Here is a 57,108-nt window from a genome sequence, read left to right on the forward strand (position 1 = left end):
CCGAGCAGATTGCCGGCGGCATCCTCAACGCCGCAGGGATCATGTGGTCGAGGGTTCAATCCTGGCTACCCCACGAGGTATGGCCGGTGGTGCCCGCAATGTGGTGTACCCAACTGATGCCGCGGTAACGAATGGCCAGTTGTTCTTGAGGTTGAGCGTCGTTTTGCAGAATGACGTGGGGCACTTCCTGCGAGAGTTCAGCCAGAACGGCCCCATCGAGGGAAATTGAATAAAACTTCTCCTGCTGACCTTGAGGCGAGGTTCGGTAAAGGCTGATCGTGCATTCGAGTTCTTCGCTGTTCGAATGCGCCTGGGCCAGCAAGGGGGAGGATTTGTCGACCGCTTTGGTGATGATGACCGGTTGGTGGACGGCTTTGCCGAGGTTGTTGTCGCGGCGCATTTCATGGCTCAAGGCGAACACCATGATTTCATCGGTATGGGCTTTTTGGTATTTGTTGCCGACCGATTCCGGGGTCGAACACCCGGCTGAAATAAGGCCTTGAGTCTTGCCGGTAATGGTCATGTAGGCAGGGTTCGCCATAGTCAGCACTCCTCGAAAAAGGAGCAGGCAGTCTATGGCGAAGCCTGTTTGGTTTATGTAGGTCCTGGTGTAGGTTTATTCTGAAAATGCTCAGTCGATAAACAGATCCGTCATCAACTTCGCGTCACTCTTCGGCTCAAACCGATAGTGGTCGAATTCGCTCACGCCGCTTTCGCGCAAGATCTCTTCATCAATCAACAACCGCCCGGTAATCCGCCGCCCGCTGCTGCTCAGAATCACATGCGCCGCATCCGCCATGATCGCTGGCGTGCGCGCATGCTTGAACGACTCCCGATTGCCCAGCTGAAACTCGATGGCCGCCGTGGCAATCATGGTCTGCGGCCACAGCGAATTGACGCTGATGCCGTAGTTGGCAAACTCCTCGCTCATCCCGACCGTCAGCATGCTCATGCCGTACTTGGTCACGGTGTAGGGGCTGTACTGGGCGAACCACTTACTGGCCAGATTCAGCGGCGGTGACAGGTTAAGGATGTGCCCGGAGGATTTCTTCAGGTAGGGCAAGGCCGCCTGGCTGCACAGCAACACCGCGCGGGTGTTGATCTGGTGCATCAGGTCGAAACGCTTGAGTTCGATGTGCTGCACACCGGTCAACTTGATCGCCCCGGCGTTGTTCACCAGCGCATCGATCCCGCCAAAATGTTGATTGGCCTGGGCCAGCGCCTGTCGCACCGCCTCCTCATCCCGCACATCCAGTTGCAGCGCCAGGGCCTTGCCGCCGGCCGCTTCGACTTCAGCGGCGACGCTGTGGATGGTGCCGGGCAACTTGGCGTGCGGCTCGGCGCTCTTGGCCGCGATCACGATATTGGCCCCGTCCTGTGCAGCCCGCAGCGCAATCTCGCGCCCGATGCCACGGCTGGCGCCAGTGATGAACAAGGTTTTGCCTTTTAGCGACATGCGCAAGCTCCTGCTTATTGTTATGTGAGCGATGGCTCGACAGACAATGTAGACGATGGAGCTGAAACAGGAGGGGGAGGAGCTGTGGCGTGGGAGCAGGCTCCCGCGCCACGGGGAGGCGATCAGGCCGACATGACTTCGCGGATGTCGCGCGCCAGTTCGCGTACGCGTTCCTCTTCGGTGTCCCACGAGCACATGAAGCGCGCGCCGCCCTTGCCGATGAAGGTGTAGAAGCGCCAGCCGCGCGCGGTCAGGGCGGCGATGGCCGGTTCCGAGAGTTGCAGGAACACGCCGTTGGCCTGGACCGGGAACATCAGTTCCACGCCCGGGATGTCGCTGACCAGTTCGGCCAGCAGTTGCGCGCAGTGGTTGGCGTGGCGGGCGTATTTGAGCCAGGCGTCGTTTTCCAGGATGCCGACCCACGGCGCCGACAGGAAACGCATCTTCGAAGCCAGTTGCCCGGCCTGTTTGCAGCGGTAGTCGAAGTCTTCGGCCAGTTTGTGGTTGAAGAACAGGATCGCCTCACCCACCGCCATGCCGTTTTTCGTGCCGCCGAAGCACAGCACGTCGACGCCGGCCTTCCAGGTCAGATCCGCCGGCGAGCAGCCGAGGAAGGCGCAGGCGTTGGAGAACCGCGCGCCGTCCATGTGCAGGTTCAGGCCCAGTTCCTTGCAGGTGTCGCTGATGGCACGGACTTCTTCCGGGGTGTAGACACTGCCGACCTCGGTGGCCTGGGTCAGCGTCACCACGCGCGGTTTCGGGTAGTGGATGTCCTGGCGCTTGAGGGCGACTTCGCGGATCGAGGCCGGGGTGATCTTGCCGTTTTCAGTGCCGGCGATCAGCAGTTTCGAGCCGTTGGAGAAGAATTCCGGCGCGCCGCATTCGTCGGTTTCGACGTGGGCGGTTTCCGAGCAGATCACGCTGTGGTAACTCTGGCACAGCGACGACAGCGCCAGCGAGTTGGCGGCGGTGCCGTTGAAGGCGAAGAACACTTCGCAGTCGGTCTCGAACAGCTTACGGAAATCATCCGAGGCGCGGGCTGTCCATTCATCGTCGCCATAGGCGCGCTGGTGGCCGTGGTTGGCCTGTTCCATGGCAGCCCAGGCTTCAGGGCAGATACCGGAGTAGTTGTCGCTGGCGAATTGTTGGCTCTTGTCGGTCATGGCCGGCTTCCGTGATCGGTGCGCTTGTGGCGCTCCGTTGGTCAATGAGGGTGCGCACTTTACCGAAGATCATCCGGGGAGCACACGGGATGTCGCTGTCAGAACTTTACAAGGATGCGAGCCGATTATGCACCTGAGCCAGCGTGACGGCGCACTCGATCTGCTCAAGTGGCTGGCGCTGCTGAGCATGCTGCTCGATCACCTGCGATATGTCGGGATCAGCGCCGATTGGCTGTATGTGCCGGGGCGGCTGGCGTTCCCGTGGTTCTGCGTGGCGATGGCGGCGAACCTGGCCCGAGACGGCGCGCGCAAGACCGAATGGCGCTATCTGGGCTGGTTGCTGCTGTTCAGCCTGCTCAGCGAGATTCCCTACCGTTTGTACATTCCGGAGCCCGACACCCTGAACGTGATGCCCACCCTGGCGCTGGGCCTGTTGGTGGCGCGGGGCTGGCAGGAGCGAGTGCTGATTTCGCGATTGCTGGCCGTCGGCGCGTTGCTGTTGGCGGCGATGTTCCCGGAGCGACTGATGTTCGGTCTGTTCGGCGTCCTGCTGCCATTGGCGATGTTGCTGGTGTTTCGCAAACCCTGGTGTTTCAGCCTGCTGCCGGGGCTGGTGTGTCTGGCGGCGAATCAGTGGCAGGTGCTCTTCGAATCCGCGCAGTTCGGCAACTTGGTCGCCATCGGCGGCATTGCGACCTGCCTGATGGCGCCATTGCTCGGAATGTTCCTGCTGCGACACGCCATTTACCTCCACGCGCCACCCATGCGGCGCTGGGCGTATGCGCTCTATCCCGCGCATTTCGTGGTTCTTCTGGCCTTGCGCCAGCTACTTGTTTGAGTCCGTCGCCGCCGCCATGTCGTAAACGCACCTTTGCGTGGCGTCCGTAGGCATTTGACCTCCCTGCGCCGGCCATACCATCGCATCAAAGGGCACTGGCTGAACGCCGTGCCTTACCGAGACGAATGGCGCACAGATGCCGCTGGGAGAGACGCGATGTTCAGCAAGCAAGACCAGATCCAGGGTTACGACGATGCACTGCTGGCGGCGATGAATGCCGAGGAGCAACGTCAGGAAGATCACATCGAGCTGATCGCGTCGGAGAACTACACCAGCAAACGCGTCATGCAAGCGCAAGGCAGCGGCCTGACCAACAAATACGCCGAAGGCTATCCGGGCAAGCGCTACTACGGTGGCTGCGAGCACGTCGACAAGGTCGAAGCCCTGGCCATCGAACGCGCCAAGCAACTGTTCGGCGCCGATTACGCCAACGTCCAGCCGCACTCCGGTTCTTCGGCCAACAGCGCCGTGTACCTGGCCCTGCTGCAAGCAGGCGACACCATCCTCGGCATGAGCCTGGCCCACGGTGGTCACCTGACCCACGGCGCCAAGGTTTCGTCCTCGGGCAAGCTGTACAACGCCGTGCAGTACGGCATCGACACTAAGACCGGCCTGATCGATTACGACGAAGTCGAGCGTCTGGCTGTCGAGTGCAAGCCGAAGATGATCGTCGCCGGTTTCTCGGCCTACTCGAAAACCCTCGACTTCCCGCGCTTCCGTCAGATTGCCGACAAGGTCGGTGCGCTGCTGTTCGTCGACATGGCCCACGTCGCCGGACTGGTGGCCGCCGGTCTGTACCCGAACCCGCTGCCGTACGCCGACGTGGTCACCACCACGACGCACAAGACCCTGCGCGGTCCCCGTGGCGGCCTGATCCTGGCCAAGGCCAACGAAGAAATCGAGAAGAAGCTCAACGCCGCGGTATTCCCCGGCGCCCAGGGCGGCCCGCTGATGCACGTTATCGCCGGCAAGGCCGTGTGCTTCAAGGAAGCGCTGGAGCCCGGCTTCAAGGCCTATCAGCAACAAGTGATCGACAACGCCCAGGCGATGGCGAGCGTCTTTATCAAACGTGGCTACGATGTAGTGTCCGGCGGCACCGACAACCACCTGTTCCTGGTCAGCCTGATCCGTCAGGGCCTCACCGGTAAGGACGCCGACGCCGCCCTCGGTCGCGCTCACATCACCGTCAACAAGAACGCCGTACCGAACGACCCGCAGTCGCCGTTCGTGACCTCCGGCCTGCGCATCGGCACCCCGGCGGTGACCACTCGCGGCTTCAAGGTGACCCAGTGCGTGACGCTGGCCGGCTGGATCTGCGACATCCTCGACAACCTCGGCGATGCCGATGTCGAGGCCAACGTCGCCCAGCAGGTTTCGGCCCTGTGCGCTGACTTCCCGGTTTATCGCTGAGCGTTCTGGAGTACATGACTATGCAACGCTATTCGGGCTTCGGCCTCTTCAAACACTCCCTCAGCCACCACGAAAACTGGCAGCGCATGTGGCGCACGCCGACCCCGAAAAAGGTCTACGACGTGGTCATCGTCGGCGGCGGCGGGCACGGTCTGGCGACGGCTTACTATCTGGCCAAAGAGCACGGCATCACCAACGTGGCCGTGGTCGAGAAGGGCTGGCTGGGCGGCGGTAACACCGCGCGCAACACCACCATCGTTCGCTCCAACTACCTGTGGGACGAGTCGGCGCACCTGTACGAACACGCGATGAAACTGTGGGAAGGCCTGTCGCAGGACCTGAACTACAACGTGATGTTCTCCCAGCGCGGCGTCTACAACCTGTGCCACACCCTGCAGGACATCCGTGATTCCGAGCGTCGGGTCAGCGCCAACCGCCTCAACGGCGTCGACGGCGAACTGCTCAACGCCAAGCAGGTCGCGGACGAAATTCCGTACCTCGACTGCTCGAAAAACACCCGCTACCCGGTGATGGGCGCGACCGTTCAGCGTCGCGGCGGCGTGGCCCGTCACGATGCCGTGGCCTGGGGCTTTGCCCGTGCCGCAGACGCCCTCGGTGTGGACCTGATCCAGCAGACCGAAGTGATCGGTTTCCGCAAGGAAAACGGTGTGTGCATCGGCGTTGAAACCAACAAGGGCTTCATCGGCGCCAAGCGCGTCGGCGTGGTCACCGCCGGTAACTCCGGGCACATGGCCAAGCTCGCCGGTTTCCGTCTGCCGATCGAATCCCACCCGCTGCAAGCGCTGGTGTCCGAGCCGATCAAACCGATCATCGACAGCGTGATCATGTCCAACGCCGTGCACGGTTACATCAGCCAGTCCGACAAGGGCGACCTGGTGATCGGCGCCGGTATCGACGGCTACAACGGCTACGGCCAGCGCGGTTCGTACCCGGTGATCGAGCACACCATCCAGGCCATCGTCGAGATGTTCCCGGTGCTGTCGCGAGTGCGCATGAACCGTCAGTGGGGCGGCATCGTCGACACCACGCCGGACGCCTGCCCGATCATTTCGAAAACCCCGGTACCGAACATGTTCTTCAACTGCGGTTGGGGCACCGGCGGCTTCAAGGCCACACCTGGCTCGGGCAACGTGTTTGCCGCAAGCCTGGCCAAGGGTGAAATGCACCCGCTGGCCGCACCTTTCTCCATCGACCGTTTCCACAACGGTGCGTTGATCGACGAACACGGCGCTGCGGCTGTCGCCCACTAACAGGAGAAATCCCCATGTTGCATATCTTCTGTCCTCACTGCGGCGAACTGCGCTCCGAAGAGGAATTCCACGCATCCGGTCAGGCGCACATTCCGCGTCCGCTGGATCCGAACAGCTGCACCGACGAGGAGTGGGGCGACTACATGTTCTTCCGCGACAACCCTCGCGGTCTGCACCACGAGTTGTGGGATCACGTCGCCGGTTGCCGCCAGTACTTCAACGTCACCCGCGACACCGTGACCTACGAGATTCTCGAAACCTACAAGATCGGCACCAAGCCGCAATTCACCGACAAGGCTGACACTGCGAAAACAGCCACGACGGCGCTGGGAGAGAAGGTATGAGCCAGACCAATCGCCTGTCCAACGGTGGACGGATCGACCGCAACAAAGTGCTGAGCTTCACCTTCAATGGCCAGACCTACAAAGGGTTTGAAGGCGACTCGCTGGCCGCCGCCCTGCTGGCCAACGGCGTCGACATCATTGGCCGCAGCTTCAAGTATTCGCGTCCGCGCGGCATCTTCGCCGCCGGTGCCGAAGAGCCGAACGCTGTCCTGCAAATCGGCGCGACCGAAGCCACCCAGATTCCTAACGTGCGCGCCACGCAACAGGCGTTGTACCAGGGCCTGGTCGCCACCAGCACCAACGGCTGGCCGAGCGTCAACAACGACATGATGGGGATTCTCGGCAAGGTCGGCGGCAAGCTGATGCCGCCGGGTTTCTACTACAAAACCTTCATGTACCCGCAATCGTTCTGGATGACTTACGAGAAGTACATTCGCAAGGCCGCAGGTCTTGGTCGTTCGCCGACCGAAGTCGATCCGGACACTTACGACTACATGAACCAGCACTGCGACGTGCTGATCGTCGGCGCCGGCCCGGCCGGTCTGGCCGCTGCCCTGGCCGCTGCGCGCAGCGGTGCCCGGGTGATCATCGCCGACGAGCAGGAAGAGTTCGGCGGCAGCCTGCTCGATTCCCGCGAAAGCCTCGACGGCAAGCCTGCGATGGAGTGGGTCGCCAGCGTCATCGCTGAGCTGAAGAACACCCCGGACGTGCTGCTGTTGCCGCGCGCCACGGTCAACGGCTACCACGACCATAACTTCCTGACCATTCACGAACGCCTCACCGATCACCTCGGTGACCGCGCGCCGATCGGCCAGGTGCGTCAGCGCATCCACCGCGTCCGCGCCAAGCGCGTGGTGCTGGCGACCGGTGCTCACGAGCGTCCGCTGGTCTACGGCAACAACGACGTGCCGGGCAACATGCTGGCTGGTGCGGTGTCGACTTACGTGCGCCGTTACGGCGTGGCACCGGGCAAGAAACTGGTGCTGTCGACCAACAACGATCACGCCTACCGCGTGGCGCTGGACTGGCTCGACGCCAGCCTGCAAGTCGTCGCCATCGCCGACGCCCGCAGCAATCCGCGTGGCGCACTGGTTGAAGAAGCGCGCGCCAAAGGCATTCGCATCCTCACCGGCAGCGCCGTGATCGAGGCCCGTGGCAGCAAGCACGTGACCGCTGCCCGCGTGGCGGCGATCGATGTCAAAGGCCACAAGGTCACCAGCCCGGGCGAATGGCTCGACTGCGACCTGATCGCCAGCTCCGGCGGTTACAGTCCGGTGGTTCACCTGGCGTCGCACCTCGGCGGCAAGCCGATCTGGCGCGAAGACATCCTCGGCTTCGTACCGGGCGAAGCACCGCAGAAACGTGTGTGCGTCGGTGGCATCAATGGTGTCTACGGCCTCGGCGACTCCCTGGCCGACGGTTTTGAAGGCGGCGTGCGCGCTGCGTCCGAAGCCGGTTTCCAGACCGTTGAAGCCGTGTTGCCGAAAGCCCTGAGCCGTCTGGAAGAGCCGACGTTGGCGCTGTTCCAGGTTCCGCACGAGAAGGGCACTTCGCGGGCGCCGAAGCAATTCGTCGACCTGCAGAACGACGTGACCGCCGCCGCCATCGAACTGGCGACCCGCGAAGGTTTCGAGTCGGTCGAGCACGTCAAACGCTACACCGCGCTGGGCTTCGGCACCGATCAGGGCAAGCTCGGCAACGTCAACGGTCTGGCGATTGCCGCCCGTTCGCTGAACGTGACCATCCCGCAGATGGGCACCACGATGTTCCGTCCGAACTACACGCCGGTGACGTTTGGCGCGGTAGCCGGCCGTCACTGCGGGCACATCTTCGAACCGGTGCGTTACACCGCACTGCATCAATGGCACCTGAAAAACGGCGCCGAGTTCGAAGACGTCGGTCAGTGGAAGCGTCCGTGGTACTTCCCGAAAAACGGCGAAGACATGCATGCCGCCGTCAAACGCGAATGCAAGGCCGTGCGCGACAGCGTCGGTCTGCTGGACGCTTCGACCCTGGGCAAGATCGACATCCAGGGCCCGGACGCCCGCGAGTTCCTCAACCGCGTGTACACCAACGCCTGGACCAAGCTCGACGTGGGCAAGGCCCGTTACGGCCTGATGTGCAAGGAAGACGGCATGGTCTTCGACGACGGTGTGACGGCGTGTCTGGCCGACAACCATTTCGTCATGACCACCACCACCGGCGGTGCGGCTCGCGTACTGCAGTGGCTGGAGCTGTACCACCAGACCGAATGGCCGGACCTGAAGGTGTACTTCACCTCTGTCACCGACCACTGGGCGACCATGACCCTGTCCGGCCCGAACAGCCGCAAGCTGCTCAGCGCCGTGACCGACATCGACCTGGCCAATGAAGCGTTTCCGTTCATGACCTGGAAAGAAGGTTTGGTCGGCGGTGTGCCGGCGCGGGTGTTCCGTATCTCGTTCACCGGTGAGCTGTCGTACGAAGTCAACGTCCAGGCCGATTACGCGATGGGTGTTTTGGAGAAGATTGTCGAGGCGGGCAAGCAGTACAACCTGACGCCTTACGGCACCGAAACCATGCACGTTCTGCGGGCCGAGAAGGGCTTCATCATCGTCGGCCAGGACACCGACGGCTCGATGACCCCGGACGACCTGAACATGGGCTGGTGCGTTGGCCGCACCAAACCGTTCTCGTGGATCGGCCAGCGCGGCATGAACCGTGAAGACTGCGTGCGTGACCAGCGTAAACAGCTTGTCGGCCTGAAACCGATCGATCCGAACGTCTGGCTGCCGGAAGGTGCACAGCTGGTGTTCAACACCAAGCAGTCGATCCCGATGACCATGGTCGGCCACGTGACCTCCAGCTATGCGCACAACTCCCTCGGCTATTCGTTTGCCATGGGCGTGGTGAAGGGCGGTCTCAAGCGCATGGGCGAGCGGGTGTTCGCACCGCTGGCGGATGGCAGCGTGATCGAGGCGGAAATCGTTTCTTCGGTGTTCTTCGATCCGAAAGGCGATCGCCAGAACATCTAATTGATCGCTCCCGCGCCTGGCGCGGGAGCGACACCGAATTCAGGAAGGGTGCTTTATGACCGCAGCCAACGTTTACCAACAACGCCCGACCACCGGGGCCAAGGCCGAGTCGTCGCTGCATCATGCCGACCTCGCCAGCCTGGTCGGCAAGGGCCGCAAGAACGCCGGCGTGACCGTGCGCGAGAAGAAACTCCTCGGTCATCTGACCATCCGTGGTGATGGCCACGATGCCGCGTTCGCTGCCGGTGTGCACAAGGCGCTGGGCATTGAATTGCCGGGTGCCCTGAGCGTGATCGTCAAAGGTGAAACCAGCCTGCAATGGATGGGCCCGGACGAGTGGCTGCTGATCGTGCCGAGCGGTGAAGAGTTCGCTGCCGAGCAGAAACTGCGCGAAGCGCTGGGCGATCTGCACATCGCAATCGTCAACGTCAGCGGCGGCCAGCAGTTGCTCGAACTGAGCGGCCCGAACGTGCGTCAGGTGCTGATGAAATCCACCAGCTACGACGTGCACCCGAACAACTTCCCGGTCGGCAAGGCGGTCGGCACGGTGTTCGCCAAGTCGCAGTTGATGATCCGCCACACCGCCGAAGACACCTGGGAGCTGCTGATTCGCCGCAGCTTCTCGGATTACTGGTGGTTGTGGTTGCAGGATGCGTCCGCCGAATACGGCCTTAGCGTTCAGGCCTGATCAGGAGAAAACGATGAGCCGCGCCCCGGATACATGGATTCTGACCGCCGACTGCCCCAGCGTTCTCGGCACCGTGGACGCGGTGACGCGTTTTCTGTTCGAGCAAGGTTGCTACGTGACCGAGCATCACTCGTTCGATGACCGGCTCTCGGGCCGGTTCTTCATTCGGGTGGAGTTCCGTCAGCCCGACGGTTTTGACGAGCAATCCTTCCGCGCCGGCCTCGCCGAACGCGGTCAGGCGTTCGGCATGATCTTCGAGCTGACTGCGCCGAACTACCGGCCAAAAGTGGTGATCATGGTGTCCAAGGCCGATCACTGCCTCAACGACTTGCTCTATCGCCAGCGCATCGGCCAGTTGTCGATGGACGTGGCGGCGGTGGTGTCCAACCATCCGAACCTCAAGCCGCTGGCCGACTGGCACCAGATTCCCTACTACCATTTCCCCCTCGACCCCAACGACAAACCGGCCCAGGAGCGGCAGGTGTGGCAGGTGATCGAAGAGGCCGGCGCTGAACTGGTGATCCTCGCCCGCTACATGCAGGTGCTGTCGCCGGAGCTGTGCCGCAAGCTCGATGGCAAGGCGATCAACATTCACCACTCGCTGCTGCCGGGCTTCAAGGGCGCAAAGCCGTATCACCAGGCCTACAACAAGGGCGTGAAACTGGTCGGCGCCACCGCGCACTACATCAACAACGACCTGGACGAGGGGCCGATCATCGCCCAGGGCGTCGAGGCGGTGGATCACAGTCATTACCCCGAAGACCTGATTGCCAAGGGCCGCGACATCGAAGGTCTGACCCTGGCCCGGGCCGTGGGGTATCACATTGAGCGGAGGGTGTTTTTGAACGCCAATCGCACCGTCGTTCTTTGAGTCACAAGCAACGCAAAACCAACAAGCAATAACCCGAGCACTTAACGCGCTACCTGCCTGGGCGGCGCGGTTCCATAAAAACAACAGCGAGGTGAAAGCATGTCTGGCAATCGTGGTGTGGTGTATCTCGGCGCTGGCAAGGTCGAAGTACAGAAAATCGACTATCCGAAAATGCAGGATCCGCGCGGCAGGAAGATCGAGCACGGTGTCATCCTGCGTGTGGTTTCAACCAACATTTGCGGCTCCGACCAGCACATGGTGCGCGGCCGCACCACCGCTCAGGTCGGTCTGGTGCTGGGACACGAGATCACCGGTGAAGTGATCGAGAAGGGCAGCGACGTCGAAAGCCTGAAAATCGGCGACCTGGTCTCCGTTCCGTTCAACGTGGCTTGCGGGCGCTGCCGTTCCTGCAAGGAGCAACACACCGGCGTCTGCCTGACCGTCAACCCGGCCCGTGCCGGTGGTGCCTACGGTTACGTCGACATGGGCGACTGGACCGGCGGCCAGGCCGAATACGTGCTGGTGCCGTACGCCGACTTCAACCTGCTGAAACTGCCGGACCGCGACAAGGCCATGGAGAAAATCCGTGACCTGACCTGCCTCTCCGACATTCTGCCGACCGGTTACCACGGCGCCGTTACCGCTGGCGTTGGTCCGGGCAGCACCGTTTACATTGCCGGCGCTGGCCCGGTCGGTCTGGCCGCTGCCGCCTCCGCCCGTTTGCTCGGCGCCGCGGTGGTGATCGTCGGCGACGTCAACACCATCCGCCTGGCCCACGCCAAGGCTCAGGGTTTCGAAATCGTCGACCTGTCGAAAGACACCCCGCTGCACGAACAGATCGCCGCGCTGCTGGGCGAGCCTGAAGTGGATTGCGCGGTGGACTGCGTGGGCTTCGAAGCCCGTGGTCATGGTCACGACGGCGTCAAATCCGAAGCCCCGGCCACCGTGCTCAACTCGCTGATGGGCGTGGTGCGCGTAGCCGGCAAGATCGGTATTCCGGGCCTGTACGTGACCGAAGATCCGGGTGCTGTCGATGCCGCCGCGAAAATGGGCAGCCTGAGCATTCGCTTCGGCCTGGGCTGGGCCAAATCCCACAGCTTCCACACCGGCCAGACTCCGGTGATGAAGTACAACCGTCAGCTGATGCAGGCGATCATGTGGGACCGCATCAACATTGCCGAAGTGGTGGGCGTGCAAGTCATCAGCCTCGATCAGGCGCCGGAAGGTTACGGCGAGTTCGATGCCGGCGTGCCGAAGAAGTTTGTGATTGATCCGCATAAGTTGTTCAGCGCGGCGTAAGTTTCAGCCATAAAAAAGAGCAACCGCGTAGGTTGCTCTTTTTTTAAACATCTAACTTACAATTTCACCGAGCATTTGCTGGCATCACCATCGGTGACTGCACACTCTAAGTTTTTATCCCAACCCGATCCAGTAGGCGTAATTGGAGTGCTTGACTCTAAAACAGTCGTGACGCCCAGACTGCCTTTACCATCATTTTGGCAAATGAACTTGTTTCCGTTTTTAATGCGTGCAGCTGTAAATACCGGATCTTCCGCGCCACCGGAATCGGTCACCGAGACCTTTGGGCATTCCAGTGCATGAGCAGTGCTCAGCATTGCCAGGCAAGCAAGTGCACCTGCGAGAACTTTCAGTTTCATTGTTCGTACTCCGTTACGTAATTGGAGTTCATATATTCCATTTCCCCTTCCAAATTTCCAACTGTCATAAATGACAGGTTTTTAGTTCTATTTGTAATGGTTGCTGCAGAACTTAGAAGTAAGTGGACTCAGGACGAAATGTTTTCCTGTGGTTGATGCAAGAAAACACAGCTTCTGTCTGGGGGAACATGCTGCCGCCTACCCGGTCAAACCGGCAGTTTGATCGCCTGTATCCGGGCGGTCTTTACGCCACAAGAGGATGTCTGAATGAAGATTTCACGCGGTTTTGCCCTGGCATCGCTCCTGACCCTGGCGGCAGGGCCGGTGTTTGCCGGTTTCAGTTTGAATGACGTGGCCGGTGCGGTATCGGGCATGCAGGGCGGGGACAAGGCCGCCGCCGCGGCGCCGACGTCGGAAACCGCCGGTCTGTTGAGTGCCTTGAGCGCGCTGAACGTCACGCCGCAGCAAGCGGTCGGCGGCACCAGTGCGATGTTGGGACTGGCGAAGAACCAGCTGAGCAACACGGACTATTCCGAGCTGGCCAAGGAAGTGCCGGGCATCGACAAGCTCTCGGGCGGCGCTGGCAATCTGGCGGCGCTGAGCGGTTTGCTCGGCTCGTCGGGCAAGTCTGCCGGGCTGGAAAATGCGCTGGGCAACGTCAAGGACACCAATGACCTGAACAACGCCTTCGGTGCGCTGGGCATGGACAGCGGGATGGTCGGCCAGTTTGCCCCGATCCTCCTGCAATACCTCGGTCAGCAGGGTGTCGGCGGTTCGTTGCTGCAAAGCCTGGGCAGCATCTGGGGCACCGGCACCAACGGTTGACTCAGCGGCGCTCGCCCTTGAGTTCGGCGATGCGCTGATCCTTGAGGGTCCAGAGCTGGTTGACCCAGTTCTGGACCTTTTCGCGAAACACCGGATCGTTTTCGTAATCACCCTGCCACAGGGCCGGATCCAGCTCGCGGGTCTGGATGTCGATGATCACGCGCGGCACGTTGCCGCTGATCAGGTCCCAGAACCCCGGAATCTTCTGCTGTGGATAAACCACGGTCACATCGAGAATCGCGTCCAGCTGTTCGCCCATCGCCGCCAGCACGAACGCCACGCCGCCCGCCTTGGGCTTGAGCAGGTGACTGAACGGAGACTGCTGCTGAGTGCTTTTGGCGGCGGTGTAACGGGTGCCTTCCAGATAATTCACCACCGTCACCGGCTGGCGCTTGAACAGCTCGCAGGCGGCTTTGGTAATTTCCAGATCCTTGCCGGCCAGCTCGGGGTTCTTCGCCAGGAACGCCTTGGTGTAGCGCTTCATGAACGGGTAATCCAGCGCCCACCAGGCCAGGCCCAGGAACGGCACCCAGATCAGCTCTTTCTTGAGGAAGAACTTGAAGAACGGCGTGCGCCGGTTGAGGGTCTGGATCAGCGCCGGGATATCGACCCAGGACTGATGATTGCTGATCACCAGGTAGGAAGTGTCGCTGCGCAGGTTTTCGCCGCCGCGAATGTCCCATTGCGTGGGGATGCACAGGCGGAAGATCAGCTTGTCGATTTCCGCCCAGGTTTCGGCGATCCACATCACCGCCCACGAGGCGTAGTCGCGAAAGCGCCCCGGCAGGATCAGCTTGAGCAGGGCGAATACCATCAGCGGGCCGAACAGCACGAGGGTGTTGGACAACAGCAGCAGGGTGACGAAACAGCCGGTGAGCAGGCGGCGCATAAGCAACTCTTGGAAAACGGATGGGCGCGCCATGATAAGTGGCTTCGGCCGACAGGCCAAATCCGCCGGTGACGAATGTTTCACCTGTGGCGCGATAACCTGCCGGGAACGTTCATGCGAACAACGGTCTAAAATCTCGCGTCTGACGCCCCCATTTCCCAAGGAAGCCCCTTACGTGAAATCCCTCCTTGCACTGCTTTCCCTCGTCGCCCTGCCGGTCCTGGCAGCCGAGCCGACCCTTTACGGACGCTATGAATACATCGCACTGCCGGAAATCGGCGGCGAAGTGCTCAAGGCCAAGATGGACACTGGTGCGCTGACCGCCTCGCTGTCGGCCAAGGACATCGAGACGTTCAAACGCGACGGCGAAGACTGGGTGCGTTTCCGTCTGGCCACCAAGGACGCCAGCAACAAGGTGTACGAGCACAAGATTGCGCGGATCAGCAAAATCAAGAGTCGCTCGGATGAAGAAGACGAGGGCGAAAGCACCGAAGTGGCCAAGCGCCCGGTAGTCGATCTGGAGCTGTGCCTGGGCGACGTCAAGCGTACCGTGGAGGTCAACCTGACCGACCGCAGCAACTTCAACTACCCGTTGCTGATCGGTGCCAAGGCCCTGCGCGAGTTCGGCGCGGCGGTGAACCCGGCGCGGCGCTTCACGGCGGACAAGCCGGACTGCTAAACCAAGTGGTCTCATTGACGTAACGCCGGGCTTGGGGCACCGTTCGCGCACTTAACCCACAGGCTCGGACGCCATGCCTCATATCCTGATTGTCGAAGACGAAGCGGCGATTGCCGACACGCTGATTTTTGCCTTGCAGGGCGAGGGCTTCACCACGACCTGGCTGAGCCTGGGCGCGGCGGCGCTGGAGCATCAGCGTCAGACTCCGGCCGATCTGATCATCCTCGACATCGGCCTGCCGGACATCAGCGGCTTCGAGACCTGTAAACAGCTTCGTCGCTTCAGTGAAGTACCGGTGCTGTTCCTCAGCGCGCGCAATGCCGAAATCGACCGGGTGGTGGGCCTGGAAATCGGAGCCGACGATTACGTCGTCAAACCGTTTTCACCGCGAGAGGTGGCGGCCCGGGTCCGGGCGATTCTCAAGCGCATGGCGCCACGCCCGGTCATCGAAGCATCCTCGGCGCTGTTTCGCATCGATCCCGAACGCGTGCAGATCAGCTATCGCGGCCAGCCCCTGAGCCTGACCCGCCATGAATTCCGATTGTTGCAATGCCTGCTCGAGCAACCCGAGCGGGTATTCAGCCGCGAGCAATTGCTCGATGCGTTGGGCGTGGCGGCGGATGCCGGATACGAGCGCAGCATCGACAGCCATATCAAAAGCGTGCGCGCCAAATTGCGTCTCGTACGCGCCGAGGCCGAGCCGATCCAGACCCATCGCGGCCTCGGCTACAGCTACAGTCCGGGGAATAGCTGATGACGCTGGGGCTGCGAATTTTCCTGGTGTACGTGCTGTTCATCGGCCTGACCGGGTATTTCGTGCTCAACACGGTGATGGAAGAAATCCGCCCGGGCGTGCGCCAGTCCACCGAAGAAACCCTGGTCGACACCGCCAACCTGATGGCAGAAATCTTGCGGGACGATTTCAAGGCCGGCACCCTCAACCAGAATCGCTGGCCGCAGCTGCTTCGCGCCTATGGCGAACGCCAGCCGAAGGCGACGATCTGGGGCCTGGCAAAAAACCAGGTCAACCACCGGATCTACGTTACCGACGCCAAGGGCATCGTAGTGCTGGACTCCAGCGGTGTTTCGGTCGGTCAGGACTACTCGCGCTGGAACGACGTCTACCTGACCCTGCGCGGTGAATACGGCGCACGCTCCAGCCGCAGTGACCCGAATGATCCGAATTCTTCAGTGATGCACGTCGGCGCGCCGATCCGCGACAACGGCGCGATCATCGGCGTGGTCACGGTCGCCAAACCCAACAGTTCACTGCAACCCTATGTCGATCGCACCGAGCGCCGCTTGCTCGGTTACGGCGCCGGATTGATCGTCCTCGGCCTGCTGCTCGGCGCCGTGCTGTCGTGGTGGCTGAGCCGCGCGCTGCACCGCTTGACCGTGTACGCCCAGGCCGTGAGCGAGGGTCGTCGGGTGGCGGTGCCGCACTATCGCGGCGGCGAGCTGGAGCAGTTGGCGACCGCCGTCGAGCAGATGCGCACCCAGCTCGAAGGCAAGGCCTACGTCGAGCGCTATGTGCACACGTTGACTCACGAATTGAAGAGCCCGCTGGCCGCCATTCGCGGTGCCGCCGAGTTGCTGCAGGACGAGATGTCGGCGGATCAGCGATTGCGCTTTGTCGGCAACATCGACAGTGAAAGTGCTCGGATGCAGCAGTTGATCGAGCGCCTGCTCGATCTGGCTCAGGTGGAGCAGCGTCAGGGTCTTGAAGAGCGCGTCGCCGTGCCGCTCGTGGCGCTGGTCGATGAAGTCTTGCAGGCACAGACCGCACGGATTGCAGGGCGGCAATTGAGAATCGAACGGGCCATCCCCGCCGATCTGGCGTTGCTCGGCGAGCCGTTTCTGCTGCGCCAGGCCTTGGGCAATCTGCTGGAAAACGCGCTGGACTTCACGCCGCCCAAGGGCTTGTTGCGATTCGATGCCGAGCGGGTTGGCGAGGAGATTGTGTTTCGCCTGTTCAACGAGGCCGCGGCCATTCCCGATTACGCGCTGACGCGTCTGACCGAGCGCTTTTACTCATTGCCGCGTCCTGACAGCGGGCGCAAAAGCACAGGGCTTGGGCTGAATTTCGTTGAGGAAGTGGTCAAGTTGCACGGTGGTTCTCTGCGCATCGAGAACCTCGCAGGCGGCGTGCAGGTGCAGGTGCAACTGCCGTGACCCGCCCGGCAAACCGTCGCCCGCTCAGGACGGCGTTGCGGCCTCGTTGAGTCGAGCCTTGTTTCGGCGATGCGCCCATTGCAGCGCCGGTCGCTCGACCCAGTGCCAGGAGGCGATGGCCAGCACGATCACGATCAGCGCCGACAGCATCATGGACGGTACGAACGTCAGCGATGTCTTGTTGATCACCAACTGCTGGACGGGAAACGCATACAGGTAGATGCCGTAGGACAGGTCGAATCGACCGCGGATGGTGCGATCGACGTAGAGCAGGCCGACACCCAGGGTGGCCAGGCAGACGCACAGAGTGACGATCACCCCGGCCATCGGTGTCCCGATCGCCAGTGAAGCAATCCCGATACAGACCACCAGCATGATTGCCAATCGGCGTTTGTAGCCCAGCAATGGCTTGTAGAAGGCCAGCAGCGATCCGGCAAAAAACGCGATGCCGGCACATCCATACACCGCCAGTTTCTGAGTCAGTGCGGTAGCCGGGCCGTTGCCCAGTACAAAGGTCGCCACACAGAACAACACAAGCAAAGCAGCCGCTGCCGTCGCCCGTCGGTGCAGACTCAGCACCACCGCCACCAGCAGATAGAAAGCGAATTCGATTTTCAGCGTCCAGAGGCTGCCGTTGAACGACTCGCTGAAGATAAACCCGTCAGTGACGGGCTCGATGTTCGCGCGGCCGAACAGCGAGATGCGCAGGAAATCGATCAGGGCGGCGGGGCTCGTCACATAGCCGTCGGCAAACACCGCACCGGCCACAAATGTCATGAGGAAGGCGCAAACGATCAGCGCCGGAAAGATCCGCGCGATACGTTTGCTCAGATAGTCAGTGATGCCCTTGGCGTTGAGGAAGCTGTGGGTGATCAGCAGGCCGGAAATCGAAAAGAAGGCAATGACCGCAATGCCACCCAGCGAGTTGTAGCCAGTGATGCCCGGTTCCTGCAATCCGCTCAGGGCAAAGTGATGGCTGACCAGTACCAATATCGCGGCAACGTGCCTGATCAGATCAAATGAGTTGTTGCGCAATCCGATAGTCCTTTATTCCAGTCTTGTCCGTCGGTGCCCGGAAGGGCGGGTGGTAGCTTTTGTGGAAAAGCGTTTTACAGGTATTTCCACGTAAAGCCCACACAACCTCCATAACAAATCCATACAGCGTTTGCAGACTCGCTCCATTCCAACAAGGGAGCGTTCCGATGAACCGAAATCTGACATTCAAACTCGGGGCCATTGCCCTGTTGATTCTGGTATTGCTGGTGCCGCTGTTGATGATCGACGGCATCATCGACGATCGCCAGCAACTGCGTGACGGTGTGCTCGAAGACATCGCCAGAAGCTCAAGCTACAGCCAGCAACTCAGCGGGCCGGTGATGGTTGTGCCGTATCGCAAAGTGGTGCGCACCTGGAAGACCAAAGAGAAGAGCGACGAGCGCTATCAGGAAATCGGAGAAGAGCGCGGACGCCTGTATTTCCTGCCGGAGCGTTTTGAACTCGATGGCCAGGTACAGACCGAACTGCGCGCCCGGGGCATTTACGAGGCGCGGCTGTTCCATGCCGATAACCGTATCAGTGGCCATTTCTCGCTGCCGGCGCAGTTGGGGATCAAGGAAGATTTTGCCGATTACACCTTCGATGCGCCGTTCCTGGCGGTCGGCATCAGCGACATTCGCGGGATCGAAAATGCCCTGAAGCTGGAGCTGGGCGCGCAACGCCTGGACTTCGTGCCCGGTACTCAAGTCGGTTGGCTGGGCGAGGGTGTGCGAGTGACGCTGCCGGCGCTGGACACCAGCAAGACCACGGAACTGGCCTTCGGCTTCGACCTGCGTCTGCAAGGCACCGGCTCGTTGCAGGTGCTGCCGGTGGGCAAGACCAGTCGCGTGAACCTCGCCGCCAACTGGCCGCACCCAAGCTTCATCGGTAACTTCCTGCCGGCCAGGCGCGAGATCAACGATCAGGGTTTTACCGCTGACTGGCAGACCTCGTTTTTCTCCACCAATTTGCAAGAAGCGATGAGCCGTTGTGTGTCGGGCAATGATTGCGAGGCGTTCAACGGGCGCAGTTTCGGCGTGAGCTTCATCGATCCGGTGGATCAGTACCTGAAGAGTGACCGGGCGATCAAATATGCGCTGCTGTTCATCGTCCTGACGTTCGCCGGTTTCTTCCTGTTCGAAGTGCTGAAAAGCCTGGCGGTGCACCCGGTGCAATACGCGCTGGTGGGTGTGGCGCTGGCGTTCTTCTATCTGTTGCTGCTGTCGTTGTCGGAGCACATCGGGTTTGCCCTGGCGTATCTGTTGTCGGCCAGCGGTTGTGTGGTGTTGATCGGGTTCTACGTCTGCCACGTGCTGCGCAGCGTGCGGCATGGCTTGAGTTTTTCGGCGGGGCTGGCGGCGTTGTATGGCTTGCTCTACGGCCTGCTGAGCGCCGAGGATTACGCGCTGCTGATGGGTTCGCTGCTGCTGTTCGGTCTGCTCGGTGTGTTCATGGTGCTGACCCGCAATCTGGACTGGTACGGGATCGGGCAGAAACCGGCCAAACCGCTGGAATTCGATATCGGAGCGGTGCAATGAGCCGGTTTGTGGGATTGCGTGAGGAGCAGCGGGAGGCCGAGGTGTTGATGACGCTGATCTTTGCCTCGTTGCCTCCCGCCCGGTGCGTCAAGCCTTCGGCATGGTCGCAATCATCGACGGCCGCTGGCTCACTTCAAAGAACCAGTTGGCCAGTTGCGGATTGGCGTCACGCCAGCCCAGATCCGGGAAGCGCAGGTCGAGATAACCCAGTGCACAGGCCACGCTGATCGCGGCGACATCGAAGTGGCAGGTCAGTTCGGCAATCGCGTCGCGCTCCAGCAAGGCGAGGGCGCGGCGGATCTTCTCGCGCTGGGCTTCGAGCCATTCGTCCCAGTGTTTTTCCGGGGCGCGCAGCACTTGCTCGTAACGCACCATGACCGAGGCGTCCATGATCCCGTCGGCCATCGAGGCCAGGGTCAGGCGCCGCCAGCGGGCCGAGCCGTCGCGGGGGATCAGCGGGTTGCCGACGTGCTGGTGGTCGAGATAATCAAGGATCACCCGGCTGTCATGGATGACATTGCCGTCGGCCAGGCGCAGGGCCGGGATCTTGCCCAGCGGGTTGTCTTCGTTGAGCGCGGCGTCCGGGCTGACAGGGCTGAGCACGCAGTCCTGCAGCGCGACGCGATCCTGCTGGCCGGTCTCGTGCAACAGCACCATGACTTTGCGCACGAACGGGGACAGGGTGTTGTGGAACAGGGTCATGCTGGGAGCGGACATTGGCAGGGTCTCGGTCAAGGGCAAGACGGGCAGCATAGCGCGTTGCCCGTCAGGCTCAAGCCGTTCAGCGGCGTTGCAGCAATCCACGCAGGGCAATGGCGGCCGGAACGCCCAGACCAATCCAGCTCAAGCCATCCCAGATCCCGTCGCCCAGCAGCGCCGCGAACAGGCCCGCCGCACTCAGCAGCGCGATCACCAGCGGCGTGCTGAAGACTTTCCAGAAATTCGACTGACGCGGTTTCATGCAGCGGCCTCTGCCGTTTCCAACACCGGTTTCGCGGCCTTGCGCCGCACCACCCACAGGTACACGCCACTGGCGAGGACGATGATGGTCAGCACGTCCAGCGTGGCCCAGAGGATTTTCATCGGCATGCCGCCGTAGTCACCGAAGTGCAGCGGCTGCGACATGCCCATGGCGTCCATGTACCACGGTCGCTCTGCCACCGCTGTCACTTGCAGGGTGCTGGCGTCGATCAGCACCGGGGTCAGCAGGTGCGAGGTCAGGTGGGTGCCGCCCTTCATGAACACCGAGTAATGGTGCTCGCTGGAGAAACGGGTGCCGGGGAAGGCGATGAAGTCCGGTTTCATGCCCGGTGCGACTTCGTTGGCGATATCCAGCAGTCGCGTGGCCGGGGCGAGGTGGATCAGCGGCGGGACATCGCGGTAGGGCGCGATCATGGCGTTGAGCGAATCGTTGCGCCATGCAGCGATGATCAGATCGGCGCAGGCGCTGATCACCCCGGTCACGCCGACCACCAGCGCCCAGGTCAAGGTGACCACGCCGATCAGGTTATGCAGGTCGAGCCAGCGCAGGCGGGTGGACTTGTCCTGGCGCACGGTGCCGAACTTCAAGCGGCGCATGAACGGCAGGTACAACACCGTGCCGGACACGATCGCGACCACGAACAGCAAACCCATGAAAGCCAGCAGCAGCTTGCCCGGCAGCCCGGCGAACATGTCGACGTGCAGGCGCAGGATGAACAGCATCAGCCCACCGTTGGCCGACGGCATTTCCAGGGCTTCGCCGGTACGCGCGTCGAGCATGAAGGTGTGCGAGGAATTGGGCTCGGTGCCGGCGGTCCTGGCCATGATCGTCAGCACGGCATTCGGCTCGTCGTCTTCGAAGCCGAAATACTGCACGACCTCGCCGGGCCGATGCTTTTCCGCCGCTTCGACCAGTTGCGCCAGGTTCAGATGCGGCGTGTCCGCCGGCATCACCCGCAACTCGGGCGCATCGCCCAGCAGGTGGTCGATCTCGTGATGGAAAATCAGCGGCAGGCCGGTCAGGGCCAGCAGCAGCAAAAACACGGTGCAGATCAGGCTGGTCCAGGTGTGGACCAAGGACCAGCGGCGAATTGTTTTACTTTTCATTTCATGACCTTCAAAAACACCCAAGCCGTCCACGAGGGACGGCCTGGTTGCAGGGCCTGTTCAGCTCAGGCGCTTACCACTTGTAAGTGGCGCTGGCGACGACACTGCGCTGGTCGCCGTAGTAGCAGTAGAAGCTGTCGCAAGTGGAGATGTAGTCCTTGTCCAGCAAATTGGTGGCGTTGAGTGCCAGCGACGCGCCTTTGAGGCTGTTGTCCAGACGGCCGAGGTCGTAATGCACGGCGGCGTCGAACACGGTGTACGCGTCCGCCTTGCCCAGCCAGGTATTGGCTTTGTCGCCGTAGGTGTTGCCGGTGTAGCGCGCGCCGGCGCCGATGCCGAAGCCGTCGAGCACACCGCTGTGCCAGGTGTAATCGGCCCACAGCGAGGCTTGCTGGTTCGGCATCAGTTGCAGGCGGTTGCCCTTGTCGGCGCCGTTCTGCACTTCGGATTTGGCCAGGGTGTACGCGGCGATGACCTTCAGGTTGTCGGTGACGTCGGAGACGGCTTCCAGCTCCAGGCCTTTGACCTTCACTTCGCCGGTCTGGCTGGTGATCGATACGCCGTTGACGAACGAGCTGACCGAAACGTTTTTCTGGGTCAGGTCATACACGGCCGCCGTCAGCAGGGTCTTGCTGCCCGGTGGCTGGTACTTGATGCCCAGTTCCCACTGCTTGCCTTCGGTCGGTTTGAGCGATTCGGTCGACGAGGCGTCGGCGCCAGTGGTCGGCTGGAACGATTCGGCGTAGGACAGGTACGGCACGAAACCGGAGTCGAAGACATAGCTGATCGCCGCGTTACCGCTGAACGCCTTGTCACGCTGGGTGTTGGTGGCGTCGCCCTTGTTGATGAATTGAGTGCTGGTGTGCACCCAGTCTTCACGACCGCCCAGGGTCAGGCGCCATTGGTCCAGGGCCATCTGGTCCTGAACGTAGAGGCCGGTCTGGTAGGTCTTCTGGTTGTAGTCATAGAACGCGGTGGAGCGCGCCGGACGCACGATCGGCTGACCATGGATCGGATTGTTCACGTTGATCTCCGGCGCGCTGCCGAAGATCGAGGTGTAGTTGGTGTTGCTGCGCTGGTGATCCAGACCCAGCAGCAGGGTGTGGCGGATGTCGCCGGTGGCGAAGTCGGCCTGGAAGTTGTTGTCCACGGCGAACTGGCTGATGTCTTCGTCGACGATGGTGGTCGTGCGGCCGACGTTGCCGTCATTGTCCACTTGAGTGAACGGGTAGGAGCCGACGGTGATGCCCTGGAACGACAGATCCGACTTGGTGTAGCGCAGGTTCTGCTTGAACTGCCACACATCGTTCAGGCGATGTTCGAAGGCATAGCCCAACGCGTAGTAGGTGCGGTCGTAGTATTCCCAGTCCGGATCGCCGAGGTTCTTGTGATGGGAAACCTTGCCGAACGGCATGTCGATCTTGGTGCCCTGCACCGGCAGGAACTGGCTGGTGATGCCGGTATCGTCGCGGGTGAACTGGGTCAGCAGGGTGAATCTGGTGTCGTCGTCGATGTTCCAGGTCAGGCTCGGCGCGATGTTGTAGCGCTTGTTGTCGACGTGGTCGATCTGCGTGCCGCTGTCACGTACCACACCGCTGAGGCCGTAGAGAAACTGGCCAGCGTCATCGATCTTGCCGGTGCTGGCGAAGTTGATCTGGCGGTGGTTGTCGCTGCCGTATTGCAGCTGGATTTCGCTGCTCTGCACATCGCTCGGACGACGGCTGACCATGTCCAGCAGGCCGCCCGGCGGGGTCTGGCCGTAGACGGACGAGGCCGGGCCGCGCAGCAGGGCGAGGCGGTCGAGGTTCCAGGTTTCCTGTTTCGGGTTGGCGTACACGCCTTTTGGCAGGGGCAGGCCGTCGAGGAACTGGGTCGGTTCGAAGCCGCGTACGCGCAGCCAGTCGGCGCGGGTGTCGCTGCCATAGCTGCTGGCGGTGATGCCCGGCATGTAGCGCACGGCGTCATCGAGGCTGTGCACGCCTCGGTCTTCCATTTGCTGGCGCGTGGCGACCGAAATCGAACGCGGCGCTTCGACCAGCGCGGTGTCGGTCTTGGTGCCGGCGGCGGTGCGGGTGGCGGTGTAGCCTTCGACCGGGCCCCAGGCGCTTTCGTAGTTTTCCACGCCGATCACCGAGGTTTCCGGCAGGGCCATCGCGCCTTCCGGCACGGCGACCAGGGTGTAGGTGCCGGCGCCGCTCTGTTCCAGTTGCAGACCGGTGCCGCGCAGTGCCGCGCGCAGGGCGCCGGCCGCGTCATATTGGCCGTTGACCGGCGCCGAGGTCTTGCCCGCCGCCAGCGACGGGTTCAGCGACAGCGTGAGGCCGCCCTGGCTGGCGATCTGGTTCAGGGTGGTCGACAACGGAGCCGCCGGCAGGTTGTAGGCGCGTACGCTCGACGCCTGTTCAGCGGCGATCAGTTGGCTGCTGGCCAGCGGGGTGCAGAGGGCAATGGCGACCGCCAGCAAACTGGGGCGCAACAAGGTGTCTAGCGAACGGGACATACGGCGGCTCCTGAATGGAAATATTTCTCAATTGCCTGTGTGCCGGACGAGATTCGAAAAGTGATAGGGCTGGATGAAAATAATTTCGATTAACGAACGACATCGCTGCGCAAGTCAGCAGAAAGTCCGTTTTCATGGGATGTGATGGGTGTTTCTGTCGCGGCCTGCTCGCGATCGCTATGACTCAGGCAGCGCTGAATGTCAGGGCTTCGGATCCGCCTTGGCCACGGTCACCCACCATGGCGTGTGCTGTTCGATCTGCACCGGCAGGGTCGGCAGCAGGGCGTTCAGCGCCTTGTCGGTGTCGTGCAGCGGGAAGCTGCCGGTGATGCGCAGATCGGCGACTTCCGGCGCAATGCCCAGATGGCCGCGACGATAGCGCCCGAGTTCATGCACCAGGTCTTCCAGGCGCGCGTTGTCCACTACCAGCATGCCGCGGGTCCAGGCATCGGCGCCGGGGTTGAGCGCCACCACCGAATCCAGACCGTTTTGGCGAATCAGTACTTGCTGGCCTTCGCGCAGGATCTGTTCCTGCGGATCGGATTGCGGATGCGCCGCCACCGCCGACTGCAACACGCTCAGGCGCGTGCCGGCGTCTTCGCGTTTGACCAGGAACCGCGTGCCGAGGGCGCGCATGCTGCCCTCGGCGGTTTCGACGATGAACGGCCGCGCATCGCCGTGACCGGTTTCGACAAGGATTTCGCCTTCCTGCAACACGATCAGGCGTTGTTTTTCATCGAAGCGGACATCCACGGCGCTGTGGGTGTTGAGGTTGAGTACGGTGCCGTCGGCCAGGCGCACGGTGCGCTGTTCGCCGGTGGCGGTGCGTTGATCGGCGAGCCAGTAATCCAGCGGCAGATAACGTTCGCTGGCAAACAACGCCAGCCCGACCACCGCCACGACACTGGCCAGCCCGCTGCCCAGCTTGCGCACCCGGCGGCGGATGCCTTCGCGCGATTGCAGCAACGCGTTGCGTGCCGGGCCGTTGGCCACGCTGAAACGCTGGTCGAGCATGCCCAGCTGGCGCCAGGCGCGAGCGTGTTCTTCGTTGGCCGCGTGCCACTTGGCGAATTCTTCGCGTTCCAGCGGCGTGCTGGAATCGAGGGTCAATTGCCAGGCAATCGCCGCGTCCAGCACATGGGCCGGGACCGGTCTAGAACTGGCCGGGCTCATGTTGGCTCACCGTACAGCGCGATGTAGCACTGTCGAATACCCTGGGCCAGGTACTGACGCACGCGGGGGACAGACACGCCGAGTTTGTCGGCGATCTCGGCGTGGGTCAGGCCGTCGAGGCGGTTATAGAGGAAAGCGGCGCGAGCCTTGGTCGACAGCTTGCCGAGCATGCGGTCGATGGCCTTGAGGTCTTCGAGGATCAGTTGCTGTTCTTCGACCGAGGGCTGTTCGCCCTCGGGGATCAGCATCAGTTCGGTCAGATACGCCTGTTCCAGCGCCGCCCGGCGGAAGTAGTCGAACAACAACCCTTTGGCGATCGCCACCAGAAATGCCCGGGGTTCGCGCGGTGTCAGCAGTTCGTCGCGGCCAAGCAGGCGGACGAAAGTGTCCTGGCTCAGGTCTTCGGCCCGTTGCGGGCAAGCCACGTTACGGCGCAGCCAGGCCAGCAGCCAGCCACGGTGGTCGCGATACAACGCACCGACGAGCTCGCTGTGAGGGCTTTGGGCTGAAGACACGACGACACCGATTGGGAAGTGTTAACTAACGAGAATTGTTCGCGATTGTGGCAGAGGTGGGAATGGTTAGCAATTGGCCACCGGTCGGGTTGTCGGGCGACAACCCGGATTCAGAACGAATGCGTCTGCTGGCGGCGCTTCCACTGACTCAGGCGTTGCTGCAGATTCAGCGGACTGTGGATCTGCTGCTGGCGCGCCCGACTGAACAGGATCAGCGCCAGTTCCGCGGTGGCCAGGGCATCGGCACTCGCATGGTGGCGCTCGAACACTTCGAGCTTGAACCAGTCGATCCACTCGTCCAGCCCCGCCTCGCGAATATGTGCCTGCGGGCAAACCAGCGGGGCGATCTGCGCCACATCGAGAAACACCGTCTGCAACTTGTGCCCGAGATGTTCCTTCAGTGCGCGGCCGAGCATGTGCTGGTCGAACGAAGCGTGAAACGCCAGCACCGGGCTGTCGCCGATGAACTCCAGCAGCTCGACCAAAGCTTCGGTGGGCTCGCTGCCGGCGGCAATCGCGCTCGGGGCCAAGCCGTGAATCAACACGCTCGGGCCGAGTTTCAACTCGTGACACTGCAGGGTGCGTTCGAACTGCTGACTGAAGTCGATCGCACCGTCCTCGATCACTACCGCGCCGATCGACAGCACCCGATCCTTGCTCAGGTTCAGCCCGGTGGTTTCCAGATCCAGCACTACCCAGCGCTGCTCGCGCAGGCTGCACTCGCGCAGTTCGCCGATGGCCGGCAGTTTCGTCAGGCGCTGTTGCAGGTCGTCCGGCACAACGGGGCTGGCCGGACGCAGCCACGAGAACAGGCTCATAGCTGATACCGCAGGGTCAGGCTGCTTTGCAGGCGCTGGGCCTGGCGCAGGGATTCACGCAGGATGCGCCGGTCCAGATGATTGAGGCTGTCGGGATCGACCCGGTTCGAATACGGCAGGTTTTCCCGGGTCTGCAATTGATGCTGCTGCATGCGCGTCTGCTGAATGAAGTGGTACGCCTCTTCGTACGCGGCGCCATCCAGTCGGTCGATGACTTCTTTATCCACCAGTTGGCGGAAGCGTTCGAGGGTGTTGTTGGCGTCGATGCCATTGGCCAGTGCCAGCAAACGTGCACCGTCGACAAACGGCGTCAGGCCCTGGATCTTCAGGTCCAGCGTGGCTTTCTCGCCGTTCTTGCGGGTCAGCACGAACTCACGAAAACGCCCCACCGGCGGGCGGTTGCGCAAGGCGTTCTCGGCCATCATCCGCTGGAACAAACGATTGTCGCCGACCTGATCGAGAATCCCCCGGCGCAGTTGCTCGCAACCCTGTTCATCGCCCCAGACCACCCGCAGGTCGAAATAAATGCTTGAGCCCAGCAGGTTCTCCGGCGTTGCCTCGCGGATGAACGCGGCAAAGCGCCGGGCCCATTCTGCACGGGACAGGCACAGCTGCGGATTGCCGGCCATGACGTTGCCCTTGCACAGGGTGAAGCCGCATTGCGCCAGGCTGTTATTGATCTGCTGGGCGATGGGCAGCAGCTTGCCGCGAATCTCCGCCGCATGGGCCGCATCCCGCGCATCGAACAGAATGCCGTTGTCCTGATCGGTGTGCAGGGTCTGTTCGCGCCGGCCTTCGCTGCCGAAGCACAGCCAACTGAACGGCACACCGGGGTCGCCTTTCTCCGCGAGCGTCAGCTCGATCACCCGGCACACGGTGTGATCGTTGAGCAGGGTGATGATGTGGGTGATCTGGGTCGAAGACGCACCGTGAGCCAGCATGCGCTCGACCAGTTGGCCGATCTCGCCACGCAGGGTCACCAGTTGTTCAACCCGCTGGGCGCTGCGGATGGTCCGTGCCAGGTGCACCAGATCGACCCGTTGCAGCGAGAACAGATCACGCTCGGAGACCACGCCGCACAGGCGCTGATCCTTGACCAGACAGACGTGGGCAATGTGCCGCTCGGTCATCGCTATCGCCGCGTCGAAGGCGCTGTGATCCGGCGAAAGATAGAACGGCGAGGGCGTCATGTGACGTTCGATCGGTTCGCTGAAATCGTCAACACCTTCAGCCACCACATGCCGCAAGTCGCGCAGAGTGAAAATCCCCAGTGGCGCCTTGTGCTCATCCACCGCGACGATGCTGCCGACTTGTTGTTCGTGCATCAGCTTCACCGCTTCGCGCAACGGTGTGGTCGGGCTGCACGTCACCGGATGGCGCATGGCCAATTCGCCGAGACGGGTGTTCAGCGAATACTGGGTGCCGAGGGTTTCCACGGCTTTTTGCTGGACTTGCTGGTTGACCTGATCGAGCAGGCTGCTGACCCCGCGCAAGGCGAAATCGCGGAAGGTGCTGGAGAGAGCAAACAGCTTGATGAACGCCAGTTTGTTCAGTTGCAGACAGAAGGTGTCTTCACCGGCCAGATGCTCGGTGCGGGTCGCCCGTTCGCCGAGCAGCGCGGCAAGGGGAAAACACTCGCCGGTGGTGATTTCAAAGGTGGTTTCGGTGCCGCCCTTGGCCGTGTGCGGACGCTCGCCCACCACCCGGCCCTGCTTGACGATGTAGAAGTGTTCGACCGGCCCGTCAGCGGGTTTGATGATGCTCTCGCCCTGACCGTAGAAGCGCAGCTGGCATTGCTCCACCAGATAGGCCAGGTGAGCGTGTTCCATTTGATTGAAAGGGGGGAAGCGCTGGAGGAATTGCAAAGTGCCCTGAATGTTCTGCAACACCGCGGTTTTCCCTGCCTGGGTGAAGGCGTCCGCTTTACTCATAACCATTACCGCAGTCTTTTTCGAATTGTTGTTGTCGGATCGTTGCAGCCATGGTCGACCCCATCGCGCGGGGTGCCCATTGGACGTAAGTCTAGGTTGGGCATGCCGTTGGGGAGTTTTCTGATATGCCCTACAAAATCAGTCGGAAATTCTTCGGTTCGCCCCTTGGAAAAAAATCCGACGAAGTGCACATTGAAGCTCTGCCCAGCGATGTCTGACCACTGTGCCAGGGGATCGAATTGAAAACGTAGAGAACGCCATGTCCGACCACGATATTTTGAGCGACGCCGAGCGGGAAGCGCTCAGCGCTGTAATGCTCGAACCCGATCTGCCACCGCAGCGTGTATTGATCGTCGATGACGACAAGGATGCGCGGGAGCTGTTGTCGGAGATTCTCGGGCTGGATGGCATTCGTTGCATGACCGCGGCCAGCGGCGAAACCGCGCTGAAAATGCTCGCGGAAAAACCTTCGATCGGGTTGGTGATCACCGACCTGCGCATGGGCAACGTCGATGGCCTGGAGCTGATCCGCCAGGTGCGCGAGTCAGTGCGGGCGGCCATGCCGATCATCATCGTTTCGGGCGATGCCGACGTGAAGGATGCGATTGCGGCGATGCATTTGAGCGTGGTGGATTTCCTGCTCAAACCTATCGATACCGCCAAATTGCTTGGACTGGTCAGACATGAGTTGGGGATCGAGCCCTAGCCAATCCGGCGCAAACAAAAAAAGCCCTGATCGAAAGATCAGGGCTTTTTCGTGTCCGGCATCCGCGCAGGTTAAAGGCCGTTGGCAGCCTTGAACTCGCGACGACGACGGTGCAGGACCGGCTCGGTGTAGCCGTTCGGCTGTTTGGTGCCCTCGATCACCAGTTCGACTGCCGCCTGGAAGGCGATGTTGCTGTCGAAGTTCGGGGCCAGCGGACGGTACAGCGGGTCGTTGGCGTTCTGACGGTCTACCACCGGCGCCATGCGCTTGAGGCTTTCCATCACTTGCGCTTCGGTCACGACACCGTGACGCAGCCAGTTGGCGATGTGCTGGCTGGAGATACGCAACGTTGCACGGTCTTCCATCAGGCCGACGTCGTTGATGTCCGGCACTTTCGAGCAACCCACGCCCTGGTCGATCCAGCGCACCACGTAACCGAGAATGCCCTGGGCGTTGTTGTCCAGTTCGTTCTTGATCTGTTCCGGCGTCCAGTTCGGGTTGACCGCCAGCGGAATGGTCAGGATGTCATCGACCGACGCGCGGGCACGTTTGGCCAGCTCGGCCTGACGGGCAAACACGTCGACCTTGTGATAGTGCAGCGCGTGCAGCGCAGCGGCGGTCGGCGACGGAACCCAGGCAGTGTTGGCGCCGGCCAGCGGGTGAGCGATTTTCTGTTCGAGCATCGCCGCCATCAGGTCGGGCATTGCCCACATGCCTTTACCGATTTGCGCACGACCTTGCAGGCCGGTGCTCAGACCGATATCGACGTTCCAGTTCTCGTAGGCGCCGATCCATTTCTCGGCCTTCATGTCAGCCTTGCGCACCATCGGGCCGGCTTCCATGGAAGTGTGAATTTCGTCGCCGGTGCGGTCGAGGAAGCCGGTGTTGATGAACACCACGCGCTCGCTCGCTGCCTTGATGCAGGCCTTGAGGTTGACCGTGGTACGGCGTTCCTCGTCCATGATCCCGACTTTCAGGGTGTTGCGCTTGAGGCCCAGCACGTCTTCGATGCGACCGAACAGCTCGTTGGTGAACGCCGCTTCTTCCGGGCCGTGCATCTTCGGTTTAACGATATACACGGAACCGGTGCGGGTGTTCTTGCGCGAAGTGTTGCCGCTCAGGTTGTGCATCGCCGCGAGACAAGTCACCAGACCGTCGAGGATGCCTTCCGGCACTTCGTTGCCGTGCTTGTCGAGGATCGCGTCGATGGTCATCAGGTGACCGACGTTACGCACGAACAACAGCGAGCGGCCGTGCAGGGTCAGTTCGCTGCCGTCGACCTTGGTGTAGGTGCGATCCGGGTTCATGGTACGGGTGAAGGTCTGGCCGCCCTTGGACACGGATTCCGCCAGGTCGCCCTTCATCAGGCCGAGCCAGTTGCGGTAGATCACCACCTTGTCGTCGGCATCGACGGCCGCCACGGAGTCTTCGCAGTCCATGATGGTGGTCAGCGCTGCTTCCATCAGGATGTCTTTGACGCCGGCGGCATCGGTCTGGCCGACCGGGGTGCTGGCGTCGATCTGGATTTCGAAATGCAGGCCGTTGTTCTTCAGCAGGATCGCAATCGGCGCATTGGCATCGCCCTGGAAGCCGATCAGCTGTGCGTCGTTGCGCAGGCCGCTGGTGCTGCCGCCCTTGAGGGTGACGACCAGTTTGCCGTCAGCGATCTTGTAGCCGGTGGAATCGACGTGGGAGCCGGTCGCCAATGGCGCGGCTTCGTCGAGGAACGCACGGGCGAAGGCGATGACTTTGTCGCCACGCACCTTGTTGTAGCCTTTGCCTTTTTCCGCGCCGCCGGCTTCGCTGATGGCGTCGGTGCCATACAGGGCGTCGTACAGCGAACCCCAGCGGGCGTTCGAGGCGTTGAGGGCGAAGCGGGCGTTCATCACCGGGACCACGAGTTGCGGGCCGGCGGTACGGGCGATTTCGTCATCGACGTTTTGCGTCGTTGCCTGGAAATCAGCCGCTTCTGGCAGCAGATAACCGATCTCTTGCAGGAAGGCTTTATAGGCCACGGCGTCGTGCGGCTGACCGGCACGGCTTTGGTGCCAGCCATCGATACGAGCCTGGAAGTCATCGCGTTTGGCGAGTAGGGCTTTGTTCTTCGGCGCCAGGTCGTGAATGACCTTGTCGGCACCTTCCCAGAATTTGTCGGCGGTGAGGCCGGTACCGGGAATGGCTTCGTTGTTCACGAAGTCGAACAGGACTTTGGCGACCTGCAGGCCACCGACTTGAACGTGTTCAGTCATTGCTTGCCTCACTCTGCTCAGCTATTTCGCTTTTCAGCTCTTCAATTTAACAATGAAGCCTCTGGCCATTTAAACCACAAACCCCTCGACCAGTACATGCCATCGCTGGCGGCTGGGCTGGGACCAATCAACGGCTTGGGGGCCTTGCTGACGGGGCTTTCAGGGTTGCGAACGTGCCTTGGGCAGACATCGATCCAGCGTTATGTAGTGCGCGCTGCGGCATACTACATGATGAGTTGCGGTTGTGAAAATCGGACTAATTACGTCGTTCTGCGACCCCATGACGCATTGCGGTCACGGCGCGGAACGGGATGTTCTCAAAAAACCAATGGATTGTTCCAGCTAAATATAAAAAGTTGTACACGATTTGTGATTTCGAGCGTCTGAGGCGTCTGTCGAACGCTTGCCTATACTTGCTCTTCTATAACAAAAGTCATGACAAGAGGGCTGCGCCATGGATCACCTCGTACTCACCGTCTTCGCACCGGACAAGCCCGGGCAGGTCGAGCGCATCGCCCAATGCATCGCCGAACACGGCGGCAACTGGCTGGAAAGCCGCATGTCACGCATGGCCGGACAGTTCGCCGGGATCCTGCGGGTCGGCGTGCCGGCGGAGGCTTACGACGAATTAGTCGATGCCTTACAAGCACTGTCGGCACAGGGGATTCGCGTGCTGGTGGCCGAAAGCGGTATCGAACAGGCCTGCACCTGGAAACCGATCGCCATGGAACTGGTGGGCAATGATCGTCCGGGGATCGTGCGTGACATCACCCGGCTGCTGAGCGAGCAGGGCGTGAATCTCGAACGGCTGGTGACCGAAGTACGTCCGGCACCGATGAGCAGTGAACCGCTGTTCCATGCCGAAGCGATTCTCGCGGTGCCGCTGACTTTGTCGCTGGACGTGCTGCAATCGCGCCTGGAAACCCTGGCCGATGACTTGATGGTGGAACTGGTGCTGCGCACCGACCTGTGAAGACGGATCGGGTTATCCAGTTTAAACGTGCACCTGCCTGTGGATAACCTGTAGAGACTGAGCGCCAGGCCACGTCCGCCGTGGCTTGCCGAAGATTGATCAAAAAACCGCCAGCATTCAGTGACTTGCGCACAAACGGCGGGGATCACGCTGTGGATAACCTTGGGAAGGAACGATACAGGCCACGAGAACCGTGGCCTGTGAAGGTTTGTGCGTTTTTTGATCAGCTGCGCCGACGCAGACTCATCCAAGCATCGACGCTGTACACCGCCAGACCGGCCCAGATAAACATGAAGGCGATCAGCGTGCTGGACGACAAGTGCTCGCCGAACAGCAGCACGGCTTGCAGCAGTACCAACGTCGGCGCCAGGTATTGCAGGAAACCGAGGGTGGTGTAGGGCAGATGCCGCGCGGCCGCGTTGAAGCACACCAGCGGCACCAGCGTCACCGGGCCGGCCGCCACCAGCCACCAGGCTTCGGAGGTGGTCCAGAACTCGGCCTGAGCGCTGGTGGCGGTCGGATTGAACAGCAGCCACGCGAGGGCGATCGGCACCAGCATCCAGGTTTCCACCACCAGCCCCGGCAACGCCTTGACCGGTGCCTGCTTGCGGATCAGCCCGTAGAAACCGAAGGTCAGCGCCAGCACTAGCGATACCCACGGCAGGCTGCCGACCTGCCACACCTGCTGCGCCACACCGATAGCCGCCAGACCGACCGCCAGCCACTGCATGCGCCGCAGGCGTTCGCCGAGGATCAGCATGCCCAGCAGCACGTTCACCAGCGGGTTGATGTAGTAACCGAGGCTCGCTTCCAGCATCCGGCCGTTGTTCACCGACCAGACGTAGGTCAGCCAGTTGGCCGCGATCAAGGTGCCGCTGAGCGCAAGAATCGCCAGGCGTTTCGGGTTGTCGCGCAGTTCCTGCCACCAGCCGGGATGCTTCCACACCATCAACAGCAGCGCGCCGAACAGCGCCGACCACAGCACTCGATGAATGATGATTTCCACCGCCGGCACTTCGGCGATGGCTTTGAAGTAGAGCGGGAACAGTCCCCAGATGATGTAGGCGCTGAGGCCCAGAATGTACCCGCGACGCGGGTTGGCGGCTTGCATGCAGAATCCTTGCTTAGGCAGCTAACAAAGCAGCGATTGTACGGGCAGTTGTATAGACGTGTCGTGTCAGAAAAGCTTCAACGGCTCTTCGTTCAGCGCCGCCAGCTGCTCACGCAACGCCAGCACCTGATCGCCCCAATACCGCTCGCTGCCGAACCACGGAAAGCTGCGGGGGAACGCCGGATCGTCCCAGCGTCGTGCCAGCCAGGCGCTGTAATGCATCAGGCGCAGGGCGCGCAGCGGTTCGATCAGCGCCAGTTCGCGCGGGTCGAAGTCATGGAATTCGTTGTAGCCGTCCATCAACTCCGACAGTTGTCCCAGGCAATCCTGACGGTCGCCGGCGAGCATCATCCAGATGTCCTGCACCGCCGGGCCCATGCGGCAGTCGTCGAGGTCGACGATGTGGAACATCTCGTCGCGGCACATCATGTTGCCGGGGTGGCAGTCGCCGTGCATGCGGATGTTCTGGTGCGGCGTATTGGCGTAGACGTCTTCCACACGTTTGAGCAGGTCGCGGGCGACGGACTCGTAGGCCGGCAGCAGGCTTTTCGGTATGAAGTTGCCTTCCAGCAAAGTGGTCAGCGAGTCATGGCCGAAGTTCTTCACCGCCAGCGCTTCGCGGTGCTCGAACGGTTTGGTCCCGCCGACCGCGTGCATGCGCCCGAGCAACTGGCCGAGGCGATACAACTGGTCGAGATTGCCCGGTTCCGGCGCCCGGCCACCGCGACGGGGAAACAGGGTGAAACGAAATCCGGCGTGTTCGTGCAGGGTTTTGCTGTTGTGGATAAGTGGCGCCACCACCGGGATCTCGACGTCGGCCAGTTCGAAGGTGAACTGGTGTTCTTCGAGAATGGCTTCGTTGGTCCAGCGCTGCGGGCGATAGAACTTGGCGATCAGCGGTTCCGAGTCTTCGATGCCGACCTGATAGACGCGGTTTTCGTAACTGTTGAGCGCCAGAATGCGCGCGTCGCTCAGGAAACCGATGCTTTCGACGGCATCGAGCACGAGGTCTGGGGTGAGGGTTTCAAACGGGTGGGCCATGCTGACTCCTGCGCGCAGCAGGCTGCCGCGTCCGGCTCAGCATGGTAGCGCAGACGGGCGGTCTTGAGTGGGATCGTTCCCGCGCAGCGCACGGGAACGATCAGAGCGTCGCCCGATCAGGCGCCGACGATCCCGCCATCTTCACGGGTAATCGCCATCACCGATGAGCGTGGCTTGCCGTTCGGCAGGTGCTCGGGGAAGGTCGAACCGCCGTTCTCGCCCGGGTGCTGAATCCCGACGAACAGGGTTTTCTGATCCGGCGAGAAGCTGATCCCGGTGACTTCACACCCGATCGGCCCGACCATGAACCGGCGAATCTCACCGGTCGCAGGATCGGCGCAGAGCATCTGGTTGTTACCCATCCCGGCGAAATCACCGGCGTTGCTCGAATCTCCGTCGGTGAGAATCCACAACCGTCCGGCCTTGTCGAAGCCGAGGCCGTCGGGGCTGTTGAACATGTTCTGCGGGGTGATATTCGAAGAGCCGCCTTTCGGCGTACCGGCGTGGACGCTCGGGTTGCCGGCGACCACGAACAGATCCCAGGCAAAAGTCTTCGACGCGTGATCGTCGCGGTCGGTGCGCCAGCGCAGGATCTGCCCGTAGACGTTCTTCTCGCGCGGGTTCGGCCCGCCCACCGGTTGCCCGTCTTCGCCGCGCTTGGCGTTGTTGGTCAGGGTGCAATAAACCTGGCCGTCTTTCGGGCTGACCACGATCCACTCCGGACGGTCCATGCGCGTGGCGCCAACCACGCTGGCCGCGAGTCGGGCATGAATCAGCACTTCGGCCTGATCGGCGAAACCGCTGCTGGCGTCGATGCCGTTCTTGCCGTGGGTCAGTTCGATCCACTGGCCCTGGCCTTTCGGGTGATCCGGATTGCCGTCGCCGGCATCGAACCTGGCGACGTACAGCGTGCCGTGATCGAGGATGTCGCGGTTGGCCTTGGCGTTGCGGTGGTTGATCTTGTCGCGGCTGACGAATTTGTAGATGAACTCGCCGCGTTCGTCGTCGCCCATGTACACCACGGCGCGACCGTCGTCGGTCTCGGCCAGTGCGGCGTTTTCATGTTTGAAGCGGCCCAGCGCGGTGCGTTTGACCGGGGTCGATTGCGGGTCGAACGGGTCGATCTCCACCACCCAGCCGTGACGGTTGAGCTCGTTCGGGTTCTTCGCCATGTCGAAGCGCGGATCGAACGGATGCCAGTTGATCTCGCGGCTGGCGGCCGACACGCCGTAACGTTTCTGCGCCGGATCGAACTGTTGCTGGGCGTTGCTGCTGCCGAAGCAGTCGGTGAAGTTCTCTTCGCAGGTCAGATAAGTGCCCCACGGCGTTTTGCCGTTGGCGCAGTTCTGGAAGGTGCCGAGGACTTTCTTGCCGTGCTTGTCGGCGCTGGTTTTCATCAGCTCGTGACCGGCGGCCGGGCCGCTGATACGCAGCGGCGAGTTGCCGTGGATGCGCCGGTTGTAGCGCGAGCCCTGGACGAACTGCCACTGGCCGTTCTTGCGCTGCACTTCGATCACCGACACGCCTTCGCAGGCCAGAGCCTTGCGCACGTCCTCGGCCGACTGCGGCATGCCGCCGTGCGGGTAGAGGTAGCGGTAGTTGGTGTATTCGTTGTTGATCGCCATCAACGCGCGGTTTTTCTCGCCCGGGAATTCGAACAGGCTCATGCCGTCGTTGTTGTCGCCGAACTGCACTTCCTGTGCGGCCGCGGTTCCATTGCCGCTCGGGTCGAAGGCCGGGCCGTTCTTGTGCAGCGGCTGGCCCCAGCTGATCAGCACCGACGACTTGTAGCCCTTGGGCAGGCTGATGGTGTCGGTGGTGGCCGCCGGAATGCTGTCGAAGCCGAGCAGACGGCTGTTTCCGGCGCTGACACTGGCGGCCAGCACGCTGCGGCTCAGCAGGTTGCCGCCGAGGAACATCGCCGCGCCGCACAGCGCGCCGGCGCTGATGAACCCGCGACGGCTCAGGCCGACCATTTTTTCCAGGTCTGTGGATTGGTTTTCTTCTAATAGGCTCACATCAGGCTCCCTGCATGGTTTTGGCAGCCACCTTAATGCGGGTCGATGACGCTTTCGTTGCAGCGCTGTTTAGAGCGGTGTTCCGAGCAGCACATTGGACGGGGAAAATTGCACCTGCACCGCTTGCTCGACCGTCAGGCCCCGGGTGCGCAAGTCCAGCGGTTCGGCCAGCGCGCACAGGGTCTGGCCGTTGGGCAGGGCGATGCGCACTTCGCTCGGGCCGTCTTCGGCGTCGAGAATCGCCTCGATCCGGCCGCTCAAAAGATTCTGGCCAACGGCAGGTGTGGCCTGTGGAGCGAGCAGTTCGAGCCAGCCGGCCTTGATCAGTGCCACCACTTCGGTGCCCGGTTGCAGCTCCAGGTGAACGGTGCTGTCGTGGGTGATCTGCGCGTCGATCGACAGGCCTTCGGCCAGTTCGAGGCGGATCAGGTCGTTGCGGCCCTGACCTTCGATCAGCACGACTTTGCCGTGCAACTGATTGCGCGCGCTGGTCCTGAGCATCAGCCGACCGAGCAGGTCCAGATCGCTGGCGTCCTCGGCTGCTTCCAGTACTTGAGCCTGCAAGGCTTGCAGCTTTTGATACAGGCGCAGCACTCGCTCGCCCTCGCTCGACAGTCTGGCGCCACCGCCGCCCTTGCCGCCGACCGCGCGCTCGACCAGAGGCTTTTGCGCAAGGTTGTTCAGCTCATCGATGGCATCCCACGCCGCCTTGTAACTCAGGCCGGCGCTTTTCGCGGCGCGGGTGATCGAACCCTGTTCGGCGATGTGTTGCAGCAAGGCGATGCGCTGAGGACGGCGGACGATGTGCTGGGACAACAAAGAGGGCAGGGACATGGCGGACGCTTTGTGCTGAAGGGTTGAGGGAGGACGTTGGCGGCTCGGGACGTATCCGTCAAGCCGCGTCGCCGGGTTTTGGCGTGCGGGCCAGGCAGTACACATCCACCCGCGCGGCGCCGGCGTCCATCAGCAATCGGGCCAGTGCCTGAGCGGTGGCGCCGGTGGTCAGCACGTCGTCGACCAGGGCCAGGTGTCGGCCTTGCACCTGGGCATCGGCGCTCAAGGCGAAGGCGTGACGCAGATTGCGTTTACGCGCCTTGGCGTTGAGGGCCTGCTGGGCGTCGGTATCCTGCACGCGCAAAAGGCTGTGCTCCTCGCAAGGCAAATCGAGTGACTTGCCCAGCCACTGCGCCAGCATCGCCGCTTGATTGAAGCCGCGCTGGCGCAAGCGTTTGGGTGCAAGCGGCACCGGCAGCAGGGCGTCCGGGCGCGGCAGGTCTTCTTCGAAGCGATGTTGCAGGAATTGGCCAAGAACGTCGGCGAGCAAGTGGCCAAGCGGCCATTTGCCGTTGTGCTTGAAACGGGTGATCAGCGTGTCCACCGGAAAGCTGTAAGTCCAGGGCACGGCTACCGTTTCAAAGGCCGGCGGTTCCTGCAGGCAGCCGCCACAGGTCAGGCCGTAAGCGGGCAAGGGCAGGGCGCAGGTCAGACATTGATCGCCCAGCCACGGCAAATCGGTTTCACAGGCGGTACAGATCGGGATTTGCGCGTCTGCCGGTTCGTCACACAATAAGCAGTGTTGTTTGTTTTTTAACCAGATGTAAACCGGTCTTTCGTAGTCTGGTTGACAGCGCATGACTCTTCCTTAAATATGCCGAACATCCGTGTCGTGCCTGTGGGTATTCCGTTTCCCCAGGCGCCAGCCAAGCATAACCAAGGAAACGCCCATGAGCGCCAGCACCACTGCCACCCTGCGTCACGACTGGACTTTGGCCGAAGTCAAAGCACTGTTCGTTCAGCCATTCAACGACTTGCTGTTCCAGGCGCAGACGGTGCACCGCGCGCATTTCGACGCCAACCGCGTCCAGGTTTCCACTCTGCTGTCGATCAAGACCGGCGCCTGCCCGGAAGATTGCAAATATTGTCCGCAGTCCGGTCACTACAACACCGGGCTGGAAAAAGAAAAGCTCATGGAAGTGCAGAAAGTCCTCGAAGAGGCTGCACGCGCCAAGGCCATCGGTTCGACCCGTTTCTGCATGGGCGCGGCGTGGAAGCACCCGTCGGCCAAGGACATGCCTTATGTGCTGAAGATGGTCGAAGGCGTGAAGGCCATGGGCCTGGAAACCTGCATGACCCTCGGTCGTCTCGATCAGGATCAGACCGAGGCACTGGCCAAGGCCGGGCTCGACTACTACAACCACAACCTCGACACCTCGCCGGAGTTCTACGGCAGCATCATCACCACCCGCACCTATGCCGAGCGTCTGCAGACCTTGGCCTACGTGCGCGACGCGGGGATGAAAATCTGCTCCGGCGGCATCCTCGGCATGGGCGAGTCCCTCGATGACCGTGCGAACCTGCTGATTCAGCTGGCCAACCTGCCGGAGCATCCGGAGTCGGTGCCGATCAACATGCTGGTGAAAGTCGCCGGTACGCCGCTGGAAAATGCCGACGACGTCGATCCGTTCGACTTCATCCGCATGCTCGCCGTGGCGCGCATCCTCATGCCGCAATCCCACGTGCGCCTGTCTGCCGGCCGCGAAGCGATGAACGAGCAGATGCAGGCCCTGGCGTTCTTCGCCGGCGCCAACTCGATCTTCTACGGCGACAAATTGCTGACCACCGCCAACCCGCAGGCCGACAAGGACATGCAGCTGTTCGCACGTCTGGGCATTCAGCCGGAAGCACGCGAAGAGCATGCTGACGAAGTACATCAGGCTGCCATCGAACAGGCGCTGGTGGAGCAGAAGAGCAGCGAGCAGTTCTACAACGCGGCGGTCTGATCGCCCGTTCTTCTCAGGCGCTGCCTCGGGCTGTGCCTGCTGATTCATTTGCCACCCGTGAGGCTTGCATGTCTTTCGATCTCGCCGCACGCCTTGCTGCCCGTCGTGCCGACAATCTCTATCGCCAGCGACCGCTGCTTGAAAGCCCGCAAGGGCCGCAAGTGGTGGTCGACGGTCAGCCGCTGCTGGCGTTCTGCAACAACGATTACCTGGGGCTGGCCAATCATCCGCAAGTGATCGAAGCCTGGCGCGCCGGTGCCTCGAAGTGGGGCGTCGGCGGCGGTGCCTCGCATCTGGTGATCGGCCACAGCGGCCCGCATCACGAATTGGAAGAAGCTCTGGCAGACCTCACCGGACGGCCGCGCGCGCTGTTGTTCACCACCGGTTACATGGCCAATCTCGGCGCGGTCACGGCGCTGGTCGGGCAGGGCGATACGGTGCTCGAAGATCGGCTCAATCATGCCTCGTTGCTGGATGCCGGATTGTTGTCCGGCGCGCGCTTCAATCGTTATCTGCACAACGACGCTGACAGCCTCGCCAAGCGTCTGGAGAAAGCCACCGGCAATACGCTGGTGGTCACTGACGGCGTGTTCAGCATGGACGGCGATCTCGCCGATCTGCCGGCGCTGGCCCGGGAAACCAGGGCCAAAGGCGCTTGGCTGATGGTCGATGACGCCCACGGTTTCGGCCCGCTGGGGGCAAACGGTGGCGGGATCGTCGAGCATTTCGGTTTGAGCCAGGAAGATGTGCCGGTGCTGGTCGGCACGCTCGGTAAAGCGTTCGGCACGGCGGGGGCGTTCGTCGCCGGCAGTGAAGAGCTGATTGAAAGCCTGATCCAGTTCGCCCGTCCGTACATCTACACCACCAGCCAGCCGCCAGCGCTGGCCTGCGCAACCTTGAAGAGTCTGGAGCTGCTGCGCAGCGAACACTGGCGTCGCGAGCATTTGCAGTCGCTGATTCGTCAATTCCGCCACGGCGCCGAACAGATCGGTCTGGAACTTATGGACAGCTTCACGCCGATTCAGCCGATCCTGATCGGCGATGCCGGTCGCGCCGTGCGTCTGTCGCAGATGCTGCGCGAGCGTGGACTGATGGTCACCGCGATCCGCCCGCCGACCGTGCCTGCCGGCAGCGCGCGGTTGCGGGTGACGCTGACCGCCGCTCACAGCGAGGCACAGGTGCAGCTATTGTTGGAAGGACTGGCCGATTGCTTTGCGCAACTCAAGTCGGAGCCAAGCCATGCGTGATCGCCTGATTCTGCTACCGGGCTGGGGCCTCGGCGTTTCGCCGCTGGAGCCGCTGGCCGCTGCGTTACGCGGACTCGACGAGCACCTGCAGGTCGACATCGAGCCGTTGCCGGAGCTGGACTCCAGCGATCTGAACGACTGGCTCGACGAGCTCGATGAGCGCATCCCCGAAGATGCCTGGCTCGGCGGCTGGTCACTGGGCGGGATGCTCGCTTCCGAGCTGGCGGCGCGGCGTGGCGAACATTGCTGCGGCTTGCTGACCCTGGCGAGCAATCCTTCGTTTGTCGCCCATGAACAATGGCCGAGCGCGATGCCCGGCGAGACTTTCGATGCGTTTCTGGCCGGCTGCAGCGCCGACCCGCGCACGACCCTCAAGCGATTCTCTCTGCTGTGTGCCCAGGGCGCGCAAGACGCGCGCGGCTTGTCGCGGCTGTTGCTCGGCGGCGCGCCGAATACCTCGCCGGCCGCGTTGATGGCCGGTCTGGAATTGTTGGCGCAGATCGATACGCGCGCTGCCTTGCAGGCGTTTCGTGGCCCGCAATTGCATCTGTTCGGCGGGCTGGACGGGTTGGTGCCGGCGGAGGCCGCGGGCGAGCTGTTCGCGTTGCTGGCGGATGTCGAGGTCGGCCTGATCGAGCAGGCCAGCCATGCGTTTCTTCTGGAGGATCCCCACGGTGTGGCGGGTGCTATCCAGGCGTTTTTAAGTGAGTGCGGTGATGACTGATTTGTCTGTTGCGGCGTTGCCCGGCGGCTTGCCTGACAAGCGCCAGGTCGCGGCTTCTTTTTCTCGCGCAGCGGCCAGCTACGACAGCGTCGCCGAGTTGCAGCGCGATGTCGGTACGCAGTTGATGAATCGCTTGCCGGTGGATTTTCGCCCGGCACGCTGGTTGGATCTGGGCTGTGGCACCGGGTATTTCACTCGGGCGCTGGCCGAGCGATTTGGTGAGGGGCTGGCACTGGATATCGCTGAGGGCATGCTCCATCACGCGCGGCCGTTGGGTGGGGCCATGCACTTTATTGCTGGCGATGCCGAACGTTTGCCATTACAGGATTCGACCTGCGATCTGATCTTCTCCAGCCTTGCCGTGCAGTGGTGCGCGGACTTTGAAGCGGTGCTCGGTGAAGCGTTTCGGGTGCTGAAGCCGGGGGGGATTTTCGCGTTTGCTAGTCTTTGTGCAGGGACGCTTTACGAATTGCGCGATAGCTGGCGTCAGGTCGATGGTCTGGTGCACGTCAACCGCTTCCGCGAATTCGCCCGCTACGAGCAATTGTGCGCGGCCAGTGGTTTGCGCAGTGTTTGTCTGGAGAACCGGCCGCATGTGCTGCATTACCCGGATGTGCGCAGCCTGACCCATGAACTCAAGGCCTTGGGCGCGCATAACCTGAACCCTGGCCGGCCGGGTGGATTGACCGGGCGGGCGCGGATTCTGGGGCTGGTCGAGGCCTACGAGCAGTTCCGTCAGCCTGCGGGATTGCCGGCGACCTACCAGGTGGTCTACGCCGTGTTGGAGAAACCCTTATGAGCGCAGCCTATTTCATCACCGGAACCGACACTGACGTTGGCAAGACCACCGTCGCCGCCGGGTTGCTGCACGCTGCGCGGTCGGCGGGGCTGAGTACGGCGGCGGGCAAACCGGTAGCGTCCGGTTGCGTGGTGACGACCAGAGGTCTGCGCAATTCCGATGCGCTGGCGTTGCAGGCCGAATGCTCGTTGCCGCTGACGTATCAACAGGTCAATCCGGTGGCGTTCGAGCCAGCGATCGCGCCGCATCTGGCAGCGCGTGAGGCGGGTGTGGCGCTGACCGTGCAATCGTTGCTGGGGCCGATGCGCGAGATTCTGGCCATGAACGCCGACTTCACGCTGATCGAAGGCGCAGGCGGCTGGCGGGTGCCGTTGGCGGATCAGGACAATCTGTCGGATCTGGCGATTGCGCTGAAGTTGCCGGTGATTCTGGTGGTCGGCGTGCGTCTGGGTTGCATCAGCCACGCGCTGTTGACCGCTGAAGCGATCGCTCGTGACGGGCTGCAACTGGCCGGTTGGGTGGCGAACATCATTGATCCGAAGACGTCGCGGCTGGAGGAAAACCTCGCGACACTCGCCGAGCGGATTCCGGCGCCGTGCCTGGGGCGGGTGCCGAAGCTGAAGGCGGTTAGCGCTGAAGCGGTCGCCGATCACTTGCAACTGGATCTGCTCGACTGATTTTGGCTATGACAAGGCACTGTGCCATTAGTGTTTTTGACGGGTGTTTTTCTGACGCCTCTGGTTCAATGGCACCCATCGATCCTTCCCAAGGATGAGAGCTCCCATGGAAATCTCCGGAAACACAGCTTTTTATGCAGGTCTGAGCACCATCCAGACCGGGCAGAACCGCGTCGATCAGGCCGCCAGCCAGATCGCCAACAACACCATCGAGCGCTCGGTCACCAGCCAGTCTTCCGAAGCCCAGATCGATCGCCTGCGCGGAGTGGATCGCAGCCAGCAAATGGATCCGGGCAGCGCCATGGCCGAGATGGCCCAAGGCAAGTTTCAAGTGGAGCTGGGCACGAAAGTCGCGAAGGCTTCCGATGAAATGCTCGGTACGATCATCGATACGTTCGCCTGATTTTTTGATCCGCGCTTTGCCAGACGCCGCGACTGTTCGCGGCGTTTTTCGTTGTAAGTCCTTCTCCCTCAACTAATCTTTTTTCAGTGCACATGGCTCGGTCGGGCACATGTCGCGCTGCTGTGTCCGGCGTTCGGAAAATGTGATGACGAATGGCAAAAGAACGACGCTTGACAAGATTTCGGCGTAAACGTATGTTTCAAACAACTGTTTGACCGTCACAACAAATCAATGCGGTCGTTCATTCCCGGTTACATCAGCAGAGGTTTATCGCTATGCCTGACTACAAGGCCCCCTTGCGTGATATTCGCTTCGTTCGTGACGAACTGCTCGGCTACGAAGCGCACTATCAGAGCCTTCCAGCGTGCGCAGAAGCAACGCCGGACATGGTTGACGCCATTCTCGAAGAGGGCGCCAAGTTTTGTGAGCAAGTGCTGGCACCGCTGAACCGCGTGGGTGACACCGAAGGCTGCACCTGGAGCGAGTCCGGCGTGAAAACCCCGACCGGCTTCAAAGAGGCCTACAAGCAATTCGTCGAAGGCGGCTGGCCAAGTCTGGCCCATGACGTCGAGCACGGCGGTCAGGGGCTGCCTGAGTCGCTGGGTCTGGCTGTCAGCGAGATGGTCGGCGAAGCCAACTGGTCGTGGGGCATGTACCCGGGCCTGTCGCACGGCGCGATGAACACCATCTCCGAACACGGCACCCCAGAGCAGCAGGAAGCCTATCTGACCAAACTGGTCTCCGGCGAATGGACCGGCACCATGTGCCTGACCGAACCGCACTGCGGCACCGACCTGGGCATGCTGCGCACCAAGGCCGAACCTCAGGCCGACGGTTCCTACAAAGTTTCCGGCACCAAGATCTTCATCTCGGCCGGTGAACACGACATGGCCGACAACATCGTCCACATCGTACTGGCCCGCCTGCCGGATGCACCGGCCGGCACCAAAGGCATTTCCCTGTTCATCGTTCCGAAGTTCCTGCCGAACGCCGACGGCACCGTCGGTACCCGTAACGCCGTGACCTGCGGTTCGATCGAACACAAGATGGGCATCCACGGCAACGCGACCTGCGTGATGAACTTCGACGGCGCGACCGGTTTCCTGATCGGCCCGGCGAACAAAGGCCTGAACTGCATGTTCACCTTCATGAACACCGCACGTCTGGGTACCGCACTGCAAGGTCTGGCCCACGCCGAAATCGGTTTCCAGGGCGGCCTGAAATACGCTCGCGATCGCCTGCAAATGCGTTCCCTGACTGGCCCGAAAGCGCCGGACAAGGCCGCTGACCCGATCATCGTTCACCCAGACGTACGCCGCATGCTGTTGACCATGAAGGCATTTGCCGAAGGCAACCGTGCGATGGTGTACTTCACCGCCAAACAGGTCGACATCGTCAAATACGGCGTGGATGAAGAAGAGAAGAAGAAAGCCGACGCACTGCTGGCCTTCATGACTCCGATCGCCAAAGCGTTCATGACCGAAGTCGGTTTCGAATCCGCCAACCACGGCGTACAGATCTACGGCGGCCATGGCTTCATCGCCGAGTGGGGCATGGAGCAGAACGTTCGCGACAGCCGCATCTCGATGCTGTACGAAGGCACCACCGGCATCCAGGCACTCGACCTGCTGGGCCGTAAAGTGCTGATGACTCAAGGCGAGGCGCTGAAAGGCTTCACCAAGATCGTCCACAAGTTCTGCCAGAACAACGAAGGCAACGAAGCCGTCAAGGAATTCGTCGCACCGTTGGCTGCACTGAACAAAGAGTGGGGCGAGCTGACCATGAAGGTCGGTATGGCTGCAATGAAAGATCGCGAAGAAGTCGGCGCGGCCTCGGTGGACTACCTGATGTACTCCGGTTACGCCTGCCTGGCCTACTTCTGGGCTGACATGGCGCGTCTGGCTGCCGAAAAACTGGCTGCCGGCACCACCGACGAGGCGTTCTACACCGCCAAGCTGCAAACCGCGCGCTTCTACTTCCAGCGCATCCTGCCGCGTACCCGTACGCACGTGGCCACCATGTTGTCGGGCGCCAACAACCTGATGGACATGAAAGAAGAAGACTTCGCACTGGGCTACTAAGCCTTAACGCGGTCTTTCGAAAAACCGCTGCTCCTTCGGGGGCAGCGGTTTTTTTGTGCCCGGATTTCCCCAATCCCGGGGCTGATTCCCCAGCATTGATGAGGTCGCTGCTCAGCCGACCCCTTGCGCTTATTGATTCAAAATGTTTCCAGAGGACTGGCCAATTAATTGCACTGCCCGATTTACCGGTGCTAACCAGAACTGCCTGCTCAAAGAAGCAAGACGCCCGGCACTTAACAACAACAGTCAGGGTGAAGCCTATGAACATCAGTCGACTCGCTCGTTTGACCTTCTGGTTACCCATCGCGCTGTCAGTCCACAGCGCATGGGCCGCCGACCCCGCCGTGGTCGATCCTCCCGTGCCGGAGGTGCCTTCGCTGCAATCACTGCGCGGGATGGTGCCCCCCGATCCGTCCGGAACCGAAGGCGGGCGCAAGGTCGACCTGATGACCGACTACGTGCTCAATCGCCAGGCCGCGATCCTGCTGGGCAAAGCGCTGTTCTGGGACATGGAGATCGGCAGCGACGGCTCCACGGCATGCGCTTCCTGCCACTACCACGCCGGCGTCGACCACCGCATCACCAACCAGCTCAACCCCGGCCAGGCCCATACCAACGCCAATGTCGCGTCGATCTTCAACAAGCCGTTTGTAGCCTCGGACATTCCCGGTGATGTGGCGTCCTACGCGACGTTGTCCGGCGGCAAGGGCGGCCCGAACTACACGCTGAAGAAAACCGACTTCCCGACCCACGTGCTGAGCAATCCGCTGGAGCGCAACTCGCCCATCGTGTACTCGACGGACGATGTGGTCGGCTCGCAAGGCGTGTTCGACGCCAACTTCGTCAAACCCAATCAGGCGCGTTTCGACAAATGTACTCAGCAGCCGGACGGTATTTTCCAGGTCGGTGGCATCAACGTGCGTCGCAGCACCGGGCGCAATGCGCCGTCGGTGATCAATGCCGCGTTCAACGTGCGCAACTTCTGGGACGGTCGGGCCAACAACGTGTTCAACGGCTTCTCGCCGTTCGGTAATCGCGATCCGGATGCCGGGATCTACGTGACCAGCGAACGCAGCACGGTTGCGACCAAAGTGCGGCTGGCGCTCAACGATGCGTCTGCCGCCTCGCAAGCCGTCGGCCCGCCCGGCAGCCCGGTGGAAATGTCCTGCGGTGGCCGTACCTTTGCCGACATCGGCCGCAGGATGCTCGACACGCTGATGCTAAAGCAGCAAAGGATTTCATCCACCGACTCGGTGCTGGCTCCAGTATCGGGCGCACGGCGGCCGACCTATCGCGAACTGATCAAGAACGCCTTCCAGCCCCGGCTGTGGAACGCCACGCAAAACGTTCTGGTGGGCGGCGTGCCGTACACCCAGATGGAGGCCAACTTCCCGCTGTTTTTCGGCCTGGCGATCCAGATGTATGAGGCGACGCTGGTGTCCGATCAGGCGCCGATCGATGCTTACCTGCAGGGCGATCACACGGCAATGAACGCGCAACAGGTGGAGGGCATGAACCTGTTTCTCGGCAAGGGCAAATGCGTCAATTGCCACGGCGGTCCGGAGCTGACCAACGCCGCCAGCCGCCTGCTGATGCACCCGCGCGAACGCATTGAGCGGATGGTGATGGCCGACAACCTGACCACCCTTTACGACAACGGCTTCTACAACACCGGTGTGCGCCCGACCTCGGAAGACCTGGCCCTCGGCGGCGCGGATGCCTGGGGCAATCCATGGTCGTTCACCCGGCAGTACAACAGCGTGTTGCAGGGCGGTCGCTCGGTCGATCCGCTGGACGTCGATGTCTGCACGTTCGAGGCACCGTTGAGTGCGGCGATTCCGTGCGATGCCACGCTCAAACCGAATGTCGGTTTCCGCGACTCGGTCGACGGCGCATTCAAGACCCCGACCCTGCGTAACATCGCCCTGACCGGGCCGTACTTCCACAACGGCAGCCGCTCGACGCTCAAGCAGGTGATGGAGTTCTACAACCGTGGCGGTGACCGGCGCGGTGAAGATGCCAACAACACCAGCGGCTTTGAGCATCCGGCGGTGAACCAGCACAACACTTCCAACCTCGACCCGGACATGACGGCGCTGAACCTGACGCCCGATGAAATCGACGCGCTGGTGAAATTCATGGAGGTCGGCCTGACCGATCCTCGCGTGGCATGGGAGCGCGCACCGTTCGATCATCCGTCGCTGGTGATTCCGCAGGGCCACATCGGCGATGAAAATGCCGTGACCCAGCGTCCGGCCAGTCCGAAAGTCACGACCCGTCAGGCGATGGACGCATCGCTCAATCTCAAGCCTTACGGTGCTGAAGGCCGGCCGGCGGCAGAGGGGCCATTGCAGCCGTTCTACAACGATCTCTGAGCATAAAAACACACCATGGCCATCAAGAATGATGGCCATGGTGGCCGTCTAGCGGCCATTGCGCAAAAAACCTTACTGAATTACTCAGCAACTGCCGATTTCGGCCGTTAAAGAGACAGCCTGTGATCTGGATCACATTGTGTGTGCTTAACTGGCCACATTGCAGGCACAATGCCATCTCTTTGCCATGACGGGTCGGAGCTTTTACCCTTGCCGCGTTCTTCCGCTGTACGTTTCAGTCATTTCCTGCCGTCACTGCTGTTGTTGCTCGCGGGGTTAGCGGCTGCGTACGTCAAAGACCTCAACGTGTTCTTCACCTCGCTGTTTAACGTGTTGCCGACATTGGTGCTGCTGTTGGGCGGTTCGTACTGTGCGGTTTACCGACGCCAGCGCGAGCTGTTTCTGATGGTCACGGTGTACATCGCCTACTTCCTGCTCGACACCCAGACTGACTATTACCGCGACAACGGCAAGGTGCGCGAAGATGCGGCCGTGGTGTTCCACTTGGTCTGTCTGTTGCTGCCGTTGCTGTTCGGTCTGTTCGCCGCATGGCAGGAACGCACGCATCTGTTTCAGGACATGATCGCGCGCTTCGCCGTGCTGCTGGCCTTTGGCAGCGTGGCGCTGGGGCTCGAGCAAAGCTACCCGCAGGCCTTGCTGATGTGGCTTTCCGAGATCCGCTGGCCGGCGCTGCACGGCGCGTGGATGAGCCTGATCCAGTTGTCGTATCCGGTGTTCATCTCGGCGTTCCTGCTTCTGGCCTGGCAATACTGGCGCAACCCGCGTCCGCTGCACGCGGCGCAACTGGTGGGGTTGCTCGGGGTGTTCTGGATGCTGCCGAAAACCTTCATCCTGCCGTTCACCCTGAACATCATGTGCAGCCAGGTCATGCTGATGATTGCGGCAGCGGTAGCGCACGAGGCGTATCAAATGGCCTTTCGCGACGAACTTACCGGTTTGCCGGGCCGCCGCGCACTCAACGAGCGCATGCAGCGTCTGGGTCGCAACTATGTGCTGGCGATGAGCGACGTCGATCATTTCAAGAAATTCAACGACACCCACGGCCACGACGTGGGGGATCAGGTGTTGCGTCTGGTCGCCAGCAAGCTGTCCAAAATCAGCGGCGGCGGTAGGGCGTATCGCTATGGCGGTGAGGAATTCGCCCTGGTGTTTGCGGGCAAGACCCTCGAAGAGTGCATGCCGCACCTGGAAGTCATCCGCGAGTCGATTGCGTCCTACAACATTCAGCTGCGCAATCAGGAAAGTCGCCCGCAGGATGATCAGCAGGGCCGTCAGCGCCGCTCGGGTTCGGGGGCGTCCAGCGTGTCGGTCACGGTCAGCATCGGCGTGGCCGAGCGTCTGGAGCAGCGCACCCCGGAAGAAGTGCTGAAATCCGCCGACCAGGCGCTCTACAGCGCCAAGGGCGCAGGGCGAAACTGCGTGATGGCGTTCGGTCAGAACCGCCGTGGCGCGGTGCGCATGGACAGCGCCGCAGGTTGAGTGATGACGGCGCATTCAGCGTCTGGACAGTGATTGTGGGGCAGGGTGACCGGCAGTAGGTTGAAGCAATCTGCTGAAGGAGAAGCCACCATGCCCGAGTACAAAGCTCCGTTGCGCGATATGCGCTTTCTGATCGACCACGTCTTTGACTTCCACACTCAGTACGCGGCTCTCGGCGCCCACGACGCCAGCCCGGACATGATCAACGCGATCCTCGACGAGGGCGCGAAGTTCTGTGAGAACGTTCTGGCGCCGCTCAATCGCAGCGGCGATGAAGAGGGCTGCCATTTCGACAATGGCGTGGTGACAACGCCTACAGGCTTCAAGCAGGCCTTCGCACAATACGTGGAAGGTGGCTGGCACGGTCTGGCGGCAGATCCGGCTTACGGTGGCCAGGGCCTGCCGAGTTCGCTGGGGCTGGTGATCAGCGAAATGGTCGCCTCCAGCAACACCTCGTGGGGCATGTACCCGGGCCTGACCCATGGCGCCATGTCGGCGATCCACGCCCACGGCACCGACGAGCAGAAAAACACCTATCTGCGCAAACTTACTGCGGGCCAGTGGACCGGCACCATGTGCCTGACCGAAGCCCATTGCGGCACCGACCTGGGCATTATCAAGACCCGCGCGGTGCCGCAGGCCGACGGCAGTTATGCAGTGACCGGCAGCAAGATTTTCATCTCCGCCGGCGAGCACGACATGAGTGACAACATCATTCATCTGGTGCTGGCCAAACTGCCGGACGCACCGGCGGGCACCAAAGGCATTTCGCTGTTCATCGTGCCGAAATTTCTCCCGGACGCCTCCGGTGAGGCGGGCGAGCGCAACGGCGTTTCCTGCGGCTCGATCGAACACAAAATGGGCATCAAGGCATCGGCCACCTGCGTGCTGAACTTCGACGACGCCAAAGGTTTCCTGATCGGCGAGCCGAACAAAGGCCTGAATTGCATGTTCACCATGATGAACCACGCGCGCCTCGGCACCGGGATGCAGGGCCTGTGTCTGGGCGAGGCAAGCTTCCAGGGCGCAATCAAATACGCCAACGACCGCTTGCAGATGCGGGCCCTGACCGGTGCCAAGTCCCCGGACAAACCGGCCGACCCGATCATCGTCCATCCGGACGTGCGACGCATGCTGCTGACCATGAAAGCCTTCAACGAAGGCAACCGCGCGCTGACTTATTTCACCGCGCAGATGCTCGATGTCGCGCACCTGAGCCCGGACGCCGAGGCGCGTCAGGAAGCCGAAGACCTGTTGGCGTTCCTGACGCCGATCTGCAAGGCGTTCATGACCGACACCGGCCTTGAGGTGACCAACCACGGCATGCAGGTGTTCGGTGGCCACGGATTTATCCGCGAGTGGGGCATGGAACAACTGGTTCGTGATTGCCGCATCGCGCCGATCTACGAGGGCACAAACGGCATTCAGGCGCTGGATCTACTCGGGCGCAAGGTGCTGGGCAGCCAGGGAAAGCTGCTGCGCAACTTCACCAAAATCGTCCACAAGTTCTGCGCCGCCAACGCCGGGAATGCGCAGTTGGGCGGGTTTGTCGCGCAGCTTGATGGTCTCAATCAGCAGTGGGGCGAGCTGACCATGAAGGTCGGTATGGCCGCGATGAAAAATCCGGATGAAGTCGGCGCCGCGTCGGTGGATTACCTGATGTACAGCGGTTACATCGTTCTCGGCTACCTGTGGCTGCGCATGGCTCTGGTTGCCCAAGCGCAGCTGGAGTCGGGCGAGGGGGATGGCGATTTCTGCCAGGGCAAACTGGCGACGTGCGAGTTTTACTTCAAGCGTCTGCTGCCGCGCACCGCTGCGCATCGTTCGGCGATCGAGGCGGGTAGCGATTGCCTGATGAAACTGCCGGCGCAGTTGTTCGCGCTGTAACACGCCACTGTTAAACAAAAGAGCCCGCTGATTGCGGGCTTCTTTATGGTTGATTGCTGGTGACTAAAAATAACAAATCAGTCATCGCCTGACCCTATGTGTCGCAAAAGTTGTTGGGTTACACTCCAGCTCAACGAAATCACCCTTCCACGAATCACCTGTTTAGATCTTTGCGAGGTTTGCCATGGCTGACTACAAAGCGCCGCTGCGCGATATGCGCTTCGTCCTCAATGAAGTGTTCGAAGTCGCCAAACTCTGGGCCGAACTGCCGGCCCTGGCCGAGACCGTGGACGCGGAAACCGTTGAAGCCATTCTCGAAGAGGCCGGCAAGGTCACCAGCAAAAGCATTGCGCCCCTGAGCCGTGCCGCCGATGAAGAAGGCTGCCACTGGGCCGACGGTGCCGTCACGACGCCGGCCGGTTTTCCACAGGCTTATCAGACTTATGCCGAAGGCGGCTGGGTCGGTGTTGGCGGTGATCCGGCCTACGGCGGCATGGGCATGCCAAAAGCTGTCTCGGCCCAGGTCGAAGAAATGGTCAACTCCGCCAGCCTGTCCTTCGGTCTGTACCCGATGCTGACCGCCGGCGCTTGCCTGTCGATCAACGCCCACGCCAGCGAAGAACTGAAAGCCGCTTACTTGCCGAACATGTACGCCGGTGTCTGGGCTGGTTCCATGTGCCTGACCGAGCCACACGCCGGCACCGACCTGGGCATCATTCGCACCAAGGCCGAACCTCAGGCTGACGGTTCCTACAAGGTCAGCGGCACCAAGATCTTCATCACCGGCGGTGAGCACGACCTGACCGAAAACATCATTCACCTGGTGCTGGCCAAACTGCCGGACGCACCGGCGGGGCCGAAAGGCATTTCGCTGTTCCTGGTGCCGAAGTTCATGGTCAATGCCGATGGCAGCCTGGGCGCGCGCAACCCGGCGAACTGCGGTTCGATCGAACACAAGATGGGCATCCAGGCGTCCGCTACGTGCGTGATGAACTTCGACGAAGCCGTGGGTTACCTGGTCGGCGAGCCAAACAAGGGCCTGGCCGCGATGTTCACCATGATGAACTACGAGCGTCTGGGCGTCGGCATCCAGGGCCTGGCCACCGGCGAGCGCTCGTACCAGAACGCCATCGAATACGCCCGTGACCGCCTGCAAAGTCGTTCGCCGACCGGCGCGCAGAACAAGGACAAGGTGGCCGACCCGATCATTGTCCACCCGGACGTGCGTCGTATGCTGTTGACCATGAAAGCCTCGAACGAAGGCGGCCGTGCGTTCTCCACTTACGTGGCGATGCAGCTCGACACCGCCAAGTTCAGCGAAGACGCCGCGACCCGCAAACGTGCGGAAGATCTGGTGGCCTTGCTGACGCCAGTGGCCAAGGCGTTCCTGACCGATCTTGGACTGGAAACCACCGTCCACGGCCAGCAGATCTTCGGCGGCCACGGCTACATCCGTGAGTGGGGCCAGGAGCAACTGGTGCGTGACGTGCGCATCACCCAGATCTACGAAGGCACCAACGGCATTCAGGCGCTGGACCTGGTGGGGCGCAAGATCGTCGGCAGCGGCGGCGCGTTCTACAAACTGTTCGCCGACGAGATCCGCCATTTCACCGCAACCGCCAGTGCCGATCTGGGCGAGTTCACCAAGCCGCTGAATGACGCCGTCGACACCCTCGACGAGCTGACCTCATGGCTGCTGGACCGGGCGAAAACCAACCCGAACGAAATCGGCGCGGCATCGGTCGAGTATCTGCAAGCGTTCGGCTACACCGCTTACGCCTACATGTGGGCACTGATGGCCAAGGCATCGCTGGGCAAAGAAGCGCAGGACGATTTCTATGCGAGCAAACTCGGCACGGCGCGGTTCTATTTCGCCCGTCTGCTGCCGCGGATTCACTCGTTGAGCGCGTCGGTGAAGGCCGGCAGCGAGTCGCTGTTCCTGCTGGACGCTGCGCAGTTCTGATGATGTAACGTCATGTAAGCGATCTCTTACATGACGTGCTGCTGTTCTCCCATAGGCGTAGATTGGATCCAGAGCTAATCTACTTTCCATGGACGTCGCGCAGGAAGCGCAAAGCAACAACACGGACACGTAGGATTCTGCCAGGGTGGCGGAGTGAAATGGATGTCAGGGAAACAGTCTGCAAAGCCCCGCTTCGGCGGGGTTTTCTTATGCCCGCAGAAAAGTTTTCAGCTCAACGCGTCCAGCGGCGGCGCCCCTTTCAGCGGTTTGTCCTCACGCTGATCACCTCTTCCAGCAACGTTCGCAGCAAGGCCAATGGCGCCTGCTGGCGTTGCACATCGCGACACACCAGCCCGACCTTCAACGGCACGCGCGGCTCACTCAACGGTTTCCACAGCAGATCCTGATCGTCGTACTCTTTTTGCGAACGACCGGGCAGCACCGTCGCCAGACGGGTATGCGGAAGGCTGTCGAGAATCCCCACCATATTGTTCAATTCGGCCTGCACTTGCGGGCGTCGTCCGAGGCTGGCCAGTTGCGCCTGCCAGATCTGGCGGATCTGAAATTCTTCGCCCAATAGCAACATCGGCAATTCGGCTGCCTGACTCATCGAGACTTTCTTGAATTCCCGCAGCGGATGATCCGCCGGGATGACCAGCGTCAGTTCATCTTCGTACAACATCACGCCGTGCAGCCCCGGCTGGCGTGGCGGTAGATAGCTGATGCCGATGTCCAGCGAGCCGTTGAGCAGTCGCCGCTCGATCTCAAGCCCCGTCAGTTCATAAATCTGCACCACCAGATGCGGCTGGGCCTTGCGCACTCTCTCCAGCATTTGCGGCACCAGGCTGGTGTGCACGGTTTGCAGCACGCCGATCGCCAATGTGCGCAGTGCCTGCCCTTTGAAGTTACCCAACGCCTCACGCGCCCGCTGCATGCCGTCGAGCAGTGGCAAGGCGTGGTTGTACAAGGTGTGGGCGGCGAGGGTCGGCAGCAGGCGTTTGCTGCTGCGTTCGAACAGGGTGACGTCGAGGTTTTGTTCCAGCTGGCGAATCTGCTGGGACAGCGCGGGCTGAGAGATCGACAGGCGCTCTGCGGCGCGTCCGACATGCCCTTCTTCATAGACCGCGACGAAATAACGCAGTTGTTTGAAATCCATAAGTAACACTTATCGAAAATGCTGGGAAATCGAAATGGCTTGACGCCGTGACCCGGCCTAGTCTAACCGCATTCACAAGGCTTACAGGGCCGGAAAGCGCAATGACCAGCGTTTGTTTTGAAAGTGTTTGCATAGGCAGTTCAAAAAACCTCGATCGAGGTTTTTTTCAATGAATCTGTTCAGTTTGCGGCGCCAGACGCCGAGTCTCGATGACCTGGCTTTTGAAACCCAAGAATCGGATGCCGCTGATGGCCTGAATGCCGAACGTCTGATGCCCAGCGTCGAGCGTCCGCAGCAGGTATTCGTTCGCGGTCAAGGCTCCTGGCTATGGGACAGCAATGACCGCGCCTACCTGGACTTTTCCCAGGCCGGAGGCGCCAATAGCCTCGGCCACAGCCCTTCGGCGCTGGTCAAAGCCATTGCCAACCAGGCCCAGGCCCTGATCAATCCCGGTTTCAATCTGCACAACCGCGGCATGCTCAGCCTTGCCGAACGTCTTTGTGCGAGCACTGGCAGTGATCAGGCATACCTGCTCAACAGTGGCAGCGAAGCCTGTGAGGCGGCGATCAAACTGGCGCGCAAATGGGGCCAGCTGCATCGCGGCGGCGCCTCGCGGATCATTGTCGCCAGACAAGGCTGTCACGGACGTAGTCTGGCGACGATTTCGGCGTCGGACAGTTGCAACCTGCACAACCGTTTCGCACCGTTGCTGCCCGGTTTCGATCCGGTACCGTTCAATGACCTGCCGGCGCTGCATGCAGCAGTGGATGCGCAGACCGTAGCAATCATGCTCGAACCGATCCAGAGCGATGCCGGAGTAATCCCTGCGACCGAGCATTACCTCAAGGGTGTTGAACGCCTCTGCCGTGAGCTGGGGATTCTGCTGATTCTCGACGAGGTTCAGACCGGCATCGGCCGTTGTGGCACCTTACTCGCCGAACAGTCCTACGGCGTGCGCGCCGATATCGTCGTGCTCGGCAAAGGCCTCGGCGGCGGTGTTCCACTGGCGGCGCTGCTGGCGCGAGGCAAGGCCTGCTGTTTCGATTCTGGCGAGCTGGGCGGTACTCATCATGGCAACGCGCTAATGACCGCCGCAGGGCTGGTGGTGCTCGACAGCGTGCAGGACCGTGCATTCCTCGAACAGATCCGCGACAACTGCCAGCATCTGCGCGAAGGGCTCGCCCGTCTGGCCTATCGTTATGAGCATGGCGAGTTACGCGGGCAGGGGCTGTTCTGGGGACTGAGCCTGTCGGAAGACTCCGCCGAGGCCGTTGTCAAAGCCGCGCTTCACGAAGGTTTGCTGCTCAACGCCCCACAAGCCGACTGCCTGCGCTTCACACCGGCGCTCAACGTCAGCAAGGCCAACATCGACGAAATGCTCCTGCGCCTGGCCCGCGCCTTCTCCCGGGTACGCACCGCGCAACTGCAATGCCGCAAAGGGATTGCCGTCTGAGCTGAAATTTCCCACCCGAATTCAAGAACCGTCTCGCGGTATAACGCACGCCCCACTCCTGATTCTTTTGGCGTGGGGCGTTTTTTTGTGGCCGGATAATGGCAATCAGATGGCGAGATTGCGGTTTGCACTGAACCCTGACAAACGGCACAGGTCGATTAGCTTGTATGGCTCAGGTGAGCCAACCCCCAATCAGGAGCTGCCCCATGGACTTTATCCGCATCATCATTGCCATTCTGTTGCCGCCTCTGGGTGTGTTTCTGCAGGTCGGGTTCGGCGGCGCGTTCTGGCTGAACATTCTGCTGACGTTGTGCGGTTACATCCCGGGGATCGTGCATGCGGTGTACATCATCGCCAAACGCTGAGTCTCAGTCCGTCAAACCCATCACTCGCCGGTAGAACCGCCATTCCTGCTCCAGCGCATGGGCCTGATTGGCGGCCCGGCGGAAGCCGTGGCGTTCATCGGCGTAGTAATGCGCTTCGACCTCAATGCCGTTTTGCTCCAGGGCCGCGACCATGTCGCGGGTCTGTTGCGGCACGACTACGGCGTCCAGTTCGCCCTGAAAGAAAATCACCGGTACGCGGATGTTGCTTGCGTACAGCAACGGCGTGCGGGCGGCGTAGCGTTCGGCATCTTTCTCTGGATCGCCGATCAGCCAGTCCAGATAATCGCCTTCAAACTTGTGCGTAGCGCGGGCCAGTGCCACCGGGTCACTGACTCCGTACAGACTGGCGCCAGCGCGGAATACCTGATGGAACGCCAGGGCGCACAACGTGGTGTAACCACCGGCGCTGCCGCCACGGATGAATGCACGATCACCGTCGATCATGTCGCGATCATTAAGGTAGGCCACGACCGCACACGCGTCCTCGACGTCCACCGCGCCCCAACTCAGATGCAGCGCCTGCCGATACTCCCGGCCATAACCGCTGCTGCCTCGGTAGTTGAGATCGGCGACGGCGAAGCCACGCTGCGTCCAGTACTGAATGCGCGGGTCGAGCATCGGGTAGCAGGCCGACGTCGGGCCGCCGTGAATGAACACCACCAGCGGCGGCTTCACATCACCATTCGTGGCCGGGTAAAAGAAG

General features: G+C 61.7%; 51 protein-coding genes (2 of these 51 cut by a window edge). 28 read left to right on the forward strand and 23 right to left on the reverse strand.

All coding sequences use genetic code 11. The annotated features are described in order from the left end of the window. From QRN46_RS05415 to QRN46_RS05430, 4 genes are all read right to left on the reverse strand, one after another. Positions 1-59 carry the start of a hypothetical protein gene (locus QRN46_RS05415; protein ID WP_011336279.1) on the reverse strand. It extends 1,390 nt beyond the left edge of the window, so 59 of the gene's 1,449 nt are visible here — the first part of the coding sequence; it begins with the start codon at positions 57-59; its stop codon lies off the left edge, out of view. Next, the gene (locus QRN46_RS05420; RefSeq protein ID WP_011336278.1) at positions 56-541 is read right to left on the reverse strand and encodes an Hcp family type VI secretion system effector; all 486 of its coding nucleotides are present in this window, start codon (positions 539-541) and stop codon (positions 56-58) included. Before QRN46_RS05420 ends, QRN46_RS05415 begins: the two co-directional genes overlap by 4 nt. A gap of 90 nt (positions 542-631) precedes the next feature. After that, positions 632-1,456 (reverse strand): SDR family oxidoreductase, encoded by an 825-nt coding sequence (locus QRN46_RS05425; RefSeq protein ID WP_129972201.1) that lies wholly within the window; start codon positions 1,454-1,456, stop codon positions 632-634. Positions 1,457-1,578: 122 nt separating this feature from the next. Further along, a complete protein-coding gene (locus QRN46_RS05430; protein ID WP_011336276.1) occupies positions 1,579-2,619 on the reverse strand; it encodes a threonine aldolase family protein in 1,041 nt (346 codons plus the stop codon). Positions 2,620-2,746: 127 nt separating this feature from the next. On the opposite strand from QRN46_RS05430, the gene QRN46_RS05435 reads away from it, so the two are divergent. The 8 genes from QRN46_RS05435 to fdhA all read left to right on the forward strand — a co-directional run bounded on the left by QRN46_RS05435 (position 2,747) and on the right by fdhA (position 12,354). Beyond that, positions 2,747-3,457, forward strand: coding sequence for a TraX family protein (locus tag QRN46_RS05435; RefSeq protein ID WP_285354371.1), 711 nt, complete (start codon positions 2,747-2,749; stop codon positions 3,455-3,457). 156 nt (positions 3,458-3,613) lie between these two features. Next, complete coding sequence (gene glyA / locus QRN46_RS05440; protein WP_011336274.1) at positions 3,614-4,867, forward strand: serine hydroxymethyltransferase; 1,254 nt, start codon at positions 3,614-3,616, stop codon at positions 4,865-4,867. Between the two features lie 20 nt (positions 4,868-4,887). Next, positions 4,888-6,138: a sarcosine oxidase subunit beta gene (locus QRN46_RS05445; protein WP_003206307.1), complete on the forward strand. Its 1,251-nt coding sequence runs from the start codon at positions 4,888-4,890 to the stop codon at positions 6,136-6,138. A gap of 14 nt (positions 6,139-6,152) precedes the next feature. Beyond that, complete coding sequence (locus tag QRN46_RS05450; RefSeq protein WP_011336273.1) at positions 6,153-6,482, forward strand: sarcosine oxidase subunit delta; 330 nt, start codon at positions 6,153-6,155, stop codon at positions 6,480-6,482. Continuing rightward, complete coding sequence (locus QRN46_RS05455; protein ID WP_085654007.1) at positions 6,479-9,496, forward strand: sarcosine oxidase subunit alpha; 3,018 nt, start codon at positions 6,479-6,481, stop codon at positions 9,494-9,496. Before QRN46_RS05450 ends, QRN46_RS05455 begins: the two co-directional genes overlap by 4 nt. A 55-nt stretch (positions 9,497-9,551) precedes the next feature. Beyond that, on the forward strand, positions 9,552-10,184 hold the full coding sequence (locus QRN46_RS05460; RefSeq protein ID WP_064380256.1) for a sarcosine oxidase subunit gamma: 633 nt from the start codon (positions 9,552-9,554) through the stop codon (positions 10,182-10,184). A gap of 13 nt (positions 10,185-10,197) precedes the next feature. Next, entirely contained in the window at positions 10,198-11,055 is an 858-nt protein-coding gene (gene purU, locus QRN46_RS05465; protein WP_285354372.1) for a formyltetrahydrofolate deformylase, read from the forward strand. A 99-nt stretch (positions 11,056-11,154) separates the two neighbouring features. Further along, on the forward strand, positions 11,155-12,354 hold the full coding sequence (gene fdhA / locus QRN46_RS05470) for a formaldehyde dehydrogenase, glutathione-independent (protein ID WP_011336270.1): 1,200 nt from the start codon (positions 11,155-11,157) through the stop codon (positions 12,352-12,354). 56 nt (positions 12,355-12,410) lie between these two features. On the opposite strand, the gene QRN46_RS05475 is transcribed toward fdhA, so the two are convergent. After that, the gene (locus QRN46_RS05475) at positions 12,411-12,713 is read right to left on the reverse strand and encodes a hypothetical protein (RefSeq protein WP_285354373.1); all 303 of its coding nucleotides are present in this window, start codon (positions 12,711-12,713) and stop codon (positions 12,411-12,413) included. 267 nt (positions 12,714-12,980) lie between these two features. Here QRN46_RS05475 and QRN46_RS05480 point away from each other — a divergent pair, with 267 nt between their 5' ends. Then, positions 12,981-13,538: a DUF2780 domain-containing protein gene (locus QRN46_RS05480; RefSeq protein WP_011336267.1), complete on the forward strand. Its 558-nt coding sequence runs from the start codon at positions 12,981-12,983 to the stop codon at positions 13,536-13,538. A 1-nt stretch (position 13,539) separates the two neighbouring features. Here QRN46_RS05480 and yihG read toward each other — a convergent pair whose 3' ends face one another. Continuing rightward, positions 13,540-14,427: a 1-acylglycerol-3-phosphate O-acyltransferase, YihG family gene (gene yihG, locus QRN46_RS05485; RefSeq protein WP_041475446.1), complete on the reverse strand. Its 888-nt coding sequence runs from the start codon at positions 14,425-14,427 to the stop codon at positions 13,540-13,542. 175 nt (positions 14,428-14,602) lie between these two features. Here yihG and rloA2 point away from each other — a divergent pair, with 175 nt between their 5' ends. From rloA2 to creC, 3 genes are all read left to right on the forward strand, one after another. Further along, positions 14,603-15,106, forward strand: a complete 504-nt coding sequence (gene rloA2 / locus QRN46_RS05490) for a retropepsin-like aspartic peptidase RloA2 (RefSeq protein WP_011336265.1) — start codon at positions 14,603-14,605, stop codon at positions 15,104-15,106. A gap of 73 nt (positions 15,107-15,179) precedes the next feature. Continuing rightward, a complete protein-coding gene (gene creB / locus QRN46_RS05495; RefSeq protein ID WP_011336264.1) occupies positions 15,180-15,860 on the forward strand; it encodes a two-component system response regulator CreB in 681 nt (226 codons plus the stop codon). Continuing rightward, entirely contained in the window at positions 15,860-17,278 is a 1,419-nt protein-coding gene (gene creC / locus QRN46_RS05500) for a two-component system sensor histidine kinase CreC (RefSeq protein ID WP_285354374.1), read from the forward strand. Before creB ends, creC begins: the two co-directional genes overlap by 1 nt. 24 nt (positions 17,279-17,302) lie before the next feature. Here the strand turns inward: creC and QRN46_RS05505 are convergent, their stop codons facing one another. Beyond that, complete coding sequence (locus QRN46_RS05505; protein ID WP_285354375.1) at positions 17,303-18,313, reverse strand: acyltransferase family protein; 1,011 nt, start codon at positions 18,311-18,313, stop codon at positions 17,303-17,305. A 167-nt stretch (positions 18,314-18,480) separates the two neighbouring features. On the opposite strand from QRN46_RS05505, the gene creD reads away from it, so the two are divergent. Then, entirely contained in the window at positions 18,481-19,851 is a 1,371-nt protein-coding gene (gene creD, locus QRN46_RS05510; RefSeq protein ID WP_285354376.1) for a cell envelope integrity protein CreD, read from the forward strand. Positions 19,852-19,938: 87 nt separating this feature from the next. Here the strand turns inward: creD and QRN46_RS05515 are convergent, their stop codons facing one another. From QRN46_RS05515 to QRN46_RS05550, 8 genes are all read right to left on the reverse strand, one after another. Further along, entirely contained in the window at positions 19,939-20,568 is a 630-nt protein-coding gene (locus QRN46_RS05515; protein WP_041475616.1) for a glutathione S-transferase, read from the reverse strand. A gap of 64 nt (positions 20,569-20,632) precedes the next feature. After that, entirely contained in the window at positions 20,633-20,812 is a 180-nt protein-coding gene (locus tag QRN46_RS05520; RefSeq protein ID WP_085697754.1) for a hypothetical protein, read from the reverse strand. Next, positions 20,809-21,939, reverse strand: coding sequence for a PepSY-associated TM helix domain-containing protein (locus QRN46_RS05525; RefSeq protein ID WP_285354377.1), 1,131 nt, complete (start codon positions 21,937-21,939; stop codon positions 20,809-20,811). The genes QRN46_RS05520 and QRN46_RS05525 overlap by 4 nt, the downstream gene beginning before the upstream one ends. A gap of 73 nt (positions 21,940-22,012) precedes the next feature. Next, positions 22,013-24,439 (reverse strand): TonB-dependent siderophore receptor, encoded by a 2,427-nt coding sequence (locus QRN46_RS05530; protein WP_285354378.1) that lies wholly within the window; start codon positions 24,437-24,439, stop codon positions 22,013-22,015. A gap of 201 nt (positions 24,440-24,640) precedes the next feature. After that, positions 24,641-25,612: a FecR domain-containing protein gene (locus tag QRN46_RS05535; RefSeq protein ID WP_285354379.1), complete on the reverse strand. Its 972-nt coding sequence runs from the start codon at positions 25,610-25,612 to the stop codon at positions 24,641-24,643. After that, positions 25,609-26,127, reverse strand: a complete 519-nt coding sequence (locus QRN46_RS05540) for an RNA polymerase sigma factor (RefSeq protein ID WP_039768032.1) — start codon at positions 26,125-26,127, stop codon at positions 25,609-25,611. The genes QRN46_RS05535 and QRN46_RS05540 overlap by 4 nt, the downstream gene beginning before the upstream one ends. A gap of 110 nt (positions 26,128-26,237) precedes the next feature. Next, positions 26,238-26,945 (reverse strand): 3'-5' exonuclease, encoded by a 708-nt coding sequence (locus tag QRN46_RS05545; protein ID WP_011336254.1) that lies wholly within the window; start codon positions 26,943-26,945, stop codon positions 26,238-26,240. Next, complete coding sequence (locus tag QRN46_RS05550; protein WP_285354380.1) at positions 26,942-28,882, reverse strand: putative nucleotidyltransferase substrate binding domain-containing protein; 1,941 nt, start codon at positions 28,880-28,882, stop codon at positions 26,942-26,944. The genes QRN46_RS05545 and QRN46_RS05550 overlap by 4 nt, the downstream gene beginning before the upstream one ends. Positions 28,883-29,135: 253 nt before the next feature. On the opposite strand from QRN46_RS05550, the gene QRN46_RS05555 reads away from it, so the two are divergent. Continuing rightward, the gene (locus QRN46_RS05555; protein ID WP_085654016.1) at positions 29,136-29,582 is read left to right on the forward strand and encodes a response regulator; all 447 of its coding nucleotides are present in this window, start codon (positions 29,136-29,138) and stop codon (positions 29,580-29,582) included. 71 nt (positions 29,583-29,653) lie between these two features. Here QRN46_RS05555 and QRN46_RS05560 read toward each other — a convergent pair whose 3' ends face one another. Further along, positions 29,654-31,831 carry a malate synthase G gene (locus QRN46_RS05560; RefSeq protein ID WP_285354381.1) on the reverse strand — a complete coding sequence of 726 codons (2,178 nt, stop codon included), beginning with the start codon at positions 31,829-31,831 and terminating at the stop codon, positions 29,654-29,656. 454 nt (positions 31,832-32,285) lie between these two features. Here QRN46_RS05560 and QRN46_RS05565 point away from each other — a divergent pair, with 454 nt between their 5' ends. Beyond that, on the forward strand, positions 32,286-32,804 hold the full coding sequence (locus QRN46_RS05565) for a glycine cleavage system transcriptional repressor (protein ID WP_011336250.1): 519 nt from the start codon (positions 32,286-32,288) through the stop codon (positions 32,802-32,804). Positions 32,805-33,027: 223 nt separating this feature from the next. Here the strand turns inward: QRN46_RS05565 and rarD are convergent, their stop codons facing one another. The 5 genes from rarD to QRN46_RS05590 all read right to left on the reverse strand — a co-directional run bounded on the left by rarD (position 33,028) and on the right by QRN46_RS05590 (position 38,607). Beyond that, entirely contained in the window at positions 33,028-33,915 is an 888-nt protein-coding gene (gene rarD / locus QRN46_RS05570) for an EamA family transporter RarD (protein WP_064380284.1), read from the reverse strand. A gap of 66 nt (positions 33,916-33,981) precedes the next feature. Beyond that, positions 33,982-34,956, reverse strand: a complete 975-nt coding sequence (locus tag QRN46_RS05575) for a serine/threonine protein kinase (RefSeq protein ID WP_285354382.1) — start codon at positions 34,954-34,956, stop codon at positions 33,982-33,984. 116 nt (positions 34,957-35,072) lie between these two features. Further along, positions 35,073-36,974, reverse strand: a complete 1,902-nt coding sequence (locus QRN46_RS05580; RefSeq protein WP_011336247.1) for a PhoX family protein — start codon at positions 36,972-36,974, stop codon at positions 35,073-35,075. Between the two features lie 69 nt (positions 36,975-37,043). After that, the gene (locus QRN46_RS05585; RefSeq protein WP_285354383.1) at positions 37,044-37,808 is read right to left on the reverse strand and encodes a TOBE domain-containing protein; all 765 of its coding nucleotides are present in this window, start codon (positions 37,806-37,808) and stop codon (positions 37,044-37,046) included. 58 nt (positions 37,809-37,866) lie between these two features. Continuing rightward, positions 37,867-38,607: a ComFC family protein gene (locus QRN46_RS05590; protein ID WP_011336245.1), complete on the reverse strand. Its 741-nt coding sequence runs from the start codon at positions 38,605-38,607 to the stop codon at positions 37,867-37,869. A 91-nt stretch (positions 38,608-38,698) separates the two neighbouring features. Here QRN46_RS05590 and bioB point away from each other — a divergent pair, with 91 nt between their 5' ends. The 11 genes from bioB to QRN46_RS05645 all read left to right on the forward strand — a co-directional run bounded on the left by bioB (position 38,699) and on the right by QRN46_RS05645 (position 53,410). Then, a complete protein-coding gene (bioB, locus tag QRN46_RS05595) occupies positions 38,699-39,754 on the forward strand; it encodes a biotin synthase BioB (RefSeq protein ID WP_011336244.1) in 1,056 nt (351 codons plus the stop codon). A gap of 68 nt (positions 39,755-39,822) precedes the next feature. Further along, positions 39,823-41,001 (forward strand): 8-amino-7-oxononanoate synthase, encoded by a 1,179-nt coding sequence (gene bioF, locus QRN46_RS05600; protein ID WP_201817827.1) that lies wholly within the window; start codon positions 39,823-39,825, stop codon positions 40,999-41,001. Further along, the gene (locus QRN46_RS05605) at positions 40,994-41,725 is read left to right on the forward strand and encodes an alpha/beta fold hydrolase (RefSeq protein ID WP_201817825.1); all 732 of its coding nucleotides are present in this window, start codon (positions 40,994-40,996) and stop codon (positions 41,723-41,725) included. The genes bioF and QRN46_RS05605 overlap by 8 nt, the downstream gene beginning before the upstream one ends. After that, positions 41,718-42,524: a malonyl-ACP O-methyltransferase BioC gene (gene bioC / locus QRN46_RS05610; protein WP_011336241.1), complete on the forward strand. Its 807-nt coding sequence runs from the start codon at positions 41,718-41,720 to the stop codon at positions 42,522-42,524. The genes QRN46_RS05605 and bioC overlap by 8 nt, the downstream gene beginning before the upstream one ends. After that, positions 42,521-43,201 (forward strand): dethiobiotin synthase, encoded by a 681-nt coding sequence (gene bioD / locus QRN46_RS05615; RefSeq protein ID WP_201817824.1) that lies wholly within the window; start codon positions 42,521-42,523, stop codon positions 43,199-43,201. Before bioC ends, bioD begins: the two co-directional genes overlap by 4 nt. A gap of 106 nt (positions 43,202-43,307) precedes the next feature. Continuing rightward, the gene (locus QRN46_RS05620; protein WP_011336239.1) at positions 43,308-43,604 is read left to right on the forward strand and encodes a hypothetical protein; all 297 of its coding nucleotides are present in this window, start codon (positions 43,308-43,310) and stop codon (positions 43,602-43,604) included. 275 nt (positions 43,605-43,879) lie between these two features. Continuing rightward, complete coding sequence (locus tag QRN46_RS05625) at positions 43,880-45,685, forward strand: phenylacyl-CoA dehydrogenase (protein WP_011336238.1); 1,806 nt, start codon at positions 43,880-43,882, stop codon at positions 45,683-45,685. A gap of 260 nt (positions 45,686-45,945) precedes the next feature. Next, complete coding sequence (locus QRN46_RS05630) at positions 45,946-48,060, forward strand: cytochrome-c peroxidase (RefSeq protein ID WP_064380303.1); 2,115 nt, start codon at positions 45,946-45,948, stop codon at positions 48,058-48,060. A gap of 210 nt (positions 48,061-48,270) precedes the next feature. After that, a complete protein-coding gene (locus tag QRN46_RS05635; RefSeq protein WP_041475445.1) occupies positions 48,271-49,560 on the forward strand; it encodes a GGDEF domain-containing protein in 1,290 nt (429 codons plus the stop codon). A 90-nt stretch (positions 49,561-49,650) separates the two neighbouring features. Next, a complete protein-coding gene (locus tag QRN46_RS05640; protein WP_011336235.1) occupies positions 49,651-51,447 on the forward strand; it encodes an acyl-CoA dehydrogenase C-terminal domain-containing protein in 1,797 nt (598 codons plus the stop codon). Positions 51,448-51,631: 184 nt separating this feature from the next. Then, positions 51,632-53,410 carry an acyl-CoA dehydrogenase C-terminal domain-containing protein gene (locus QRN46_RS05645; RefSeq protein ID WP_102685698.1) on the forward strand — a complete coding sequence of 593 codons (1,779 nt, stop codon included), beginning with the start codon at positions 51,632-51,634 and terminating at the stop codon, positions 53,408-53,410. Between the two features lie 259 nt (positions 53,411-53,669). Here the strand turns inward: QRN46_RS05645 and QRN46_RS05650 are convergent, their stop codons facing one another. After that, a complete protein-coding gene (locus QRN46_RS05650) occupies positions 53,670-54,566 on the reverse strand; it encodes a LysR family transcriptional regulator (RefSeq protein ID WP_221616013.1) in 897 nt (298 codons plus the stop codon). A 169-nt stretch (positions 54,567-54,735) separates the two neighbouring features. On the opposite strand from QRN46_RS05650, the gene QRN46_RS05655 reads away from it, so the two are divergent. Together QRN46_RS05655 and QRN46_RS05660 are read left to right on the forward strand one after the other, a co-directional pair. Then, positions 54,736-56,019 carry an aspartate aminotransferase family protein gene (locus tag QRN46_RS05655; protein WP_011336232.1) on the forward strand — a complete coding sequence of 428 codons (1,284 nt, stop codon included), beginning with the start codon at positions 54,736-54,738 and terminating at the stop codon, positions 56,017-56,019. Between the two features lie 206 nt (positions 56,020-56,225). Then, complete coding sequence (locus tag QRN46_RS05660) at positions 56,226-56,384, forward strand: YqaE/Pmp3 family membrane protein (protein ID WP_003228885.1); 159 nt, start codon at positions 56,226-56,228, stop codon at positions 56,382-56,384. A 3-nt stretch (positions 56,385-56,387) separates the two neighbouring features. Here QRN46_RS05660 and QRN46_RS05665 read toward each other — a convergent pair whose 3' ends face one another. Continuing rightward, on the reverse strand, positions 56,388-57,108 hold the 3' portion of the coding sequence (locus tag QRN46_RS05665) for a S9 family peptidase (RefSeq protein WP_041475444.1). 1,088 nt of this gene lie beyond the right edge of the window; the window shows 721 of its 1,809 coding nt (coding positions 1,089-1,809); its start codon lies off the right edge, out of view; the stop codon is at positions 56,388-56,390.

Origin of the sequence: Pseudomonas sp. lyk4-R2A-10, assembly GCF_030209075.1 — a bacterium.
Lineage (GTDB): Bacteria > Pseudomonadota > Gammaproteobacteria > Pseudomonadales > Pseudomonadaceae > Aquipseudomonas > Aquipseudomonas glycinae.

What these genes read in the sequence shown, in the direction of transcription:
- QRN46_RS05445 (WP_003206307.1), top strand. Translation starts at nt 4,888, where the DNA reads ATGCAACGCTATTCGGGCTTCGGCCTCTTCAAACACTCCCTCAGCCAC.
- QRN46_RS05605 (WP_201817825.1), top strand. Translation starts at nt 40,994, where the DNA reads ATGCGTGATCGCCTGATTCTGCTACCGGGCTGGGGCCTCGGCGTTTCG.
- QRN46_RS05590 (WP_011336245.1), bottom strand. Translation starts at nt 38,607, where the DNA reads ATGCGCTGTCAACCAGACTACGAAAGACCGGTTTACATCTGGTTAAAA.
- QRN46_RS05435 (WP_285354371.1), top strand. Translation starts at nt 2,747, where the DNA reads ATGCACCTGAGCCAGCGTGACGGCGCACTCGATCTGCTCAAGTGGCTG.
- QRN46_RS05655 (WP_011336232.1), top strand. Translation starts at nt 54,736, where the DNA reads ATGAATCTGTTCAGTTTGCGGCGCCAGACGCCGAGTCTCGATGACCTG.
- QRN46_RS05625 (WP_011336238.1), top strand. Translation starts at nt 43,880, where the DNA reads ATGCCTGACTACAAGGCCCCCTTGCGTGATATTCGCTTCGTTCGTGAC.
- bioB (WP_011336244.1), top strand. Translation starts at nt 38,699, where the DNA reads ATGAGCGCCAGCACCACTGCCACCCTGCGTCACGACTGGACTTTGGCC.
- QRN46_RS05480 (WP_011336267.1), top strand. Translation starts at nt 12,981, where the DNA reads ATGAAGATTTCACGCGGTTTTGCCCTGGCATCGCTCCTGACCCTGGCG.
- QRN46_RS05515 (WP_041475616.1), bottom strand. Translation starts at nt 20,568, where the DNA reads ATGTCCGCTCCCAGCATGACCCTGTTCCACAACACCCTGTCCCCGTTC.
- creC (WP_285354374.1), top strand. Translation starts at nt 15,860, where the DNA reads ATGACGCTGGGGCTGCGAATTTTCCTGGTGTACGTGCTGTTCATCGGC.
- QRN46_RS05520 (WP_085697754.1), bottom strand. Translation starts at nt 20,812, where the DNA reads ATGAAACCGCGTCAGTCGAATTTCTGGAAAGTCTTCAGCACGCCGCTG.
- QRN46_RS05535 (WP_285354379.1), bottom strand. Translation starts at nt 25,612, where the DNA reads ATGAGCCCGGCCAGTTCTAGACCGGTCCCGGCCCATGTGCTGGACGCG.
- QRN46_RS05475 (WP_285354373.1), bottom strand. Translation starts at nt 12,713, where the DNA reads ATGAAACTGAAAGTTCTCGCAGGTGCACTTGCTTGCCTGGCAATGCTG.
- QRN46_RS05630 (WP_064380303.1), top strand. Translation starts at nt 45,946, where the DNA reads ATGAACATCAGTCGACTCGCTCGTTTGACCTTCTGGTTACCCATCGCG.
- purU (WP_285354372.1), top strand. Translation starts at nt 10,198, where the DNA reads ATGAGCCGCGCCCCGGATACATGGATTCTGACCGCCGACTGCCCCAGC.
- QRN46_RS05420 (WP_011336278.1), bottom strand. Translation starts at nt 541, where the DNA reads ATGGCGAACCCTGCCTACATGACCATTACCGGCAAGACTCAAGGCCTT.
- QRN46_RS05645 (WP_102685698.1), top strand. Translation starts at nt 51,632, where the DNA reads ATGGCTGACTACAAAGCGCCGCTGCGCGATATGCGCTTCGTCCTCAAT.
- fdhA (WP_011336270.1), top strand. Translation starts at nt 11,155, where the DNA reads ATGTCTGGCAATCGTGGTGTGGTGTATCTCGGCGCTGGCAAGGTCGAA.
- QRN46_RS05450 (WP_011336273.1), top strand. Translation starts at nt 6,153, where the DNA reads ATGTTGCATATCTTCTGTCCTCACTGCGGCGAACTGCGCTCCGAAGAG.
- QRN46_RS05575 (WP_285354382.1), bottom strand. Translation starts at nt 34,956, where the DNA reads ATGGCCCACCCGTTTGAAACCCTCACCCCAGACCTCGTGCTCGATGCC.
- QRN46_RS05460 (WP_064380256.1), top strand. Translation starts at nt 9,552, where the DNA reads ATGACCGCAGCCAACGTTTACCAACAACGCCCGACCACCGGGGCCAAG.
- QRN46_RS05585 (WP_285354383.1), bottom strand. Translation starts at nt 37,808, where the DNA reads ATGTCCCTGCCCTCTTTGTTGTCCCAGCACATCGTCCGCCGTCCTCAG.
- QRN46_RS05425 (WP_129972201.1), bottom strand. Translation starts at nt 1,456, where the DNA reads ATGTCGCTAAAAGGCAAAACCTTGTTCATCACTGGCGCCAGCCGTGGC.
- rarD (WP_064380284.1), bottom strand. Translation starts at nt 33,915, where the DNA reads ATGCAAGCCGCCAACCCGCGTCGCGGGTACATTCTGGGCCTCAGCGCC.
- yihG (WP_041475446.1), bottom strand. Translation starts at nt 14,427, where the DNA reads ATGCGCCGCCTGCTCACCGGCTGTTTCGTCACCCTGCTGCTGTTGTCC.
- QRN46_RS05555 (WP_085654016.1), top strand. Translation starts at nt 29,136, where the DNA reads ATGTCCGACCACGATATTTTGAGCGACGCCGAGCGGGAAGCGCTCAGC.
- QRN46_RS05550 (WP_285354380.1), bottom strand. Translation starts at nt 28,882, where the DNA reads ATGGTTATGAGTAAAGCGGACGCCTTCACCCAGGCAGGGAAAACCGCG.
- QRN46_RS05430 (WP_011336276.1), bottom strand. Translation starts at nt 2,619, where the DNA reads ATGACCGACAAGAGCCAACAATTCGCCAGCGACAACTACTCCGGTATC.
- QRN46_RS05545 (WP_011336254.1), bottom strand. Translation starts at nt 26,945, where the DNA reads ATGAGCCTGTTCTCGTGGCTGCGTCCGGCCAGCCCCGTTGTGCCGGAC.
- QRN46_RS05640 (WP_011336235.1), top strand. Translation starts at nt 49,651, where the DNA reads ATGCCCGAGTACAAAGCTCCGTTGCGCGATATGCGCTTTCTGATCGAC.
- QRN46_RS05565 (WP_011336250.1), top strand. Translation starts at nt 32,286, where the DNA reads ATGGATCACCTCGTACTCACCGTCTTCGCACCGGACAAGCCCGGGCAG.
- QRN46_RS05650 (WP_221616013.1), bottom strand. Translation starts at nt 54,566, where the DNA reads ATGGATTTCAAACAACTGCGTTATTTCGTCGCGGTCTATGAAGAAGGG.
- bioF (WP_201817827.1), top strand. Translation starts at nt 39,823, where the DNA reads ATGTCTTTCGATCTCGCCGCACGCCTTGCTGCCCGTCGTGCCGACAAT.
- QRN46_RS05620 (WP_011336239.1), top strand. Translation starts at nt 43,308, where the DNA reads ATGGAAATCTCCGGAAACACAGCTTTTTATGCAGGTCTGAGCACCATC.
- bioC (WP_011336241.1), top strand. Translation starts at nt 41,718, where the DNA reads ATGACTGATTTGTCTGTTGCGGCGTTGCCCGGCGGCTTGCCTGACAAG.
- QRN46_RS05530 (WP_285354378.1), bottom strand. Translation starts at nt 24,439, where the DNA reads ATGTCCCGTTCGCTAGACACCTTGTTGCGCCCCAGTTTGCTGGCGGTC.
- QRN46_RS05525 (WP_285354377.1), bottom strand. Translation starts at nt 21,939, where the DNA reads ATGAAAAGTAAAACAATTCGCCGCTGGTCCTTGGTCCACACCTGGACC.
- creD (WP_285354376.1), top strand. Translation starts at nt 18,481, where the DNA reads ATGAACCGAAATCTGACATTCAAACTCGGGGCCATTGCCCTGTTGATT.
- creB (WP_011336264.1), top strand. Translation starts at nt 15,180, where the DNA reads ATGCCTCATATCCTGATTGTCGAAGACGAAGCGGCGATTGCCGACACG.
- bioD (WP_201817824.1), top strand. Translation starts at nt 42,521, where the DNA reads ATGAGCGCAGCCTATTTCATCACCGGAACCGACACTGACGTTGGCAAG.
- QRN46_RS05455 (WP_085654007.1), top strand. Translation starts at nt 6,479, where the DNA reads ATGAGCCAGACCAATCGCCTGTCCAACGGTGGACGGATCGACCGCAAC.
- QRN46_RS05660 (WP_003228885.1), top strand. Translation starts at nt 56,226, where the DNA reads ATGGACTTTATCCGCATCATCATTGCCATTCTGTTGCCGCCTCTGGGT.
- QRN46_RS05560 (WP_285354381.1), bottom strand. Translation starts at nt 31,831, where the DNA reads ATGACTGAACACGTTCAAGTCGGTGGCCTGCAGGTCGCCAAAGTCCTG.
- glyA (WP_011336274.1), top strand. Translation starts at nt 3,614, where the DNA reads ATGTTCAGCAAGCAAGACCAGATCCAGGGTTACGACGATGCACTGCTG.